Below are 57,671 nucleotides of genomic sequence, written 5' to 3'. Positions count from 1 at the left end.
CGGCGATCGCACTCGCATTTGCTTCGGTGATCACGTTTCCGAGAGCGGCAGGGATGAGTACGTCAACATCGAGTGTGAGCAACTCATCGTTTGAGATCACGTCATCTGCGTATTTCGTGACGGCTTCAGGCTCCTCGTCGTGTGACGGGACGGTCGCCGTCTCGATCCCGTCTGGGTCGTACATTGCGCCGTTCACGTCACTGATTGCGACGACCATTGCTCCCCACTCATCAAGCAGCCGGGCGGCGTTCGCACCGACACTCCCGTAGCCCTGGATTGCGACCGTTGTTCCCTCGAGATCGCTCCCATAATATTCGCAGGCCTGCTTGGTGATGATCGCGACACTCCGTCCAGGCGCTTCCTCACGACCTTCACTCCCCCCGATGACTGGTGGCTTCCCGGTGACGACTCCCGGTATCGTTTCACCTTCCTGCATCGAGTACGCGTCCATCAGCCACGCCATCGTCTGTGGATCAGTACCCATATCCGGCGCGGGAATATCGCGATTCGGTCCGATAACATCGCGAATTTCCTGGGCAAACCGACGAGTGAGTCGCTCTTTTTCTCCCGAACTCAACTCTTTCGGGTTGACTGCGACGCCACCCTTGGCACCCCCGAACGGGAGATCCATAACAGCGCACTTCCAGGTCATCCACATGCCGAGTCCGACACACTCGTCTCTACTCACCTCGGGGTGATACCGGAGCCCTCCTTTAAACGGGCCTCTGACACTGTCGTGTTGAGCTCGGTAGCCGGTGAACACATCGACCGTACCGTCATCGCGTTCGACTGGGACTGTTACTTCGTGGACTTTCTTCGGATATCTGAGCCGTTCGACGATACTGGGGTCGATATCCAAGTGACTGGCAGCATGATCCAACTGACGGCGGGCGGTCTCGAGTGCCGACTCAGGCTCGATTGGTTCTGCCGCCTCGTCGTCCGATCCGTTGTGGGTGCTCTCAGATTTTGATGCCATAATTATTCAAGTGACATTCGCCGGTTTCGCATCGGGCCGCCACAGTCGGGACATTGGCCTGGGCTGTCTTCTGCGATGATGATGCTGCCACACTCGAAGCACTCGTACGGGGTTTTTTCGTCTGATTCAGGGTCGACATCTATCATAGTGGGTTCACGAGTGCCAGCCGGTAATATAGGGCACTCTATGTACGTGTAATAAGTGTATAAGGGAATATTCAGCTGTTAACCACCAAACACCCTCTGAAATTTGGAGTTAGTTATTGAGCTCTTCGATTCCCGAAATTGAGATATTGTGCTCCTCGAAGAGCGTTTCGAACAGTTTGCGCTGGACAGTCCGAGAGTGTTTATAAAATGCTGGAGGGGAGATTCCGAGTGTCTCCGCAACATCTTCGCCTGTGTTCTCGCGTGGTGACTCGAAGAACCCGCTGTAGTATGCCGTCTGGATCACCTCGAGTTGCCGTGAGGTCAGTTTCTCGAGGAACTTCGAGTACAAGTCGCGTTCCATGGACTGATCCAGCGTCTGCTTCGAACGGAGTTCGACGGTGGAGAACGTCTCTCGGACGAGTTGGGTGATGGTCCGGACATCGATACTGTCCGGAATATCGATGACGAGGCTTGTGGATGTCGGGTCGGCGGTTGCCTCGTGGAAGACAGCACCATGATCGGCCAGCTCGAGAGCGAGAAACGGTTGGGTAAGCCGCAACCGGAGCACACTCCCCTCACCATCCGTACTAATCTGTTGTACGTCGTCAATCCCGACCAACTGCGAGGCGGCGTCTACAACGTCAGTTACTGCTCCGTCGTCGACAGTCACAAACACGTAACTTCCCTCTGTGGATTGTTGGACTCCACCTCGATACGAGAGTGTACACGCTGCGTCTCGAGCGAGCCGTGAAAGGATAAACGCAGGATCATCGATGCCGAATTCGACCCGCGTCACCGATGTCGTGAGCAGTGCATTCTTTCGTTCAATAGCACTGAGCGCAGACGCGATAGTTTCGCCGAGTTCAGCGAGGACAGCCTTCGTCGTGTCGTCGAACGCGTCCTGGGTCGGTGCGTAGACAGTCAACACGCCGTGCGTAAGGTCGTTGTACACGAGAGGGATGCTCAATACAGAGAGGTAGTCACGAGCCAGTGCGGCCTTCCGCCACGGCTCGTCGCGGAGACCAGCGGCGACGTTCGTCACTATCGTCACGTCGCCAGTGGCCGCGGTTTGCCCGGCTGGCTCCCCAGCTGATGCGTCGATAGCGAATGCTTGGCTATCCAGATATCCCTGTTCGCTGCCTGCCCAAGCCCGTGGTTCGACGGAGTCAGTTATCCGGTCAATCGTCCCGATCCAGGCGAATTGGAATCGGTCCTCGCCGGTCAACAGCTCACAGACAGTATGGTCGATTTCCTCCCGTGTTTCCGCTTGCACGAGAGCTTGATCGATCTCTCGGATTGTCTCGTTGATCCGATTCAGCTCGGTCAGCTGTTCGTTTTGTTCCTGTAGTGTGCGATCTTGCTTTCGAAGTCGGGACTCGCGTGTGACGCGGTCAAGGGCTGCCTCGGCGGTTGCAGCGAGAAGATCAGCCAGTTCCCGGGTTACGTCGTCGAAGACGCCGACTCGGTCCGAGCCAGCGACGAACACGCCGTGGTTACCGAGTGGAATGTAGGCTGTACTGCGGAGGTCAGTCACCCGGTTTTCGAGCCGGTCTGCCTCATGAACATCGTCAAAAAACAGCGCTTCGTCCTCGACGAAACTGTAACCCGGAAGTGTTTCGCCGTCGGCGTGTACGGTGGGGAGCGGACCGTTGAGTTCTTTCATCGTCGCCGAGTGCGCTGTGGGTCGAAGCTCGTTGGCATCAGCATCAAAGAGATAGAACGCACTTGCATCCAGATCGAGGACGACAGGTGTGTCGTCGACGACATGCTGGGCGATTTCCTGATGCGTTTCGGCGTACAGAAAATCACGGGCGGTCTCTTGGAGGGTCGCAAGCGCCTCCTCGCGTTGCTTACGTTTCGTGATATCCCGACAGCTGAAGAGAAGCGTCCCGTCTTGAATCGAGACCTCGCGAACGTTGATCAGAAGCGTGTGCTCACGACCCGCTTTGTCCGTCGCGGTCGTCTCGATGTTCTTAAGCACGCCGTCTTCTGTGAGCTCCTCACAGTCGAAGAGGTCCGTACCGAGGAGGTTGTCGATCGTCCCTTGCTTGTGAATCTCGTCGGCCGTGTAGCCGAAGATGAAGTGGACGTTGGGACAAACATAGGTGTACTCGCCGGCCTCGTTCGTGATGAGGACGGTATCGGTCATGTTGTTGAGCGTGACGCGGTGGAGCTCCTCTGATTGTCGGAGGTCGCGTTCGAGATCGACGCGCTCGGTGATGTCTACGCCCTCAACGACGATTGAAACGAGATCTCCACGCTCGTTCTCGACTGGACGCACGGAGAGATCGATGACGCGTGGATCCTCGACGTGTGGCGGCTGTGTGACGACCGCGTTGCCGAATCTCCCATCGAACGCGTTCTCCACGATTTGTTGTACGTCCGTGCTCTTCGTACCGGTCTTTGCCCACCACGGAAGCGTCCAGAACGGTTCACCGACGATCGTTTCAACATCCACATCGCTCATTTCCCGTGCTGTCTTGTTCACACGCGCAAGTGAGCCAGCAGGATCGAGCACCCACGTCGCGGTCCGCGAATCGTTGAATATGGCGTCGAACTGTCTGGCCCGGTCCCATCGCGTGGCTGTCCGCCGTGCGGATCGGACGGCACGCTCGGTTCGTTCGATGAGTTCGTCGGTCATCTCTTCTACCGGCTCCGTGAGCACGATGTAATCCGTGACACCAGCCTTGATAGCGTCGCTGGCAATAGCTTCGCTCCCAGCGGCGGTACAAAGTACGACCGGGAGCGTCGTGGTTTCGGTGCGGATCTCCTTGAGGAGTTCCAGCCCTGTTGCCCCTTCGAGCGTGTCTCCGGTGATGAGACAGTCAATGGTCCGATTTCGGACTATATCACTCGCTTCCGCCTTGGTTCCAACTGTATGTACAGTCGCGTCAGTCCGTGTCTCAAGCGTAACAGCGAATTGCGTGAGCCAGTTATTTGTTCCGACGAGTAGTACCGTCGACGAATTGAGGACTAATTGAGAAGCGACCATTATTCGATCAGTTGAATACAGGGAACGCTTCCCTCGAGCCCGGTTCGAATTCGTCCCCAATTCTGCTGCTGGCCTAGGCCAGAATGAATGTACATTGGTGGTTAACCATCTAACAGTAAGAGAATAAAAGGATTTACCATCTAACCCTTAAAGGTATGCGGAGAGATACATAACATGGATACACTATCGTCAGAATTCGTTACAGGCACCTGTCGATACCCGATTTCCGTGGTTCACCGTCCGTCCACATTCTCGAGTAATGACTACCCAACCGACCCCCCAGCATCAAGAACCCACTAATAGCGATCCACACCAGAAACATCAGTCAACGTGGGGTATCGTCGCCGGCGCGAGCCTCATCTCGACAGGGTTGGCAGCCTACGAGATTGTGCCCGCGAGCGTCTCCCCGCTTATTCGTGACTCGCTGGGTATCGGGCCAACAATCGCAGGCTTCCTCGTTGGAGTCATGTTCGGTACTGCAGTGATTGCAAGCCTTCCAGTTGGTGCGGTGCTTGACCGGACAGACTCTAGAAACGTGATGGCACTCGCCGTTCTCACACTACTTGTCGCCGGAACGTGGGGATGGATCGCTGGACGGCAAGGGAACTACCGATCAGTGATTGCGTCGCGAGCGCTTGGGGGGGTCGCCTACGTCGTCGTGTGGAACGCTGGCATCGATATCGTGAGTCGAGCAGCGACTAGCGGGAATCGAGCAACCGCTGTCGGCATTTTCACCGCAAGTGGCCCGATCGGATTCGCGCTCGGTCAAGGAACCGGGCCACTCATTGCGCATCGATTCGGGTGGCCTACAATCTTTATTGCGTTCACGGGGCTCACAGTCATGGGTCTCATCGTATTCTGGCCAGCAAGTCGAGGGATCGGGACGAGTCAGGGAGATGCCCCCTCGGTTCAGGAGTTTGGTGCAGTTCTTCGGAACCGGGAGGTCTGGTCTGTCGGATTGCTCGGGTTTCTCGGCTATTCGCTGTACTTGTTCGTGAATAGCTGGGGCGCGTCGTATCTCACGACCGAGCTTGGCCTGTCACTCGCTGTGAGTGGACTCCTGGTGGCAGTGTTCCCCGCAATCGGGGTCGTCTCTAGAATCAGTAGTGGCCTCCTGTCTGACCGCGTCTTCGGTGGTCGCCGCCAACCCATCGTTTTCGGGTCCTTCGCAGCTGCTGCTCCGCTCGTATTGGTGTTCACTCAGTTTCGGTCACTTCCATTACTCGTTGCGCTCCTGCTGCTCACCGGGTTCGCGGTTCAGCTTACGCTGGGGCTGTCTTTCACGTATGTCCGGGAAGTCGTCGATTCAAGAGTCGCTGCGACAGCCGTCGCGTTCCAGACGAGTGTCGGGTTAGCGGGGGCGTTCCTTGCCCCGATTGTAGGCGGCGTTGTTGTCGACCGAGCGGGGTTCGATACGGCATTTCTACTCGCTGGAGTCGTCGCTATCTGTGGAATCGTGGTTGCATGGCGAGCTCCAGAGCCAGGTTACTCGTAGAAAGGGTTCAGCAACTGTCTTTCACGCTGTCAAGTCGTGGTACTCGGCGCTGAACAGCTGTTGGTGCTCTTCAACTGGAAAGGATTCTGCGACAGTTCGGCTCTCGGTGATGAACGTCGGTACGTCGGTGGCGCCGTTTTGACGTGTAGGTTGAAACCCTCTGAAGTTGATAGTTTTTCATCCTCAATCGCTCAGTACAGGGGACTCATGAATCGCTCAGTACAGATGAAGTATACAGCGAATCAGGACAACCGAGAAGACATTTCACTTCCCAGTCCAATCAGTCTAATATGAAGCGTGGGAACCTTCTCCAGATGAGCGGGTTGAGTCTTAGTCTTGCGATTGCCGGATGCTTTCGGGATGATTCCGATGAGAGTGAGCAGAGAGAAGTGTTCGAGGATCCAAACCCACAATTGTTCGACGGTGAAGGTCCTACGATAATTGAGGAGGTACGTAACGAAGGTGGCTTCTTTGCAGTCGAATACGAGCACGACGGCGACAGCGATTTCACTGTCGAACTGCGCTCTGAGGAGGCCTCACACTCACTCGTACTCGTAGATCGAGAGGGCGCTGTCGAAGGTCGGTGGGCAGAAGGGACATATGATGCTGAATACGTCATAGAGGTTACCGCAACCGGTGACTGGCACCTTCGTGTTGAGCAACCACGTCCCAGTCAGGAGGATGTGTTCTCTCTTCCGGCATCGCTATCCGGCGAGTGGCCAGATTACGCGTCCATATGAGTTCACTGGACAAACATCGATCAATGCAACGTATTCCGGGGAGGGCCGGTTTGTCGCTCGTATTCTCGGCCCTCACGGCAACCCTCGTAAACCCCTCTTCGAAACGGATAGCTCATTTGAAGGAGAAACGACCGAAACCTACGACGGCGCTGGGTGGGTGTATATCGAAGCGTATGATGAGTGGACACTCGAAATCAATCGATAACTTCACACTATTCAGTAACCGGCTATCTCAGACGAGAACATATCTGAAGAAAAGGATTTCAACAGAGCCACATATCCGGCTCTGTTGAACCCACATTCTTCAGAGATACGATAGGCTGAAACAGCCGGTTGGTGAGAGCTGCGTGTGTTTCGTCGCTATCCGATGACGAAGAACCCGCTCCACACGAGGATAGAGGCGAGGATCGCGGCGATGAACACTACCGCCGTAATCACCTGCGAACCCCGACGGTTGTATTGACGAGCGGCCACGATTGCCGGAATAGCAGTCACCACTACAGCAGGCACCACCGTATAAATCACTGTACTGGGAATGAATTGGTCGAGTCCGATGGTATCGAAGACGATCAGTGAGACGAATTGTACGGGCAGTATCGCGGCGACCGACACGATACACAGGAGGGAGAAACCGACATCACGCAATCCCACATTGAGGGTCTTGGAGGACATCGCCATATGAATAATCCATAGTGCTCCGACAAATACTTACACCCGAGAAAATCGGTCGGCTTTAGGTAGGTTAACTCCCTGTGTTGACCGCAACCGGGCCAGAATATATCATTTGTTGAGGATTTCAACAGAGCCACTTCTTGTGGATCAAATTCCTCCATGCGGTCAAGCACCTAGCAGATCGGTACGAGCTGCTGCTGCGCTGATGGGTGGTGTGTGCGTAAATGGAGCAACACCTATTCGACCTCCCATGATGGTGCTTCCTTGGCACGTAGGCCAATCAGAGCCACGCGTTCTGAAACGCTGTTGAATCATCGGCCTTTGACCACCCCAGTACCTATTTACGCACTCTGAGGACTTAGCAGGCTTTCATCCTATCAGAGCCAGGAGTTCTTATTGCTTGAAGAACACGTGCTACGTGACGCTGAACGGCATTACCAGCCAGTATGTCGGGCGGCGGGGAAAGCGTACTGTTAATTCCCTCAAATACCGAGATCGCGGAACGTCCAGTCATTCGAGAGATCGGCATCGAAGCCCATCTCTTCGACGAGGTCTCGGATACGCTGTTCGACTGTCTCGTCGAGTTCGAAGGCGTAATCCAACTCATCGTACCAGTCGTAGTACCGTGGCATCCCCGGCCAGTGGCTGTCTGTTTTCAGTCCGTAGACGCAGTCGAGCAGGTAGCGACGATATGGCATATCGTCACGGGTGACGCGAGGGAGCGTCCCATTGATCGATTCGTCTCGTACCAGCTGTTCGAGCAGGTCGACGGCAGCGTACTGGTCAGCGTAGAAGGCGTGTTCGACTGTTGGGCTGACGGAGAAGATGTCCTCCGTCGTACGGGCGTGGAGCTGGTCGACGACTGAGTGGTTTGGATGTCCGATTCCCCACCCATAAGCATGGACTTCCTCGCGTGCGACATCGTCGCTTTCGGGAGCGTTGACCGCGACAGTGTTCAGATATTCGAGTGCCTTGACCGGAATCGCCTCGACACCATCGGTTATCCGCGTTCGAATAAGATATCGCCCGACAGCGTTTGCTATTGTGGGCGTGACGAGCGGAAATTCGGCCTTCTCAGTGGGCTCATGCGCATCGATTACATCCGCAAGGAATGGCCAACCGTGTACTCTCGTTGCATCGTCGAGTTCGTTGCTGACGCGCTCGTAGTATGGCCAGAAGACGTCCCGAAACGTATCTCCACTGCTGTCTTCCTCGACTGCAGTCGAGAGTGCTGCTTCGAATTCGACGACTGCGTAGTGTAGGGCATCCACGTCACCGTCGGAGAAACGATCAAGCAGGTTATCGAGTTCGGCAACCTCTTTGTTCCGTTTTTGGCTTGGAGATGAGTCAGATTTAGACCTCCCCGAATCGGTCGAGGTCGAGAACGTGTCCGATTGGACATCGCCACAGTCGTGAAGTCGGAGATGAGTGAGTGTCTCGAACGACTCCCCGCAATCGTCGCACTCGTGAGCCATAGTCCGACTAGAGGCATGTGGAGGAAATGTGTTCCCCCTGGAACCGGATTGCGGAACTAATCTCTCTCCCCTAGCGAGTACCGACCTTCCCCAATCTCGATGTCTCTTATCGAGATGGACGAGGACTTCTGCGTGTCCGAGTCAGTATCTCGTAGTGGCTTCGACTCCCGAGTCTCGTCGAACGATCTTTCGACGTATCGCTCAGCGATCGTACGTTGAGTGGCCGGCGTATGATTCGACACCACTGTATGACCGAACGTCGCTCGCGGGACTGGAATCAGATGTTCGGACGATTTCGGAGACGTGGTTCTGCCACGAGTGCCACAACTCGGTCGAAAAGTTCGTCTGTTCGCTGCCGCTCGCTTACTTCAAATTCGAGACCCATGACCGCTATGCGGGATCGACGAGCTACGAGATGGACACCCTCTTTCGAGTGTTCATGTTGAAAGAACTCCACGGATGGGACCACGAGACAGCACTCGTCGAATTCCTCGAGTGCCACCCTGAATTGCGTGAGCAACTCGGACTCGAGAGCGTTCCGAATCAGTCGACGCTCTGGCGTAGCTGGCACGAGCGCTTCACGGGTGAGTTACGCGAGACGGTTGAGACGGCTGCCCGGACGGCCCTGATCAATGCCCAAAACGCGGGTGTGAGCGTTCCGCGTGACCCGGACAGGACGCTCCCTCAGCGAGGAGACAGTACCGGAGACTCCGATCCGGACGAGCAGACCGTGCTGGAACAGGCGGGAACGATCACGGATCACGTCAGTCGCGTTGTCTTCCCGGCGTTCTCGATGGATCGCGGAGAGGGCTGTGAGATCCACGAGAATGCCTACTGGGACTTACAGACCTATCTCGGCCTCCGCGAGAACTTAGCTGCCAATGAGGGGGCTCGGAGCTTCATCTACGAGTCGACGCGTAGTCGGACACCTCTGGGGCACGCCCATCGTGATCAGATTCGTGACCTCTCGATAGCGGAGATTCGTGAGATGTACCGTCAGGCCGTGAAACGGCTATTGGATGAAGTCGCGGAGACAGAGCAGTTCTTCCGAGCCGGAATCGTGGCCATCGACATCACTGAAGCTGAGCCCTTCACCGGTGATAGAACAGGTCACGAGGATGAGATCATCGGGACAAAAGAGAAGACCGACGAATACGCCTATCAGTGGGCGACCGTCCAGCTCGTCGGTAATGCGGTCCCGATTGTCTTAGACGCAAGGCCGGTGCGGCGTGGCGAGAGTCGGCTGGAAATTGTCGAGGATCTACTTGACTCGGCTGAGGACCTCGTCCACGTCGACAGCGTGCTGATGGACAGAGAATTCGACAGCCAACACGTCTTGGAGATGATTAGCCAACGCGGGCTCACGTACGTCGTCCCAAAGCGGATGCACACGAGCGAGAGAGCCCAGGCGAAACGACTCTTGAAGAGTGAGACAGATCGATACGTGAACGACCGTAAGCTCCACTTGGGCAAGAATGAGTGGCACCAGACGACGCTCGTGTACCGTCGAAACGAGAATTCTGAACACACTGACCACCGGCAGTATTCGGTGTTCATGTGCAACGGTAATGTGGGACTGCTGAGTGAGTACGGCTATCGCTGGGAGATCGAGAGCGGCTACCGGAGCATTAAGCGGTTCATGGCCGCGACAACCTCGAAGAACTTCGTACTGCGATTCTTCTACTTCGCGTTCGCCTGTCTGCTGTACTCAATCTGGCGGGCCGTCGACCTCCTCGTGCAAGTCGAGTTGACGGGTGAGTACGAGCATTCCCCGATTGTGACTGCGGACAATACGCTCACACTGTTGAAGAAGGAAACTGGAGTCGGGTAATCGCCGATATTGAGCCAGTGAGAACAGGAGTAACGAGCGGCAGCGCTGTTCTGATCTCTTCAAATACGCAGTTCTAGTTGGGATACTAACTGGAAGTGGTGTCCCGGCCCGAGTGTGAACCGTGTCAAGTTCGGTGGTTCGGCTGATATCGTGCATACCAGCGGTGCTATAGCCGCCGTAGTCTCAACTTCCCACCGAGAGAGATTCTGTATAGCGTCATACACTTTAAAAGATGTATTTGTTATCTCACGCGGGCTGAGAAGGGCGATTTCGCCGGAATTGGCGATTAGGTCGCTACTTATGATTACTTGGATAATCACGACCACTTTGAAGTACCCCGCCGCCGTCGGAGAAGCACGAATGGTACAATCGGCTCAGAAAGACGCTTCCCCCGGGGTAGAGACGCTACTAGCGGCTGTCCCCCAGCCTGTCTCGGATCTGTTGCGAACTCCAATCTGTCGCCGGAAGCCTTATCATGAATTATCCATAATTCATAACCAAGATGGCGCAATCACCTCCCCAATCGGGCCAGCCACCCATTCAGCAGCTCCAGACGGTGGCCGACCTTCTCGAAACTCCCGCACTCGCCCGCATCTACGCCTACATCTTGCAGCACGGCCCCACCACTGTTTCCGAGATCCTCGACCAGCTCGAGATCCCGCAGGGAACTGCCTACGACTACGTCCAGAACCTCGAAACAGCGGGATTAGTACAGAAAACTCGCGACCAGCGCCCGTACGAATACGATGCTGAGTCAATCGCCCTCACGCTTTCGGCCGACGGCGAGACCCAAACAATCACGCCAGCACTTATCGCCGCTGTTGCCCGCCGCGAGAAGGACACAGACATCGACGTCTACATTGAGCGCCATGGCCTCGACGGCCTTGCTGTCGCACTTGAATATGCCTACGAGTACGTCGACGGGACAGTCAACCATCGAATCACAGCCCGGGAACTTGACCTCTCTCCGCTTGAAGCTGAGATTATCCTCCAAGCGCTGGAACCAGTTGCCACCGAGTACGCCGACGCGGCTACATGACAACGGTCTATATCGCCGATACTGGCGTCTTCGTTCGGTGTGGTGGACCGGACAACAACAAATTTCAACGGCTTCGTCGAGCTCTCCGACAGGCCGATGTCTCGCTACGGATCCCACAGCGCGTTTACGAGGAACTCGGGGGCGATCCTGTTGCAGACGAATATCCCTCCGGAAACATACCCTATCCCGATGGATTCGAAGAAGGCTGGATCGTTGTTGCGGACGAGCTCGACTACGCCAACCCACTCGTCTCGACGGTAATGGACGAAACGCGTCGGTTCATCGCCAGCGAGACCGACCGCGACGAGGACAGCATCGAGAAAGCGGATACGGCACTCGTCGGACTTGTTGCCCAACTACTCGACACTGGACGGGCCGATCACGTTGTGCTCTTAACGACCGACAAACCCGCAGGAGGAGCCGCCGAGACGCTTCTTCCGCAACATGGCTTCAGCGACCGTATCGACTTTCGGTACGTCAGCGTCGAATATCTCGAAATGATCACAGCCGACGAATTCCGGTAACACACCAACGAGGTGAAGACCGATGATCGACGATCGGTCTTCCCAGTCTGAATACGCTCTTGACGACAGCTTCGAACGTTACCTCCAGGACAAGGGGAAGGGCCGCGGTGGCGACGGTGGGAACTACCGACGTAACGCTGCACGCGAACTCGAGCGGTTTTCCGAGTGGGCCGCTGGCGACCGCGGCGGCGACGACTGGACAGGAATCGTCTCGGACAATGTCGATCGTGATCCCACCTTCGACGATCTCGACGAACGTGTCTTCCGCGAGTACGCCCGGCATCTCGCTGGTGACCGTGGCCTCAAACAGAACACCGTCCAAACCTATTATCGCTATATCTCTGCGTGGTGTGGCTGGTGCGTCAATGAGGGGTATCTCGAAGCGCACTACGCGCAGCGGGCGAGCGCGATGGCGCCGCTGCCGGAGGACGACGGCCGCAAGCCCGGTGACCAGCAGGCCTGGACGTCCGAACAGCGCCACGCTCTCACCCGCCACGTCGACGAACGGGCTCGCGATGCCGTCGAAGCGTACACGACACTTTCGGAGGATACTGATCACCCCGACAAGCAGCGAGCGCGCTATGTGGCGCTGAAGGCGGCTCGTGACCGGGCTTTGGTGTTCGTCCTCGCGTACACGGCCGTCCGCGTGGGGGAACTCCTCCGGGATCCGAACGACCCGCGCCGGCGCGGCGTCCGCTGGGAGGACCTCTCGCTCGAGGACGGGAGCATGGACGTCTACCGGAAAAAACAGCAGTGGGACGCCGCCAGTCTCCCCGACCCGGTGATCTCGCCGTTGCGGAGCTATCGTCGACTTATGGACCCACCGACGGAGCGCTGGCCGGTGTTTCCGACGTTCGACCAACGGACGCTCGCAGGGCTCGTCCAGGATGAGCTAGCCGACCGAGGGGAACGCCTAGAAGCAATTACTGAGCGCCGTGAGGAGTACGCTCGCGACTTACTGCTAGCGCTTGATGAGGATTTTCGGCCGCCATCGATTACGACGGACGGCGCACGGTCGATTCTCCAACGGCTCTCGGATGACGCAGAGATCGACATCGACCATCCGAAACACGATTATCTTGCTCCGCACGGCGGCCGTCGTGGGATGGGTGAAGTACTTGTCCGCGCGTTTGGGTACACGGTGGCGGCCCGCTATCTCGATAACTCCGAAGAGATGGTCCGAGAGCGCTACTCACATATCGAGGCCGGGGAATTGGGCGATGTCGCTACGGAAGCTCTGGAAGAAATCGACCGATGAGGGGATTACTCCGAGACGAATTGCCCTTGTTCGATGTAAGCCCTACTTCCCCATGCTTGAGGTTCGGTGCATCGACAAGCTTTATACGACGCTTCTCGCCCAAGGTCTTCTAGATCTGGAGACGGAACGGAACCGAGTGGTCGACGATTGCTCCTCCGTAGGATTCTCCTGAGGAATCAGTTGCGTTCGTAACCACCACGGCAGCGTTCTTCATATCACTGAACCGCATCAAGTCATGGAGATGCGAGTGATCGACACTTACGGAAAGAGATTCGACTGAGTGTTACACGAACCATGATCTACAGATGAGCAGGTCGAGTGCCTCGGGGCTTGATCCCGGAATTGTTCATTCTGAGTAGTAGAGGGATATTGAGTTAGAATGTCAGTTCCCTGTTGGTTAAATTCTAGCCCGAATATTGCCTCAGCACCCCCCAAAAGACTCATTTAACCCGGTTGTGTCGAATTTTTTATGGTGAGTCAAAAAGACAATCACCGGAAAGGCGATCCTCCATCACCTGGAGGACCCGCCGGTCCACAGGAACCTTATGAAAACCAGCCGTATCCCTTGAATGAGAGTTCTGACAGCAGTGTCGACAGCAGAACCTCGGCGCCAAATGATCCATCTAACAGGCAGGAAGGAAGTCCCACACCGAAGAAATCTGAAGGCGAGTTCGATATCTTCGAGGACGCCTCAAACAATTCTCCTGACTCCAGACTCTCGGAACTTCCAGCAAATTATGAGTCATCTGCCGACCCCCAACTTAGTGGGGAACTCAACGGTGACGAAGCGGAAGACTTCATCGAACAGATCGAATCCGAACAAGAATACATTCAGATAACTCCGGTCCGTGAGGAGGTGAACTCAGAGACGGTCAAACGAGAACTGTACGGACTCCATCGATCTGGCAACGGACGGAAGCTCCCGCTTGATATGGATCTCCATATTCCCTTCATCGAATCCTCCCCCAACTTCGAATTCATCATCTACAAGCCCGAGGATGAAGTCCAGTTCAAGTTCTTCATCGGGCCGGGAGAGCGTGGCGAAGTCACCTGTGACCGACTCGAAAGCACTACGAGATCGCAGTATCCAGAGAACTTCGAATTCGGACGGGAAAACTTTGACATCACGAACGTCTTCGATGATGTCCCCGAGATGGTTCGCTGGGAGGGCGTTGAGGAGAAACGACGAGACTGGATGACGACGCTCTCATCGTTCGACAACGAAACGATCGAACGCTCGCCACTCTCCAATCTCCTCGAAACCATCATCCAAACGGAGGGCTCGGTCGTCTTTCAAGCGGTTTTCGAGCCACGCGCAGACTGGTCTCCGAAGGCCGAACGCCAGAAAGGAAACCTCAAACAGGGCGTCCACACGACCGGCGGCCTTGTCCTTCGGACGCTTCTCGACGGGGTCCTTGGCGTCTCTGACGAAGAGCGACAGGAGCGCCATCGTAGTGATACGCCCCACGAAATCGGCGGTTCAATCCACGACTCTCAGACAGCAGGCTACCGCTCAGGCACGGGACGGATGGGACAGATCGACCTGAAAGACCCATCTCACACGTACAACGTCACCCTCCGAGCGGCGACATCAGACACCGAGTGCGCCCGGAATCTCCAAGATTCGCTCAACCAGCTCAGTGGGAAGTTCTACTCGATCGAGGGGAACTACCTCGGCACGAACGAACCTGAGTACAAGCGGATGCTCCACCACGGCATCACCTATCCCAACGGGCTTGAGTCCTGGTCGCGGCGAAAACCCATCCTCGTCTGTAACATCGACGAGCTCTCAAACTTCATCACGGTCCCGTCAATCGACACGCTCCCGAAAGCGAGTCGGGGCGGAACCGGTGGGAGACCGACGGCTCAGTCCCCGCTCACCTCCCCGAACGAAGAAGTCTTCAAGGAGTTCTCGACCGGGATGACGATCGGTCACGCCGTCACAGCACTCCGAGATAACTCTGAGGGACCAGAGAAAATCAGCGCCATCGAGGAGAAAAACGAGTGGTGGGACCACCTCGCGAAGCGAGACGCACTGTCGCTATCGGCAGACCATCTCACCCAGCACTACATCCGCGCAGCAACGACTGGGAGCGGGAAAACGGTCGCGACGATTAACGACATGCTCACCACCCACCACAGTCTCGAGGGGCCGACAATCCTCATCGATCCCAAAGACGGCGAGATGTGTGAGAACTACCTGCGGTGTCACCGGACGCTGTTCGGCAACGTCTCCGAGGTCGAATACATCCAAATCCCGGAAGCAGATGGGATGGTTCCGGGGATGCCTTTCTTCGACCTCAGACCGCTCACAGAGGGCGCAGGACGGGCACGAGAGACAGCCAAACAGGACATCATCGACCACTACTTCCAGCTGCTCAGATTCGTCCTCGGGAAGAAAACAGTGGAGCAGGCGTTCGTCGCGAACGAAATCCTCACCAACCTGATCAAGGCGCTGTTCGACAGCGAACACGGGAAGGATTACTTCTCTATCGGCGAACTCATGGAGGCCGCACAGAAGTTCCAGAAGTTCGGCAAGCAGGTCGAGGATCTCGACAAGGATTACGAGACGGTTCTCAAGGCCATCCCGCGAACGGTCGACACGCAGGTGACGTCCATCCTCGAATCCCACCTTGAGAAGGACGCGCGCCAGTTCATGAACACGACCGACGCGGTCCTCAACCGGATCCGGAAGCTGAAAGAGCGCGACTTCATCTGGGATATGCTGTCGTACACAGTCGACGAGGAGTACTGGAACGAGGACACCAACTGGTACAACCAAGAGCAGATTCCGATGCTCGACATGAAGAGCATCCTCAACTCGAACAAGGTCGTCCTCATCGACACGGGGAGTCTGCGCGGGGCCAGCAGCGAAGTGTTCACGGTCCTGTTCCTCTCACACCTGTGGACTTCGGCCCAATCCATCTGGACGCCAGACGATGATGAATACATCACGAACGTCATCATCGAGGAGTCTGCGAACATCGCTCGCAACGAAATCGTCTACCGAGAACTCCTCCCGAAAGGGCGTGAGTTCAACCTCTCGCTCGGGCTCATCATGCAGTATCCCGAGCAGGTTCTCGGGGACAACCCGCAGGATAACCGACGTGCGTACAAGGAAATCCTGAACAACATCAACACGAAGATCATCGGCAACGTCGCGACGGACGACCTCTTAGCCGAGTCGCTGTTCCACGAAGATCTCGAAAACGACGAGATCAAAGACCGCATCGCAGGGCTCCGCCGAGGGGAGTGGATCGTCCAGCTGCCGTCGACGGGCTTCCACAAACAGAAGCCAGAGATACTCACGCTCCGACCACTTCCCATCCCGCCAGGGCACAGCGCGGGACCGTTCAACGTCAGCTCTCGCGCGGATATGGTTCGTGAGAGAAGCCGAGATCGCCACTGCGTCAACCGGCAGCACGAAGCGATCGACATGGACAGCGGCGTGAAATCTGGAGGAGATGACGACGAAGACTCGGACGATGGAGAGGAAGCTCCGGAAGATTCCGAGGAGTTCACAGACGACCACGCGGCGTTCCTCGGGATGGTCTTCGACGCTCTCACAGACGGGCTCAATGGCTACCACATCAAGGACTCGATGAAGGTCCTCCCGTACAGCGAGACGGCACCCGATCTCATCGAGTGGGGGTTCTTAGAGAAGTTCGAACTCGGAAACAGACAGGCGTACTACTGGCCGACAGACGAAGCCACCGTCGTCGCAGGAAAGAATCTCGCGCCGCGAGACGGCGGTGAGTACGGTCGGGAAAGCCCAGAACATCGAGTCGGCGTCAAGCTCATTGACGCATACTACGACGGGCTCGGCTACGAGACATACATGTACTACACCCCTGAGGGCAGCGAACTCAAATTCGATCTCTACGTCGAGGCGACAGAGGAATCTCCCGACGATCGGGACAAAGTCATCGAAGTTGAGCTGTCTCCGGAGAAGCGACGACACGTCGTAGACGACTTCTTCAAACTCCGAGACGCAGATGCCGACGCCATCTGGGTCGTTAAAGATGTCGACGGGATGCGGAAGCTGCTGTCGTCGCTCACTGGTCAGCTCGGCTATATTGAGGCACGAGAATCAGACAACTTCGAGAAAGTCAGTGGCGAACTCGACGCAGATGGCGCGCAGAAAATCTTCGGCATCAACAAACTCAGAAAGGATCTAGGAGACGACTAGCAACTACCTCAGCAATATCTCGCGGTCGTCTCGGCAATATCTCACGGTTGTCTCGGCAATATCTCGCGGCCAACTAGGGCCGTGTAGACCACAATCTGTGACCATCTAGAACAACAATCTGGGGCCATAGAATTGTTTTCACCCACACTCTGAGAAGCTTCATCCATCACTAATACAACGAACCCTCATCTGGCAGAGACCAAAACAAACTAACGAAGAAAGGCGACCCAGATCGTATCGTGTGCGGATACCGCCCACGCGACAGGACCACCGAGCGTCAATTCTCAGACCCAGATACACAAACGAAATCGTTCCATATATAATAAATAAGACAATAGCTGGGTAGAGAATCTAATTAATGACAAGACGGGACCGCGAAAGTACCCTCTCCTCATTAAACCCTTAATGACAAGACGGGGGGCGATATTAGGAAGATTATCATTAACCAATTTCTTGATGATCCAAGAGTCCGGCCCAATCTCATCAAAGATGTAATGACAAGACTGCACCGTAGAATCGGGAGCTGTTCATGAAATCAATAATGACACGACGAGAGCCAAATACAGGCATATTGTAATGAAACAGAAAATGCCACTCACAAACATATTGACACTTCCGACAACAAGAGTTAATGACTAGACGGGGGCGGGTTAGGCGTATTTTTTCATTAATTCCATAATGACCAGACGGTGGGCAGATGCGACCCTTCTGTAATGAACACTGTTGAATCCAAAAACACAGCTAATAATGACACGACAGGAAGCGAGTTGGGGTACTTTGTAATGAATACTATTTGTTTGTTGATATATGAAATAATGACAAGACGGGAAGCTCATAGAGGTGTTTCTTCATTAACTAACCCTATCCGATAATCCCGCTGGTTGGGTTCTGAGGGCCTGAGAGAGCTTTAGAGATGCTCTAATATACCTCTCCTCCCCTGTGGTTAGGTTCCGTGAATTCACAATGTTAGGGGCTTTGAGAGCAAATTAGCCAGAAGGTCGGTCGCGTGGCGAGGAGACGGGCCGGAGCCAAGAAGTAGGGAGAGACAGATGAGATCGGGCGAGATGTCGCAGAGAGTGTATCAGAAATCAGATACTGAATTAGCAAGGGAGAGACGAGTCGGTCAGAAGTTGAGACAGACGCCGATCGGGAGGTGGCCCGTCCGGACAGAGTGGCTATCGCAACCAAGCGAGTAGACATCCCGGCGGGCACACCCACGGAGGAACGACGACCGACGTCCGGTAGAGACAGTCGCGTCAACACAGCCACTCACTTTCAGTGTGGGGACAGGCAGAGACAACGAGCTGCGGGCAGGGCAGATACAACCAGGCGGGTAGCGATGACCGCCTCCACAGTCCGGTTGGGAATCGCGTGAGGACACTCGCTGCTAGGAGAGTCATGACTAGTCCCTAGTGTTATTGAGGATGTCTACTGATTATCAATCCTTGTTACTCACCAGACACATTGATTACCCACTACGCGAGAGACATCGCGATGCCGACGAAAATCTCCGGCTACGTAGCCGACGAATTAGCGGACCTCATCGATGAGATTGCAGACTACCACGACATCCCCAAAACACGGGCACATGAACTGCTCCTTCGAGAAGGGGTGAACAACCGCCACCAGCGGATCAAGATGGAGCAGATCGATATCAAGGTCGAGCGGATGCTTGTTGAGTTCGGAATCAACCTGGATGGGGAGTTCAGCGAAGAGATCGAAGCGCAGAGCGAGGAGATCGGGAACATGCCGCTGCCCGAAGGAACGACCGGCGTCGACCTCGTCACACCGCACCCGTACTTCGGCGGAGATGGCTGGTACCACGATTCAGAAGACCGCCCCTCCAACGAGTGAGCGAAACCGACGGCCGACGAGTCGCGACACACAGGTTCCAGTAGGGCTATTCACTCCATTTTGTCTTGTCTCTCATTGACCACACCATTTTGCGAGTGCTCTGGGTCGATTACATTATTCATGGACCCCCACACCGGTTTTCCAGTGTTCTTCCAAGTTTTATACGTCCAACCCGCGTAGTCACACGTGGTGTGTTCACATGAAACTCGCATTGATCGGGGTCGGGCAGGCGGGTGGGAAGGTGGTCGACGAGTTCCTGGCCTACGACGCACGGACAGGCGCTGATATCGTTCGGGGAGCGATCGCCGTCAACACGGCGAAAGCAGATCTCCAGGGAATCGACCACCTCCCGACAGACCGCCGGATCCTGATCGGGCAATCGCGAGTGAAGGGACACGGCGTGGGAGCAGATAACGAGTTGGGCGCAGAAGTGGCCGAGGAGGATATTGACGAGATCCAAGGAGCACTCGACTCGGTGCCAGTCCACGAGATCGATGCGTTCCTTGTCGTTGCGGGGCTTGGTGGCGGGACGGGGTCGGGTGGGGCACCCGTGATTGCCAAGAACCTCAAGCGAATCTACACCGAGCCAGTGTACGGGCTTGGTATCCTGCCCGGGAGCGATGAGGGTGGGATCTACACGCTGAACGCCGCTCGATCGCTCAAGACGTTCGTCGATGAGGTGGACAATCTCATGCTATTCGACAACGACGCCTGGCGCAGCTCGGGTGAATCCGTTGGCGAAGGGTTCGATGCGATCAACGAGGAGTTGGTCCAGCGGTTCGGCGTGCTCTTCAGTGCGGGCGAGATAACCGAGGGAAGCGATGTCGCTGAAAGCGTGGTTGACTCTTCGGAGATCATCAATACGCTCAAAGGGGGCGGAATCTCTTCGCTAGGCTACGCCGACGTCGAGGTGGACGAGCCAGAGCGAAAGGGATTGCTCTCGCGACTCCGTGGCAATACAGATAACGGGATCGACAGTACCGAGGCCACCAACCGAATCACGAGTCTCGTCCGGAAAGCAACACTCGGTCGGCTCACGCTGCCCTGTGAGGTGAGCGGGACAGAGCGGGCGCTGCTCATCGTTGCCGGTCCGCCAGAGTATCTCAACCGGAAGGGAATCGAGCACGGTCGCAAGTGGCTCGAAGAACAGACCGGATCGATGGAGGTCCGTGGTGGTGACTATCCACGACGTGGTGAGGGAACGGTCGCGGCACTCGTACTGCTCGGTGGCGTGACGAACGTCCCGCGAGTGAAAGAGCTCCAGCAAGTCGCAATCGAAGCACAACAGAATCTCGGGGAGATCACTGACGAGAGTGAGGGCCGTTTCTCGGAGCTGATGGATAGTGACGGGGAGTTGGAGTCGCTGTTTTGAGATCGTAGTGGTCTATTCGTCGTATCGATCTTCGAGGTCGTCGAGTGCTCGCCAGAACTGCCTGTTGTTAATCTCTGACTCTGTCGATGCCCGTGTTTCCAAAACACCCGCGTACGTTTCGAAGTCCTCCGGACTGGGATCGGTTGCCAAGACACAGTCGATGTATCCATCGAGAGCTGTCTGGATAATCTGTGCGTAGTGGTCGTAGGAACCGTCGATCCAATTAAAATTCTCATCGACTTCCTCGAACACTGCCCGATAGACGGTTGCAGCAGCGAGGTATCGATCGCGCTCACGATACTGTTCGGCAATGTTGAAGAATCGGGAGAAGTCGATCGCTTCGAACACCGTCGGATCGGCATGTTGCTCAAACAAGCGTCCGATCTCCTCGCGGTACTCACCGACCGATTTGTGTTCGTCACCGAACTGCGCGAGAAACTGTTCTCGGACTGTACTGTGAGTGGCAAGAATCCCGTGGACGAACGCACGCAGCTCTTCGACAGGGACGTCCGCAAGGAGAGCCTCGATACGCTCGCTCTCATCTTCTGGCGGGTCGTCTGCGATAGCGAGGAGCACCGCGATAACGTGTTTGCAGTCGCCATGGCCGTCGTATGGACAGGTACACTGAGTCTCAAGACTTCGGCCACCGAATTTGATAGTCACGTCGTACGGGTTCGATCCGCTGACAACGGCCGACACGAGATCGTCGAACCGGTCGAGCTGCTGGATCCGTCCCTCCCTGCGATAGGTTTGCCCCCGCTCAAACACGGGATCGGTACATCGGTCCTGGATGGTTTCTGTATCGACATTCATACGGAACTCGTCCGAAATCGCTCTACTGGGACCTCGGTACTCTCGTCACACTTGTAGCTGCCACCTTTCAAAACCGTCCCCCTCTAGACCTTCACCAGTTACAACATATTGGCCACTCCCACCCACTTGCCGGTGTTCGACCACCGTTGGTGAGCCCGCCTGCTGGACCCGCTGTGCCATTTGATAGATGACTGAGTCCGTTTCCACATTTGGGAAGTCAACTGTTTCTCACGGCGCTGTCAGCGGTCTTGTGGCCGCGGTCCTATTCATCACCCCATCCCAATCGCGTAGATAGAGAAGAGCCCCCGTAGTGAAGGATTATTTTTAACCACCAGTTGAGGTGGTGCGTGATTTAAGAGGTGATTAAGAACACAATCCAACATCTGCTTTAGAGGCGTTCAAGCGGCCAAATACTCGGCTCTCAGTTTGTGACACTCATATAAATGTCACAATCGACCCTCTTCAACTCACGCACGATTCCTGACGGAACCCTCCGGCGCTGAGACGCCGGAGGAGTCGTGCTGCCACTCAATGACAGCAATCAACCCAAACAGGGTCAGGAGTGATAACTCTGGTTTCCAGAGTACCTCACTTGACACTGACCTACTGACACATCGCGTCGCACAGTCCAGTTCTCAAATCCCGCCGAACCATCGCCAGCGAAACGCCGGTCGAACAATCATCGTGGGGTCGGTCTAAGTGACCGAACCCACCGACGATCCGACCTCGTTCGCCATCCCGATGGATCCAGACCGTGCGTTCAACGCGATCGCAAACAGTCGTCGCCGGCGCGTCTTGCTCTCACTCTCACAGTCGCATGGAGCAACTACCGCAGGTGATCTGGCCGTCGAAATCGCCGCCATAGAGAATGCGATTGACCCCAGTAAAATCAGGAGCAACGAACGCACCTCAGTCTACATCTCGCTGACCCAATCGCATCTCGAGACGCTCGATGAGTGCGGCGCAATCGCGTTTGATGACCGATCGAAGTCCGTCTCTCCGACAGACGCGACCGAACCCCTCGCCGAACACATCCGCCGACTCCAGACTGCGTGTTACAAGCCAGATTTGGAGGAGTCCCAATGACCGAGTATCAGCCAGAACTAGAGACGCTCAGAGACATCGACACGAGTTTCCACCGGCTGTTCGAGACAGTCAACGACTCTGAGGCCCCTACCATGCCGGGGGATGACCCACTCTCCACACTACGGCAGGCACGGGCACAGATCGACGCCGCACTGTTCGCGTATCGTCGTCGAACTGAGGACGCTACACTCGCTGATGACGGGACATGTCTCCTCCAGTGGGACCCACCGAGTGCTCCGCCTCGCCGCCTCCGGTTCGAGCCCGACAGCACTGGCGAGACGTGGACCCGTCGTGAACTGGAGTGGACCGGCGCTGAGTGGCGTCCCTGTGGGAGTGATCGCCTCGACAACGTCGCGATACGTGCTCCAGCAGCGGCGCGGTATCCAGAGCCAGTCGATCCCACACCGATCGAAACGATGCTCGAGTGGACCCGCGACAGTTGGGCTCGTCCGGATCCGCCTGCGCTCGTGTTCGCGAAGACGGCCACCACCGAGCAGGGTGTAGTCGTCTCCGTCGACGGGGACCTCCGCTACCGGGAGCGCGATAGCCCACAGTGGTATCCTGCGACGACAGACGAGTTCTACCACCACCTTCGCACTCACGGACAGCCAACGCTCCTACCGCTCTCAGAAACCGCACTGACTCGCCACGACTTCACTCCCAGCCCGCTCTCTCAATGACGGACGAAACACTCTCGCTTCCACCGGGATTCGATCGTGGACTCACCCAGCTTATCGACGCGATCGAGACGCTCCGGGACGGTCTCTCAGACGAGGAGACACTTACGACCGTCCAAGCTGTCACCACACGGCGGCGGTTGTTCCTCGCGCTTTACGCGCTCAAAGCGATCCGTCGACAGCTTGCGGATACAGAGCATCGCCCGTCCCAAGGCGATCATGAGGTGGTGACGTGGGACGACCCTGCTCAGGCACTGTATCACATCAAACTACGTCTCGATCGGCTGCTTGAGGATCTCTCCATTCAGGGGTACGACCACTCCTCACAAGAGTATTCGATCGAGCAAACACTCGAAACGATTCGAGACCACATCGTCATTCTTCAGGACGCACTTTCTGAGGGGTCGACGGACAACTCCACGCTGCTTGAGAAACTCTCCAGTCACCGATCTGTCTATGTAGACGTGGCTGGGCGTGGGGTTGGCGATGGGCGGTGGCTTGAGTATCAACTCCAGCGGGCGTTGATTCGGTGGGGATACCAAGCAGCGACTCGACAGAAACTGTTCAATCTCGAGGTTGACGTCGTCGCCACCCGAAAGACAAAACAGCACAAGCCGAGCGATTGGATCGTTGCCCAATGTAAAGACTGGACGAGCGACACGATCACCCCGGCGAAGATCTTCCGGCTGTGTACGATAGCGTTTGCCTGTCGGGCAATGCCGGTCCTCTGTCATACGACCGAGCTCACACCTCGGGCTGAGAAACTCGCCCGTCACTTCGAAGTTCGGGTCCTCGATCTGCGAGATCTTGAACGTGGAGCGCTTCCTGCCCCCCAAGTGTACAGCCTGTCGGCTGAACTCAACGAATGGCCTCCAGAGTATGGGGTACGTGACGATCGGGGGAGTCTCCCCTTGATGTTCTACAGAGAACCTGGCAAACGGTTCAGCTACGTTCCTGGCTTCACTCCCGTGGGGATGGACTACGACTACGAACCGATCGATGCCGACCGAGACGACGATACGCATCCCGCAGCCGGGCACTGAATAGTTAGTTCATGGCTTTTCGGTTCTCCGTCAACTACACCGATTTGGAGTTCTTCGAACGGGTGCCTACGCGGAACCATCGCGGAACCGTTCGATCGGGATATCGGAGACGTCGTCATAATCGTCGTCACCGCCAACGAAGAGCGTCGCGTCGACATGTTCAGCCGTTGCCAGCGCGAACGAGTCGCCAAGCGCAGGATTATACTTGAGCGTATACTCCGAGGCGTCCGTCCAAGTATCGCCGACATCTACCGTTTTGATACCAAGATCAGTCAGCCAGTCGAGATACTCGTCGGCTGTGTCTCGGTCGTACTTTCGGGCGATTGTGTACCGGATCTCAGCGAGATTCACGTAGCTGGCGTAGCCGACGGTGTCCTCGACTGCGACCGCGTCGAGATACTCTTCTACAATCTCGCTGCCTGGTTCATCGTCGGCGTGTGCTATCAGTGGCTCGGCGTCGAAGACAACGCGGTCAGGAACCGACATTACTCTTCAGTTGAGAACTGCGAGTCGCGTTCTTTTCGGTCCTGGTCGCGTTTCTCTTTGAGGATCTCGGACGCAGGCTTGTCCGTACTCGCTTCGCTACGGGCGGCAAAGCCGCGCATCTCGCTCGGTGAGCGGACCTGTTCAACGATCACCTCTCCATCTTCGGTTTCCCGGAACAATACCTTCCCAGGCGCTTCGATCCCGAGCTTCTCGCGGAACCGTTTTGGGATGGTCGCCTGGCCGTGCTTAGTGACGGCGACGATCTCTTTTTCAGAGTTATTTGACTGTTCTGTCTTACTCATAGTTCATAATTAGATCTCGATCATAATAAAATTTTCTTCTTATTGACAAACAGTTGTTGCTCCTCTGTCGGGTGTTTAGTCGAGTTCGAAGTTTGGTTCGGCTTTTGAGGGACGTGAAGTACTAGAGTCAAACAGTCCTCGAACGTAGCGGTTCGATCACGCGTCGTGGTCAATATACCCGGCTTCCCATTCAGCTCGCGCCTCGATCTCTCTGGTGCCCCGGCGAGTGGTGGTGTACTCGTTAGTTCGTCGATCGCGCTGACTTTTTTCGACAAGTCCCTTCTCAACGAGCGTGTCGAGATTCGGATAGAGCCGGCCGTGGTGGATCTCTTTTTCGTAGTAGTCCTCGAGTTCGTCTTTGATCGCGAGCCCGTGTGGGTCATCCAGACCGGCGATTACGTACAGCAAGTCGCGCTGAAAGCCCGTGAGATCATACATACTCCATATTACGTATTCAAGTTTTGAAATAATTACTGATCTTCGAAGTGCTGTTCTAATGATGATTTCTCAGGCATCATCGACCACGTTGGAACAGTGGTTTGGAGGGTATTGATCCCCGATTAACCAACACACGCTCCCAAACCACAACACTGTTGGTTAATATTATGCTCGATCGCCACCCGCTTCCGAAGTCTCGAACCCTCTACGACTGGACTACCTACCCTACTCGCTCATGGCTTGCGACGTTCGCTCCTTGGGGGTAGGGTAGCTCACAGGATTTGGAGCAGTCGGATGAATGCGGGAAGAGAGGTGGGATGGATCTATCGAATCCGAGCTAAAGGTATGGGTCACTGACGTCACTATTGGACCTCACTCAAGACGATACTCACTCACGCGATCTCGTGCGACGTACATTGAAACAGCCCCGGCGAGACCCGCGAGAACGGCCGAAGTAACCGTCCCAATGAGACCGATTACAAACTGGTCGACACCAACGAATGAGGCGAGTGCGTGGCCTGCAATGCCGGAGTGAGCGATAACGGTCGGCAGTGCAACGACAAGCACCACCACAGAATAGATCACGAAGGCGAAGACGCTCGGAACAATCGCCTTCGTGCTTCGAGAGACGCTAACCGCCTCGAAGCGTGGAAAGCCGACGCCAATTCCGGTCGCGATCGCCCCCGACACGGCCGACAACACGAGTGCGGATACGCCGAGACTCACCACGACTGCGATTGAGAGTGGACTCAAGATGCCCGCCACGACGGTTGTTGTAACGGTTATCGGCGCTATGAGGAGCGCACCAGAGACGACGTGTCCGACGACCAGTGAGCGTTCAGGCGCGTCAGAGAGCAGTGTGATGGGCAGTGCTGCGCCCTCTTGGCCCACCACGTTGAGCGCGAATAGCGATCCGGCAACCCAGGTTCCACTGATCAGTAGCCACAGTGGAAGGCTCGTGCCGATTTCACCGGTCTGGACCGCCGTGACAACTGGGCCGGCCAGCACGATCAGCGGATACAACGCGAACGAGAGCGAGAGCGGTGACCGACGGGCACGTTTCCAATCGGCTGTGATGACTCCGACGACTGGCTGTGAGAATATCCGCGTAAGCCCACCGAACCACGAGGACTGGTCAGTCGACCGCTCAGACTCATGGGTGATGTGAACGCCGTCAGCGTACCAGAGCCACTCTGCAAGTCTGAACAGCGAGACAACCGATGCGACGGCAGCCAGGGCCGTGAATCCCACGGCACCGACCGCTCGGAGCGGAGAGGCTCCGATACCAAGCCCGATTGCTGCGAGATCGCCGAACCAGTCGATCGGCGTCGGGGCAAGTACTCGATAGATCGGTTCCAACACCGACGCGAACGCATTCGTGAAAATCAACGCGAAGTACCCAATCCCAAATAGAAAGAGAAACAGTGTTCGGAGGCGGCTGAGCAGCCGCGATCGAACGCCGGCGTTTCGCACGCCTAGTGCGAGGAGAAAGCCGGTCGGAATCCCGGTTGCAAGGAGAAGACATAGTGTGAGCAACAGGGCAGGGATCGTAAGTAGTGAACCGGCACCGACGGCAAATGCAACTGTGGCGGCGCTTCCGACAGTGAGGAAGAACGCAGACCAGAGCACGAACTCGGTCAGCACAAGGCCAGCGATCACGTCTCGATGTGAGACCGTCGTCAACAACCCATCGAGATTGTCGGGACGAAGGGCGACAGCGTACGCGCGATACCCGCCGAATCCGACCACGAATATCCACCCGTAAACGAACACCATCCGTGTCCATTCGATGAGTGGTTCGGCCTCGTTTCCGGCCACGAACCCTCCGGCAAGGTACGCACCAAACACGCCGCCGAGCGAGAATGGGAGCAGCATTACGGCCGCGAACGCGAGTGCCAACAGCTGCATCGGATTGCCCTTCATCGTCCGCCAGCGACGTCGGAATTCCGTTCGGGCGATGAGCCGAGGACGCTTCGCCCGCGTCATTGGTCTGTAGCCTGTTCGTCCTGTGAGTCGGCGGCGTCTCCAGTACCCTCTGTAGCTGATCTGGGGGCGGCAGGTCCGCGTTCGGCGGTGACCGAGAGGAACACGTCCTCAAGAGTCGTTCCCTCCTCGGCCTCCATCCGCGCCGTCAGTTCAGCGGGCGATCCTTCGGCGACGAGGTCGCCTTCGTAGAGGACGCCGACGACGTCCGCGAGTTCTTCGACGACCGAGAGGATATGCGTCGAGAGGAACACCGTGTGACCGTCATCAGTGAGCTCCGCGATGACATCGAGGACCGTTCGAGCCGCTCGCGGGTCGAGGCCACTTGTCGGTTCGTCGAGGAACACGACATCGGGCTCGTGGAGGAGCGCCTGTATCAGGCCGATCTTCTGGCGCATCCCCTTGGAGTAGTCGTCGATCCGCTTGTCGGCGTCGTCGGTGAGATCGAACCGATCGAGCCAGTCTACGATTCGGGTCTCCATTTCGGTGGCGGGGATATCACGGAGCCGACCGAAGTATTCGAGCTGTTCGCGCCCGGTGAGTTCGTCGAAGACCGGGGGTTCCTCGGGGAGATAGCCGATCGATTCTCTGATCGCATCGCGATCCGAGACAGGATTCCCGTCGATCCATGCCTGACCGTCTGTCGGCTGGGTCAGTGATGTCAACATACGCATCGTCGTCGTCTTCCCGGCGCCGTTCGGCCCGAGAAAACCATACACCGTGCCGTGGTCAACGGAAAGTTCGAGTCCGTCGACGGCAGACTCACTCCCGAATCGTTTCGTCAGGCTGCGCGTTGCGATAGCGGTTGAGTTTCGTGTCATCGTAGAGGGTCAATCAGTTTCGTACAGCAGTCGATCATAGAGCGATGCCTCCGACGCCGACACTGACGAACACCAACGCAATCACTATCGGAAATATCGCTCTCCAGGCCCGGTGGAGTACAAGCTGTCTCGGAGAGCGATCGGTGATGATGAGATCACCCGCGATGACAACCTCGTTCTGTTGGCGGTCCGTGTGCCCCGCAATCAAATACTCCTCACCGGGATCGATCCGGCGTTCGACGTAACGCCGCGTGCCAAGTCCCGGAATAATTCGCACCCATCGTGCGACCGGTTCAAGCGTGTCTCGCACGTCGACGAACCGTTGGATACGTTCTGGTGGCGTTTCGTTGGCACCGACCGTGATGACCGTTGATTCTGTATCGAGTGCGAACCGCTTGGCTGATGGGACGACGGTGAGGGTCCCGCTCGCACTATCAAGGGTGAACGGACGTGTCGCCACGCCATCGTCGAGATGAGCCTGAAACCATGGAATTCCGATCCCGAACGGTTGTCGTTCGGTAACCTCGTACTCGAACCCAAGACATTGCGATCCCGTAAACGGTGCCGAAAGCGTCTCGCTCGCTTCGTTCACCACGCCGCGGGAAACGACAAAAGACCCGCTATCCGTCACCTCGCTCGGGTCCTTCACAGTGGCTCGGAGAATACTTGGGACAGTCGCGAGCGGCCGAAGTCCGTACCAGCCGATAGCTAGACCGAGGGCAATAAATCCAACTCCGCCGACAGTGTAGAGCATCAATCGGAGGGGTACTACCTGTCGAACGTGGAGCTGTACTCAGCCGTCGTCACATCCGACTGGGACAGTTTCTCATCTGCCCAAACGGGTGGCCGATTGAAAATGTGGAACAGCGTCACCGACACGAGCAGTATCAGTTGCTCACAGCGGAGTCGTGGAGCTTTGAGGAGGGCCATATCCAATATGATTGTGAGATGTATAAATAATGACTGGATGGCCGAAGCCAGCAAACCGGGAGAAAAGGTACAGCATTCGGGCTCTGTTGGACTCCTTAGGAAGTGATTGACTAGGACTACGCCACTTCTATGTTGAACAGCGACCTATACTACAATATCCGCTTGAATTTGCGTGCTATCGGACGAATGAGACGATTCATGCCACTCAACAATGACTAAAGAGTGTTCCTTGTGCGGCCGATCGATTCAGTCATCCACATTTGAGACCCCCGGTGAGCGCGCATTCTGTTCGAGCGGGTGTCACGACGTGTACACGACGCTTGGAGCTGCTGATTCTCTTGATGGTACCCAGTTCTCACCTGAGGACGAAAGAACACAGCCAAGAGACGCGGTTCTTCCTGATCGGGACGGTTCGCAGACGTTTCTGCGGATCGACGGTATGTACTCTGCGACGTGTGAAGCGTACCTGGAATCGCTCGCCGAAAAACAGCCGGGAGTGACCACCGCCGAGGCGAGTTATGTTACCGAGACGATCCGAGTTGACCACGATCCGGAAACCGTTTCGAATGATGCGCTGCGTGACGTGTTGAGTACGCTCGGGTACACGGCATACCTCCGTGACGACGCCTCCACGGGGGAGGGTGAGACCAGTGGAACGACACGTCGCTCACGGGAGATGGGTGGTATTCGAAAGCGGCGAGACGACCAACTCTTGGGCATGCGATACTCCGTCGGATTTCTTTTCGGCGCGTTTCTGTTGGTCCCGTACGTCGCGATTCTCTATCCCGCACACCTCGCGTCGATATTCGACTGGCAAGCGCTCGCGATATTCGAGGGCGCGTTCCGGCTAAACAGTGAGGGTGCGTTCGTGTTCCTCCGGCTGTACTTCGTGATGACCGGACTCATCCTGGTCTTCACCGGGCTTCCGGTGTTGCGGGGTGCGTACATCAGTCTGAAAATGCGTCGTCCGAACACCGACCTGTTAGTCGCGATCACCGCGGTGAGCGCGTATCTGTACAGTACGGCCGCCGTCATCCTTGGACAGAACGACATCTTCTACGACCTCGCGATCGTCGTGACGGCTGCGGTCACCGCGATGGTGTTCTACGAGTCGTCGATCAAACAGCGCGCACTTGATCGACTCACCGAGCTCACGATATCGCAGGTCGAGTGGGCGCGGACGTACGACTCAGACGGGAACACTCAGGAAGTTCGAGTCGAGGACCTTGATGCGGGCGACGTCGTCCTCGTTCGACAGGGAGAACGCGTGCCGGTGGACGGCGAACTGGTCGAAGACAGCTGTACCGTCGACGAAGCGATCGTGACTGGTGAGTCGCTTCCGGTATTGAAACGCGCCGGCGACGACGTGATCGGAGGGTCGATCGTGACGGACGGTGCCGCGTTGATCCGTGTCGGCCCAGACGTAACGAGTAGTGTCGACCGGATAACGACCGCCGTCTGGGACTTACAGAGCGCGACGCACGGGGTTCAGCGTCACGCCGACCAACTCGCGTCGTACGCCGTGTTTCTCGTCGTCGGAGCCGCCGCGGTTGGCGGCGTCGGTGCGCTCGCATTCGGGATGAGCCTGCCAGATGTCGTCCTCCTGGCGCTGTTGGTCCTCCTCGCCGGCTCGCCGTGGGCGCTCGGACTCGCGACGCCCTTGTCGGTCGCGAAGAGCCTCTCCAGTGCGCTCCGGCGCGGGATCATCATCTTCGACGAAACGGTCTTCGAACGGCTCCGTGATGTCGACACCGTCGTCTTCGATAAGACGGGGACGCTCACGACCGGAGAGATGGAGGTGATAGAAGCGGACGCGCCCGCGGAGTTGCTTGACGCCGTCGCCGCGCTCGAACAACGAGCGTCACACCCCGCCGCAAACGCAATCACGACGGCGTTCGCCGGCACAGATAGCGCTGACAACCGTGAGAGGCAGTCGAACCCAGCAGGCGACGCCACCAGAATGGAAGGTATCGATCAGATACAAGAGTTCACGAATCACCGGTCTGGTATTGAAGGCGTGATCGGTGGTACGTCGTATCTCGTCGGAAACCTCGATCTGTTCGCGGAACAGGGGTGGGCCGTCGACGACGATATCCGGTCGCGGGTCGCCGACGCCCGTGGCTTCGGTCAGCTGCCGGTCGTGGTCGGTCGTAACGGGATCGCAGAGGGACTGATCGTTGTGGGAGACGAGCCGCGGGACGGCTGGGACGACACCATCTCTCAGCTCGGAGCACGAGGCACGGATATCGTCGTCTTGACCGGCGACGACAAGGAGGCAACAGACTTCTTCAAACGGCACGACGCCGTGACGCACGTCTTTGCGACGGTTCCGCCGGAAGGAAAGACTGCGACGATCCGGCAGCTCAAATCTGATGGCCAGGTCGCGATGGTCGGAGACGGCACCAACGACGCGCCGGCGCTCGCCGCCTCCGACCTTGGCATTTCGCTGGGCGGCGGTACGGCGTTGGCCGCCGACGCCGCCGATATCGCGATCGTCGATAACGACATCCATTCCGTGGAAACCGCCTTCGACCTCGCGGGGGCGGCTCGTCGTCGCGTGAAACAGAACAATCTCCTCGCGTTCTCCTACAACGGCATCGCGCTCGCGGCGTTGGCTGTCGGGGTCTTCAATCCGCTGGCAGCAGCGGCTGCAGTCATCGCTGGCGGTGGATTGATCGCCGCAAACACTCACCGGAGGCTCCTTGCGTAATGAGGTACGGCCTCCGAATGAGCGCAGAGCCGAGTCATCCCTTGGGTTTCCACGTGATATCGGTCACCCCAATCTTCTGAGCGCGCATGAATATGGGTCCTGAAAGCCACCACCAGAAGGGCTATCTATTCAGTTTGCGTCCTCTACCCCATGGCCCTCCACGCAGTCGAAAACATCGAGGAAGCGTTCGGTGTCACCCGAGAGTTTCTGACACCCGTTGATCTGCGCCGCTGGCTCAAACTCGCGATTGTCGTGTTCTTCGTCGGAAGCGGGGTAAGCTTCCCGACGGCACAGTTCAACACGTCGACGCCGCCGGGAGACGTCTCAAACGGGGAGCTCCCGTTCAGCCTCCCGGTCGACGTGGTGACGCTCGTCATCGCGATCGTCGTTGTCGGACTCCTCCTCGTCGGATTATTCGCCCTGATCGGCGCGATCATGGAGTTCGTACTGATCGAGTCGCTCCGCACGGGCGCGGTATCGCTCCGACGCTACTGGCGCCAGCGCTGGCGGCAGGGGCTCCGCCTATTCGGGTTCCGGATCGCGATCGGGCTTCCGATGGTCGCACTGATTGCCGGCTGGATCGCGCTGCTTGTTATCCCGATTCTGACCGGACGTGACCCTACCGTCCCCTTCACCGTGTTCCTCGTTGGGATCCCGGTGGTCTTCCTCATCAGCGTCCTGTACGCGCTGGTGTCGGGACTCACGACCGTGTTCGTCGTGCCCCTCATGATTCAGGCAGACTCGGGCGTCCTCGCGGCTTGGCGTCGCCTCTGGGGATCGATCAAGACCGCGTGGAAACAGTATCTAGCGTACGTCGTGGTCGCGTTCTTGTTGACGGTCGCGACCGGAATCATCGCCTCGATCGTAGTCGGGATCCTCGCGATTGTGCTTCTCATCCCTATTCTCATCGTGGCCGCGATCATACACGTGACTGTCTCGTTATCGTCGACAATCGGGCTCGTCGTCCTCGTCGCACTCGCGCTTCTGTTCGGACTCTCAATGCTCGTCATCTGGACGCTTGTGCAGGTCCCTGTCGTGACGTATCTCCGGTGCTACGCACTGCTTGTGCTCGGTGACATTGAGGAGTCGTTTGACGTCCTGTCTGACCGTCAACTGTCGCGAAGAGAGCCATGAACGACAAGTCGCCGACGTGGGGTTCCGCCGCTCGTGGCGCAGTCGCACTGTACGTACGCCTCGCGCTTTTGGACCGTCGGCGTCGAAAGGGGGCATGACCGACGATCTCTCCGACCGCACGATCCTTCTCACCGGTGGAACGAGCGGATTCGGGCGGGTGGCAGCGGTTGACCTCGCACAACGAGGAGCGACTGTCGCAGTCGTCGGCCGCGACGAGTCGAAGGGAGCCACCCTCGCAGAACAATCCAACGACCTTGGCGGATCGATCGCGTTCCATCAGGCCGACCTCGCCTCCCAATCTACCGTCCGGTCCCTCGCAGCAACCGTGAAACACGAGTACGACCAGATCGACGTCCTCGCTCACAACGCCGGACTCTCGGCCGGATCACGGCGTGAGAGTCCAGACGGAATCGAACTCACCCTTGCGGTGAACCACTTGGCCCCCTATCTCTTGACATACGAATTACTCGACCATCTCCGTGACGCACCCGACCCGCGTGTTGTCATTACCGCCTCAGACATCCATCGGCGGGCGACACTCGATCTCGACGATCTACAGCTGACGGACGGGTACGACTCACTTGACGCGTACGCCCGCTCAAAGCTGGCGAACATCGCGTTCACGGTCGAACTTGATGACCGGCTCCCGGACGACGCCGCAGTCACGGTCAACTGCGTTCATCCGGGGTTCGTTCCGTCGACGGATCTGTTCCGCGAGGCGTCGCTCCGAACGCGGCTACTCGTTCGGATCGCTGGGCTGGTTCCGGGTGTCGCCACCTCAAAACAGGCGGCCGCTGAACGTCTCCAAACGCTTCTGGTGGAGCCGAGGTACGGCTCTGTGAGTGGGCGATATATCGGCAGCGATGGTCCCACAGATCCCGCACCCGAGGCAACGAACCAAGCGGTGCGACGGGAGCTCTGGCGAATGAGTGCCGAACTGGTCGGTATTACACCCGACTGGCCGACGCCTAGCATCAACTAAGATACGCTCGCCGTTAGCATTGGTGACGATCACAGTATCCCTGTTGTTGTTCAAATCGGAGGGACAGAAGCTCAGTACAACTCAGCAGTTGTACTCATCCCCTTCCTCTGTGAAGTGTCCTATTTCGTCGAGAGCGAGCTCGAACCGCACGGAACAACATAAGTGAATCTCCTGTATCGCTCACGCGGTCCCATCCGCCGATGAAGAGAGTGAACGCTTCAGATTACGGAGAATCGAGGAGAAAGCCTCATGCTTTTGCGCGGGGATGAATCCGACACTACCCTTCACTCGTAGTAGCTAACACGCTCGACAACCTCCGCAAAGGCGACATTCTCGCGGACATCTGTGATCTCGATAGTGACACGCTCACTCTGTTTGGTGTCGGGAACAATAACGACGAAACCGCGCTCAACACGGGTGATGCCGTCGCCCTGGTCACCAATGTCTTCGATTTCGACAGTGCGTTGTTCTCCTTCCTCGACAGGGGGCGTCTGTGACGTTTGCTGGGGCTGAGGATCGGCGTCAGATTTGTTGGTCTCGCTGGTCGTGGGTGACGGCAACACAGCGACACGGTACGTTTCGCCCGCCACTAGATCGCCCAGGCGAAGCTCTTGTTCTGGTACCTCAATCACATACGACCCGTTGCGCTCATCGACACTACCTGAGAACAGACAATGTAGTTGCTCTGGAATCTCCATTTGTAGACCTTACGCCGGATACGCGACGACGAACACTTTATTCTGCTGTCTGTGGACTACTCCGGCGCTACAACGTCTTCGCATACCGGACATTCGGCCCACACCCCCTCGGTGCCGTCTTCTTTCTCGTACTCAACAAGAATCCACGCTTCCGAGATGTCCTCACCACATTCCGGGCACCGACCGAGGGACGATTCGTCAGCGTTCATGCGAAGGGGTGGAAGGAGCGTGTGACAGTGTTCCTTCCAAATGGATATTACCCGGCTTGAACCTAAGCTTTTGGCGGCATTGCGGGCCGCACGCACCAGGTTTCCGGTGGATGTGGACCACCAGTCCGATTAAAAAGCGGGACTGCTTTACCTACTTCCCACGAATACACATCAAGATGGCTCGGCTCGTCTTCTATCACCACCCACAGGCCGAGAATTTCTCACTTAAATATAGCTCTACATCCTCAGCAGAGATCCGATCTCAGCAAGAGCAATCCAACGAGTCGACGAAGCTCATCCGGTACCCCTTTGAAACACCGGTCTATGTGCTCTACGAAGGCGATTCAGAGATCGAATCTGCCCAAGACATCGACTTCGATCAGGAATGGCTGAGCGAACGTATTCGTGACCTCCCTCGTGCTGGGCAAGTTGTCGCATTCCGATTAGTGGAGCTGCTCGAAGCCGCTGTCGATGTTCGAGATGAAGATGAGTTCCGGCTCTACAAAGAGTTCGAACCGCAAAAGATCCAGCAGGCACTCGATCACGTGTCCTGGGGAGCACCACTTCCGAACGTCGCTGGGGAAGTGATGTCGAATTTGATTCTCCGGCACTCCCTCCCGAATGCGAATCATCGAACTGGCATCGCGATGCTACAATTCTGTATTGAGAGCGTAGAGCCGGGTTTTGAGATGCCACGAACACACGTCGACGACGATACCTGGCGAGAGTGGGTCGATCCCTACATCGTCGATTCCAAGCGGCTCATTACTGTTCGTCGGAACAACCTCCGTTTCAAGCAGCTCAAAGAGTTGGACGTCGACCTCGTCGAGCGGAAAGACGGGATCCAAATCCAATTATCCGAATTCGAGCTGGATATACACTGGCGAGAAGCCCTCTCAGAGTACGCTGGGCATCACGAGTCCCACTGTATGGACTTCGCTCAAGCAGTCCTCAAACGTGCAGAGCGGGATGATCTGCTCGCTCGTCAAGGACCAACGAAACAAGAGTTCATGACGTATCTGGAGGACGGACTCGTCGAACGAGACTTCAGAGAAATGTTCTGATCAGTCGCGAAGCTCGGCGACCGACTGGCCGACCTCACGGACGTGTTCACTCCGCTCAAGGTCAAGTTCTTCAGCGAGGTAGTCAACTGTCTCTTCAAGACTCATACTAGAAAGAAGTCCGTGAAGCGGGATAAATCTAGTGCTGATATTTGCTTCTCTACTGTCTCCGTTGAGATCCTCTTCTTCAAATATATCATCGTCTGAAACAACCGGTCGCTGAAAAGTGCGTATTGACTATCAAGAATGTTACTAGCTCAGAGGAAAGTTTCGATAGCCGTGCGAGATACAGAGCGCGAATGTGGCACAAACCGAGGACAGTCTACGGAGGGAGTGGTCGGTCAGGGATGACAAGGAAGTTTTCGTGGCGATTCCATGGTCACAGTCGTCGCTGGTGGGGTGTAAAGCTACGCGACTCTCTCGCTGAGGTTGTATTTTCACACTAACTCACAGATCTCAGACATAATTTTTGAAAGAATTGGACCGAGAAATGTTCTCGAAACAGATCAAAGATGGGTAAGGGTAGGGGGAGGGGGTCTATGAATAATGGAGCGGGCTGAGAAGGTACCCCTCTCTCGGCGGATGTGACTCAGAAAACGCGGGCGATTCCACGGGAGAGACGCCACAACCATAGAACTCGGAAGAAGACCGACTCAGATCTCACGGAGATGTGATTCTGTCACACACTAATCGTGTTGTTCACTACACAACCTGATTATAACCCATCGCGGATACTGTTCGCGTGTATTCTATAAAAAACCTATAGTTTTAAAGATAGATTTTTGAATATGAGTGTTTGAGAGCCTCTCGTGTCTAATATCGTGGTTTGTCGGAGTCTAACGGGACGATTCCGCGACTCCCCACCCCCACCTTTCGGCCGCTTCCATTATTCATAGACCCCCCCTCTCCCCCTCCTATACCAAAACTCTGTTCCGTAGACGAGTACTGTCTGGAAGGACCGAGAAATAGACAATTATATGAAATACAGTCAGACTGTCTTCAAGCTCGACAAGAAGGGCGGTCAAACTGTGCTGTCACTCTCGAAACTCGCGGGCATCCCGATTCGGATTCACCGCACATCCGGACAGGTTCGAGACCGATCTCACGGACAAGCCCCTCTCTCAACGAGTGAAGTCGGGAGACTGAGCGAAGTAGGGTGGGGTAGTTGACAACTAGGAATGGGACACTCCGAAGGAACGTCTGTGGAGGCTGCGCTCCCTACGGACACAGTTATGTCTACAGGCGGAGCAGACCGAGTGCCTCGGGGCTTGACCCCGAGACGGTCCACAAAGAGCGTCGTGAAAGCAGGAAGCCTATCCCTCAAGGAGCGAACAGCCTCAACCGTGAGCGAGTAGAAGAGGGTAGTTCACAGGGTGGATTTGGTCGGCGATTTTTGGTTGTAGGTCTGGGCGAAGTGCTCTTTTTGGTCCCAAAGCGACTGGAGTGTTTCGAGTTGGTCGATACCGTTCACGCAGTATGCATCGTCCTCGCGACTGCGCTTGAGAACGTCCTGACCGATTTGGAGTGAGTAGTCCTCGGGATTGTCGTACGGCGCGTTCACGATCTGGATGTCGGTGATGTCCGATTCATGGAAGAACGACAGCACACGGAAGGCAGACTCTCGCGTGTCGAAGAGCCAGCGAACGTATTCGTACTGGCCGCGAATCCGCATCAACTTCTCGGCGGTCTCGACGAGATCGTCGTGGCTGGTGATGATTTCCCAGCTGGTCCACTCGTTGGCGGTGCCGACATCCGGTCGAGCGTGTCTGCGATTGCCTGGGTACATCACAATATTCTCCCACGGGTGATCTTTGAAGTCTCCTATTGCGGAGATCGGGTGTCCACCAGCAAAGTGACAGAGCTCCACGCCCGTCCGGTGCGTCAGCGTCTCGTCCAAGTACCCGACGAGCCCGCCGCCAGAGCGGATGATTCCTTCGTACTTCTCGATAAACTCCTCGCGGAAGAAATCACCAATCGCCGCCCGACCTTGGCGCGTCGGAGCCCACTTCACGGGCTTGGACAGGATCCACTCGGGGTCCTCACTCCCGCGAACCCAGCCGAGAGATTCTAACTCATCGAACGCGTTCGCGTAGCGGTAGTCCCAAAAATTGTCGCCACATTCGATTAGTGTCTGAAGCTTCGGCGGCTGTGAGGTCGCGATCGAAAGCAACTGCCCATCCCGATGGAACTCAGCGCCGTTGTACCACTCGCCAATCGCGTACAGCAGATCCAGCGCTGACTGGGAAACAGTCCCGCTGTCAATTTGTCTCTGTCCCCTGTTCGGTCTGGTGAGCATAGAAAAGCCGACTCAGAGTTCTGATAAAAGCGTACCGGCGGGGTGATGATTTCAGTTATCACCATTCGAGTAAGACTTTCATCTGTTACCGGGTTGTTGGTAACTGCCAGATGTACGAGGTGCTCGACGACACGGCGGCGCAGATTATCCTCGCCATCGAGAGTGGTGACTCCATCCGCCGTGTCGCCCACCATCTCCACACGCCCTACGAGACAGTGAGACAGGCCGTCAATCGGTTGGAAGACGCAGGCTACGTCACCTATGATGACGGCCTCACTGTCGTCGACGAGCGCGTGCGCGACGCAGCGCTCGAGCTCGTCGCTGCCAGCGCCGGAGTCAGTCCACCCTCCATCGAAGAGGCCTACGTCATCCCACAGTTCGGTGACTGGCCGTTCGCGTTCACCCGGATCGACGCCGTCTACGTGTGGACCCAAGACGGCTACCAAGTTGGTCGCGACCCCGACGACTATCCACTGTTCCTCGCTGTTCATGAGCAAGACATCGACGCCTGGGAGGCGTTTTTCGAGTCATTCAACCTCCCCACTGCATTCGAGCGACAGTCCGGAGACGAGCTGGACGGACCGCTGCAGATTGTCCTCGAACCACGCCCCTCACTCGACATCGAACACGTCGAGGGGTACCCGGTGATCCCGAGAGACGAGACGATCGAGTATATGCGCGAGAACTACGCCCAGTTCCAGTCGGGGCTGGCGATGCTCGACCGGATGTACGAAGACCTCGACCTCGGCGTCACGTACCGGGAGACGGAACGGGCCCAAAGGTAGGCTTCAACGGTAGAAGTGACGCGCTCATCGAATCGCTCGAGTAATTCCTTAAGAGGGCCACGAGTCCGTTCTTGTCGGTAGTTATGCTTTCTCAGCGTTCAAGAGTGGAAGGAGTCACGCACGGTATGTTCGGACCATCTCTCTGAGATCGGATTTGCTGAGATGGGTGATCCTGCGTCGGTTACCATCATCGGTGTAGAAAATCGAAGCAGAGACCGACCGATCCGGATATTGGTCGGCAACGACGTGGTAATAAATACTGAGCTGTTTCTCGTATTCGTCTTCGGCGTGGGTGGTGAGGTCAGTTTTGTAGTCGATGATATCGACCTGGTCAGGCGTAATATGGAGCAAGTCGATGATCCCACCGATCGTCACCTCCTTGTCATCGACAGTCAACGGAAGGAACGCATCGATTTCGGCTTTCTTCTCGCCATCGAGTGAATCTAAGAACTTCTTCACATTCTCTTTATCAGTGTTGCCGTCGGTGTCGACAGCCTCCTCGAGCACATACCTCTCTGCGAACTCGTGAACTTCCGACCCAAATTCCATTCCTCGACCACCGGTGTCCCCTTCGAAAACGGCATCGTCGATGAACGTATGCGGGGAATAGCTTGCTGGCCCATCTGGATCCGGAATGTCAACCGTAAACGGTGAAGACTCGTCATCTACTGAACTGAAGGCCGACAGATCTGGGTCGACTGTTTCGATATTAACGGGGAGTTCGTCAAGGAACACATTTGGATTCTCACCGCCGGTTAGAATGACATGGCTCTCAGCACGCGTAATAGCCACGTAGAGCAGTCGGCGTTCCTCATCGTAGTTCTGGGAGAGACACTTATTGAGAACGTGTGTCTGCCAGTTGTCGTAGACGTGTGGGACATCGTGAGCCTCCTCAGAGTACACCTTTCTCTGTCGGAGTCCGATTGGGTCTGTGTACGCGATATCGCTCCCGCTGCCACCGGTTGATGGGAACTTGTTCGTGTTCATATTCGCGAGGATGACAATCGGATATTCGAGCCCTTTCGTTGCGTGGATGGTCTGAACAGTCACCGCATTCGTTCCCGCACCAGCGTCGACCTCATGGGTGCTGCCGTCTTCGATCGCGGCTTCGATAAACTGGATGAGCTCTCCACGAGTGAACGTTGTCGTCCCGTGGACCGACTGAATAGTGTCAAGGACAACGTCCGCGGTTGGGCCACTCCGGTCGTACCGATCGAACACGCGACGGGCGACACCCCCGAATGTCTCCATCTCCCGAAGGTTTTCACGGAAGGTAACCATCGCTTCAGGGTACGCCCCGCGATCGGTGATCGCTTTCACCTCGTCGATTGTGTATCCGGCCTCTTCTAAGACGAGTGCCCAACCACGGTCGGCGTCACGTTCGAGAATACGGAGCCACGCTAACAGCAATTTCGCAACATCGGTTCGGAAGACCTCGATCCCTCCCTCGTAGGCCATCGGCAGGTTGTATTCGCTTGCCGTGTCGAGTATGTCCCGTCCGAAATCGCGGGTTCGGGTCAATACGGCGATATCACCGTACATCGGCGCGCGGTACTCGCCATCGTCACCCTCAACGGCGTAGTCATCATTGTCAGCGATGTCGTCGATTTTCGCGAGAATCGCCTCATGTTCATCCTCACTCGTGAGCGCCTCGATACGGCTCTCGTCATGGTCTGTGTCCGCCTTCAACCGTGTGACCGCCTCGGAGATTGCCTCAACATCGAGTAACTCACTGTTCGTCGCACGAGCCGTCAGCGCCTGTGTCGAGAACCGTAGGATAGATTGGGTCGACCGGTAGTTCCGTGTCAGTTGTTTGCTGGCAGCCGTTGTCGTCGGGAATGTGACGCGATCTGCGTCCCGATTCAGTTCTTCGGCGAATCGGTCGAGTCGCTCGTCGAACTCTCGGATGTTGTCGACGTCGGCGTATTGGAAGCTGTAGATGCTTTGCTTCCAGTCACCGACCACACAGATATTCTCTGTGCCGGCCAGAAGAAGCATAAGTTTGAACTGGATCTCACTGGAGTCCTGGAACTCGTCGACCATCACATACTCGTAGCCCAGTCGCTCTCGAAGATCGTGGTCTTCACACAGAAGGACGAACGCAAACAGCTGAAGGAACCCGAAGTTCAGGTAGTTCCGTCGAAGCGCAAACTCAAGGTAGGCGTGATACACATCGTGGACGAACTGCTTGAGTGCTGTTCGATCGTCCTCGAAAACGCGTCCAGCGACATCCGCTGGAATCTGTTTGCCGTTCCCGCGAAGCTCCCATTTCTCAGGTGCCTCTGGGAGGTAGGTCTTCTCTTTCCCATATTTGCTGAGCTTCGACCGGAGCTTTGACTGCTTGCCGCCACCATTTCGAGGTTGATTTATATCGGTGAACAGCGTCTCAAACGCCGCAAAGTCACCGTCGAGGTGTGATTCACCGTCGCGGTACCAGCCGGTTTCGGTGGGAAAGACACCCTTCGCAGAAAGTTCTTTGATGAGATCGAGCAGTTCTTTCGTTTCTGAGATCGCTGTGAAGAACTCGTTGTACTCAGGGTGCGAGTCGATGAACTGGCCGATGAACTCTCGAAACAGCGCCTGTTCGATGATATCGTCTTCGATGATCCGCGTCGAGCCGGTGATCGTCTCCTCCACGCCGAGATATGTCGGAGCATCATGGCCGTGTTCGTCGAGAATATCGTGTGCCAACGAGTGGAACGTCTGGATCGGGGCGTTCGAGAGCTCCCGCATTCCGTACTCGCTGTTCCGCACGATCCGGTCGCGCATCTCCTCAGCTGCGTTGTTCGTGAACGTTACCAACAAGACATCAGACGGATCGATCCCGTCCTGATCGACGATGTTCGCATACCGCCGGGTGACAGTGAAGGTCTTCCCGGTGCCAGCACCAGCGTCGACGAGGTACAGGCCGTCGGTTGACTCAATGAGGTCGCGTTGCTCCGGGTTTGGCGTAACGTCGCTCATTGGTCACCCTCCAAGAGCAAATCACGATTATCCACCCGCCGGTAATTCGGCTCGCCGGCAAGTCCCTCAATGGGAAACGGCTCGTCACCTGTACGACGTCGGTTGAGCTCTGTCAGTCGCTCCTCAACAAACGACTCAAATGTATCCAGGTCAGATTTAAAGAACGCACCTTTCTGTTGGCGGGCGATTTCCCGCATGACCTGTTTGCTCCCCGTCGTTACGTACTTGTACTCTCCAATCTCTGCCTCGAGTCGTTCAATCATCGTCCGGCCGAACTCTGACTCGATGAGTTCGTCGCTGTCAGTTGTCTCAACGAGTGGTGCGGCATCGAAGAGAGCAGCGTACGTCTGATAGTCGATCTTCGAGAGGGTCTTCTGGCACTTGTTCGCCCCCTCCTCACGAAGGTACTCGAAGAACTCCTCTGTTCGGACGTGATCTGTGAGAGATCCGGGATAGTATGTCACTGTCGTCAGCGCGTCGTCGATATCGACGTCACCGGCGATGGCGTCGTCGACGAGTTCAGTGACGTAAAAGAACGTGAACGAGAGCTGTTGAGCGGGCGTTTGTGAGCGCCAGTAGGTGAGATATAGCAATGCTTGGAAATCCGGTTCGTCGGATGGTTCATCAATCGCGGCGTCTTGGACAATTGAATTGGCGTCGTTCTCACTCCCGCTTTTGTAATCCAGCAGCTCGGCTTGCGACTGGACAAGGTCGATCATTCCGTTGATACCAAGATCCTCATCAACAAACCGGCGTTCAGTTACCGGCGACTCGATATCGTACCCGAAGTAGTCGGCAATAGCGTTCTCAGTACTGCTGGAGGGTGTAAGGAACGCTCCGTCTGTCGGGGGGTTGTCGTCGAGGTACGAGACGATTGTTTCGAGGCTTACACGGTACTCAGTGCGGCGAGTCTGTTCATCAACGGAGCGGATCAGCGGATGGACTTCACCAAGAATGAGATCAACGACTTCTGTCAGCGCCGCGTCGTCGACGACCGCAGGATGGGTGACGTAGAACTCCGCAAAGTCATGGAACAGGTTGCCTTCAGTGAGATACTCTTTCTCTGGGCCGTCGACGATCCGGCTGAAGTAGTAGTCTCGGGGTGAGTTCACGTAGGTGTTGAGACTCGACTTACTGATCGTCTCGACTGGGTCAGGAGACACGTCAACTGACTCTGTGTTGAATACAGCCCCATCATGTGGTTCAGATCGGAGTTGATGGGTGGTAGACGGCAGTTCTGAGAAACGATCGTACTCTCGTTCAAGGAGCTCTTCGAAGTACAGACACGGGGTAACCGGCGATCCGCCGGTTGCATCCTGAACGAGATAGTGTTGCTGGCTCCCGCTCTGTAACAGTAACTGGAAGCTCTGGAGATTCCGCGTGAACTGAGCATCCTGATCAACCCACGGACGACGTGGTGCCGAGTGGGTCCATCGATCATCGAGACCTAGATAGAAGACAACCTCACGACCGACGTATGATGCCGACTTCGCGTCGGCGAGCAGAACGCCTTCGTTATCCCGGTCAACAGGGACCTCATACGTCTGTAGATAGAACGACAGCTCGTCAAGGCGCGCTTCCGTAACGGACTCGTCGGCGATCCCAAGCTCTTCTAGCTCCGTTCGAAAGGCATCGAGTGTGTCGTCGGCACGGTGTTCGAACGTCGAGAGCGCGTCCGAAAACGTGTACTCCTGGATCTCGTGACAGAAGTCGATCAGCCACGACAGATTTTCATCATCGAGTTCGTGGAGCCGCTTGTCTGCCTCACGGTCGGCCACATCACAGTCAAAAGCTGTCAGCAGCGATCGAATCTCGCTGATTCGAGTGTCAGTTCCACGGTGGGCAGTCCGGAGGAGATGAAGGAACAAGCGGTGTTCGCTGCGATCAGTAAAGCCTGGTCCACCGAAAAATGGGATGTCGGCTGCCTCGAGTGCGGACTCAATGAGCGGCGAGTACTCGCTTTCCTGATCGAGGACAATCCCGACGTTTTCGGCGTTTGTCTCGGTGACCGCATCCACCACCGTTTCGATGATCGCTGTCGGTGAATCATGGATGCGAAACGGCGGCAGCTCAAACTCTGTGTCGGCAAAGAGACTGACCGTATCGTACTCAGTAGGCAGATACGCTCGTTCGAGTTGGGTAAGCATCTTCGGCTCGACGACGACCACATCGAGATCTGAATCAATAGTGTCGTTTGTGAGCTTCATCGATGCCGTTTCAAGATCACCGATTCGCTCAACAGCTCGTTCGGTAGCCTCGTCGATGTAGCCCTCGTACTCGAAGATAGCCTCGTGGGATCCTTGGTGTTCCCAACACTGGAGGATATTCCCGACTGCGTAGGCGCACCGTTTCCACGAAATATCTTCATTTGCGATCATGCCGAGGAACGCGAGTCGGTCCTCAGATTCTTGCCGGCGACCGACCGCAAGGCGACGTGGTGGAATAGCAAAGGGACCGAGGTGTGACCGATCAAGCTGGCGGTTGAGGGCACTCGCGAGCGGTCCGTCTGGAGTAATCACTCGGTCGTACGTTTTGACTTCGTCGTAGAGTTGGCGTGATGATTTTGCGCGGGGAAATGGCACAACACGTGGAGTCGGCGGTATCGGTTAAATCTTTGTTAGGATGTTATCCACTCTGAGTATCTGCGATTCCATTAAGCTCTCACGTAGAGATCGCTCCTCGAAATGGTAGTCTAGGGGACTCACGAATTGCTCAGTACAAGGAACTCACGTACCGGTCAACCCGCAGACTTACTTGCCACCTGTCAGGAATGTCGTGCGAGATACAGAGGGTGAGTACAGCACTCGACGACGTGCTCGGGTCGTTCGGCTACGTACGCTACAAGGGATACGGACGAATCAGTATTCACCTGCTCTGGAATTACTAAGTAGAGCAGGACACATACAAATTGGGACCTGAAAGCACCGGATCCAGCGAAAGGATGAATTACTGTAGGGGGGAACCGTCGACCGTCACTGCCCCTTATCGATGAGAGTCTGCAGTTGCGGAGTCGGATCACTCCGGCCCTGGGTGAGTCGGACGACAGAGTCAAATCGGCCTTTTTTAAGGGCCCCGTATGAAGAACTACTCTGGATGCGATCTTTGCCAGCAACCGCTAATCGAGCCATTGCAGCCAGTTCTGCTGGCTCGTATCGCTCGAATATCTCTTCATTGTCGAAGAGCCCTTGATCAGATATCCTCGCGAGCTCCCGATACCAGAACCCGTAGAACAAGATCTCGAGACCGGGCATGAACTCACCTGGGAGCGCGAGTTCCCTCCCCATACGGTCGCCTAACGCTGAGAGTTGGTCCTCCAGGGTCGATTCGTGCTCTCTGAGACGGGTTTTGACTTGCTCGCCCTCGATCAGCAGTTCACCCAGCAGCGGATTGGCGATCGTCATCGCCTCGTGATATTGCCGAACGAATTCAAACCGCTCGACGAATGATTCGTTATGCCACTCCATCAGAGCCAACGTAACCGCAGGATAAATAACAAAGACGTCAGATAACTTGTCGTCCTCTAATACCTCTGCAGTCGACTCAGGGTGTAACGAGTGGATCTGGTTGACGTAGATACGGATTCGGCGGAAGTAACGAGATCTGAAAATCTTCGAGATCCGCTTCGCACACAGCGAGTGGAGGCGGCCCACGTTGAGATTGGTTTCGAACGTGATGTCATCGTCTTCCACTTGATCAAGCTGCGTAGCGAGCGACGACCTGATCAACCCTCTGGTCACGTAGTACCAGAGATTATCGAAGTGGTCGATGAGTTCCTCGACAGATACTACCGTCGGTGGGTTTTCTAGGATCGATTCGATCCGCTTTTCAGCATAGTCCATACCGTCCTTGACGCCGAGGTGGGGCTTGCGGCTCGTACTGGTGACGCTTGTGATCCCGGTCGAAAATGCTGACTCACTGTCCTTAATTTCCGTTTGTTGTTCTTGTTTGACTTCGTCTGTTTGCTGTTCGTGCTTTTCTGAGAGACGAGAGACGGCTTCGGTAAGAACGCCCGGAGCGATACCGACTCCAAGGAAGAGAGTCTCATCAACCAGTGATTGCATGGATTCGCGCCCGCCGTCCCGGAGGACATCCCCGACCTTTCGAGTTCCCTTTGTTGGCTCGGTTGTAATCTGTCGATAATTGGATCTACCTTCGTCAGGGACATCCAAGCAAACGATGGCCTGAGCCCACGATTCCGGGAGTCGAAGAGTTATCCCATCTTCTTTATCATCGGCGTCTCGAGTCCAGACGATGTCGGATCGCTTCTCGGAGAGGGATTCGATGGCCAACTCCGTTCCATCGTCGACCGCTGGTGCGACGAGCCGAACAATGATTTCGTCGTCCTCGACCTGTTCGACACGGGCATCCACTAACGAAATGGTCGGCGATGAATCGCCCGGGCCAGAGATAGCGTAGTCGGCAAAATCAAACTTGTCTGGATCCCGCTCTGCGCCGGGAACCGCTGGGAACGACGATTGGCTCCAGAGTTCAGGGCCCGAACTGTCGGTCTCTTCGTAGTGGAGGAGAGCAGCTTCGAGGTTGCCCGTCGCGCCTGTCTTGAGCAGTGCCTGACCGGTGATGTTCGGACTGCCGTAGAGCGTTGCCGTTCCCCAGGGACCCTCGAAGACGATCCCCTTGGCATGTATCCAGCGGGCTGTGTCGTGGTCGAGTGGTCGGAACGTTACCGAGTCACCGAAAGCATCGACAGTTGCGTCTGGATCGAGATGGGTATTCCCATCTGAAACCAAGATCTCGTAGTGGTCCGCATCGATGGTCGCGTCGATCTCCGACAGCGTCGTCTTACTACCAAAGAACGGGGCAAACAGCGTGGCAGTGGTGACGTCTCCAAGCCGGTCACGGACTTGCTCAAGGATCGGGGTCTCCAAGTTATGGAAAAAGCCACCCTGAACAGTCCGAGAGGGTGTTCTCTCTTCGAGCCATTCCGTCGTTTGGATTGCCCGCTGTATCTCAGTCCGTGGGTCACGACCCGAGACGTACTCCTGAGAGAGCTGATCGATGAACGATCGGACATCCTGTGTCACTGCGAGTTGTTCTGGTGTGACTTGCTCCGAGTCGGCAGCGACAGTCGCAGTCTGTCCCAACTGAGCGGCCGTCGTATACTCGCCAAGGGTGATATTCGCAGACGTAACACTCACATGGCAGGCCGCCTCTCCAGCGAGGAACGTGACCTTTGGGTGGAACGTATCTTCGACCGCGACAGGCTCCAAGTAATAATGCTGGCCGATAGCACGACTCGTGAGTTGCTGCTGGCGTGCGAGCTTTTCGTATTGATGATCATCCATGAGGACGACCGGTGTTGCGACTCCAGCGTCCTGCAGAGAGTCGATCGCATAGTTACTGAAAAAGAGCGGCTCGAATGGATAAGTCGTACACACGGCGTACTCAGCTTCGGACTCACCGAGTGCGTCGATCAGATTCACGAGTACTCCCCCCGAAACCGATTGATCACAGCTTCTCCATCGACTGTCGGGACCCAGAGTCCGGTGTCCGATTGATATCTTAATAATCCAGCATCCCGCATGAGGCGACGAAGATCCCTGTACCGAAGATTACCGGTACTTGGGCGGGCAACGCCGCCAGCAGCAAAGAGCATGTTGTCGCCACCGCCGCTGTATTCTCCGGCATCTGCACCAGTCCCAAACACGAGTGAGATAGAGCCACTCCCGAGGCGATCTTGAACGACATAGTCGTGAATCGTGATGACTCGCTCGTCGAAGAGCCGACGTGCAAGCGTTGCTAATGAAATATCTTGGTCGAGGCGCTCGATGTAGCGACTGGTCTGGACGAGTGATGACTGGCGATCACCGAACCGCTGTTCGACATACCGCTTGAGGAGCTCGTTCTTTTCGACCAGTTGTTGATACTGTTCGATGGCAGCGACCAGTTGGACTGTGCTGCGTCCGATCAACCGACCGAGGGCATCGATAGCTTCAGGACGAGTGGTGGCTGATTCGACCGCGCCACGGCTGTTCTCTGTCGCTTCGATAAGTGTGCGTCCGTTTAGCTCATCATCAGTCGTTGGTCGCCAAGTCCCGACCATATTCGAGTTGAGCCACCGACGAAGATCAGCTAACGTTTCGGACTTTACATCAGTTGATTCTGGAACGGTGACATCGTATTGTGATGGGGCCACCGTACCGGCGACAAGCAACTCCCGCGTGACGGCACCCTGACTGAGTCGGTCATCCTTGAGTGTCGTACTGGACTGAAGCGATGCCTCAATTTCAGCTGCGATCGGAGCTGATTCGATTTGGTTGAGTAATTTTTCACGAGGCACGCCTTCAGGCGCTTCGCGTTCGAGATGTTTCGATAGCCCCCATAGTTGCGCCCGGAGTACATGGGCCAACTGTCCCTGCAGATGGTAGACACGTCCCAGCGGTCGGAAAGGGCTAAACCGATCGATATCGTGCTTATCGTAAGCGAGGGTCGACCCGTCATCCGTTGTCGCAAGGATTTGATGGGCCCGAAGGATAGCGAGACACCATGCTCGACGCAGATACTGGATCTTGCTGCAAACTGAGTCTTGCAGATCGTTTGCGTACTGTTCGTCGGACCCGATGTATCGATAGTGCTCTCGAACGGGGATGTCTAAAGTTGATGGCCACTCGTCCAATTTGACCGTTTGAGCCCGTTCGTCCCAGCTGACCACACCGAAAAGAATTCGCTGGAGTGTGTCGTGTTCGTGTTCGTTGTCGGTGCTGGTGAAAATGCCTTGGTGGGTGAAGGCATCGGCAAGGTCGTCGAGTAACTCAATGGAGACCTCATCGTCTCTGACGGCGGATACTATCGGTTCGAAGTACTGCCCCGCGATTTCATCAAGGCCTTGTGCAAGCTCATCTCCAGCCGCCGTGAGTGCGAACTCGCCTTGCTTCAAAAAAAAGTTCCCCAGGGTGGATTGAAATCGCCTGATAGCGTATGGGCTGTTATCCAAGAGTGCGAAAGAATCTAGATCGATTGTCTCGCCATCGTACAATGAATCGTCTGAAATGTTCGAACTTCCGGTGACGCCCGATAAGCCGTCTTGCTGTTCCTCTTTGGTCAACTGCCGATAATAGCTAGCCAGTCCTAGGATCTCTTCGATTCCTTCGAGAAGATTCCGTTTGTCTGCCTTCGGCAGATCAGCGGTGATAGATGAATTAGAGACACGATACATCGCCCAACAGAAGCTGGAGAAATATCGGCCTCGTGCTCGGACGTCTGTGGTGATCCCTCGAGAGATGGTCTGTTCCATACGGATGCGGACTGTGTTCGCCCGAAGCGGCTGCTCGGGCCGACCTGTTTTTGAAAGGCGTTCATTCCACTGGGGTTCCAGAGACATTCAGTTCGAATTTTAATTGGTTGCGTTATAGAGGTATTCCCGGTCGATCTCCAGCTTGCGGTATACTGTCGTGAGTTCACACGAAGAAGAGCGTGAAATACTAGCGTCAAACAGTCCTCGAACGCAGCGGTTCGATTACCCGTCGTGGTCAATATACTCGGCTTCCCATTCAGCCCGAGCTTCGATCTCTCTAGTGCCCCGACGAGTAGTGCTGTACTCGTTGGTCCGTCGGTCGCGCTGACTCTTTTCGATGAGTCCCTTCTCAACGAGCGTGTCGAGGTTGGGATAGAGCCGCCCATGATGGATTTCCTTCTCGTAGTAGTCCTCGAGCTCGTCTTTGATCGCGAGTCCGTGGGGGTCATCAAGTCCGGCAACTACGTATAGCAGATCGCGCTGAAAGCCAGTGAGATCGTACATGTCGCAATTTTCGTATTCGAGTTTTGAAATACTATTGATTTGGCGACTGCGTGTTATAGAATACGTTTCACACCCTCTATACAGTGATTTTGACTGCTTCATCTCACGCTCGAGTTGGAGAAGCACCGTATTCCCGTCTCGATAGTCGGTGGCTGTCGTGGGGCGGATGCTACAGCGAAGACCGGATCTCGGTGGAGAGTGTTTTCAGGTTTGCTGTCGCGAGCTCGTCGGTTGCGATAAGCCGAAGTCGGGGGCGACCGATATCTACTGGGACCTTTTCAGTCTCGATGAGGCCAGCATCTTCGAGTGCTGATTTGGCCCGTGAGAAGGTCGCTTTCGAAGCGATACCCGTATCCTCTCCCCATTTCGAGACATCGTAGAGGAGGACCTCGTTGCGGGCTGCGAGGATGAGCATGATCTCGACGATACTGAGGTATTCGTTGCTGTTGGAAATCTCTTCAGCGTGTGCGAGTACTTCGTCGAGCTCGGCTGCGATATCGTCGCCGATTTCTTCTTGGAGCGTCTGTTTCACTACTGAGAGGGCAGGTGTCCGGAGGTGATACTGCTCGGCAGCCTCGAATCTGGAGTCAAACTCACCGTAGACTGATGAGACCAGCTCGGGGTCCGAGCTCGAAATACTGTGCTTGTCCATCACAGGAACTACAGCCTCAGACTCGGTTGTGATGATGGTATTCTGAACTGGCTCTGTGAGTGTTCGGAGGCTGAGTTGCTCCCGGTGGATGAGTTCGGCGATCTTTGAGGCCGTGAGAAAGCTGTAGAGGGCGTCTTTGATTTCATCTGAGTCTGCGAGCAGCCGGATCTTGGGCTGGTCCTCAACCGTTACTGCTTCCTCTGCGAAGGCTGCGATTTGTTCAGAGCGAGGATTGATATACAATGCTGGCTCGTCTCGTTCGGGAATCATCTGAGTGGAAATGTATTGTTTGGTCATATTTTGTAATTTTATCGATATGTACTTATAGATATGATATCTGAGGATTGGACTAGTTTGCCGGTTACGGGATAGAGCTGACTATCCGTTTCGAGTACGCTCATAGGAAGCAGATTGTTGGTCGCAGTAGTGACCCTCGATCTGGGGTAGTAGAATCCGGTATTCGACTACCGATACGCCCCGATCCGCACCCAATTCAACCCCTTGCCACCCCTATTCTACATGGTTTTTTGTAGGCCTAACCAGTAGAGGCTACTATGCGTCTCGACGACTACCCGGAGCGAGAAGATGCGAAGCGTGTCTGGCTCAACCAGACCGAAGCGAACGACGAGGTCGGAGCTCTAATCGATGAGGCGCAGTCTCCGCAGCAAGAGATTGCCTTTCGACTCGGCTCGCAGGCCGGTCTCCGGCGCGAGGAAATCGCGAGCGTCACGGCGAACGACTTCACGCACGCTCCTGACGGATTCCTTCGTGTCTGGAACGACTACGCGAAGCGCGGGAAGTATCGCGAGACACCGATCCCCGAGGAACTCGCCAGCTCGGTACGGACGATCTCCTACGACCACAATCCCGATGAACCGATCGTCGACGTCGAGCCAAACTCGATCTATCGTTGGGTGAAGCGTGCCGCCGAACGAAGGTATGCCGAGACCGGTGATGAGGGATGGACCTACCTCGACGTCCACGACCTCCGACGTACTTGGGGAGGACATTTACTCTGGGACTGCGGCGTTCTCCCGGCAGTCGTGATGAGTTGGGGCGGCTGGGAAGACTGGCCTACCTTCCGCGACAGCTACCTCGGCGAGATGAGCCCGGCAGCTGCCGAGAGAGAGCGCGAGAAGATCTCGTTCGTCTCTGGCGGCCGAGGAGAGGAGTCCGGCTCAGATCGCGTGTTCCGTCCGACTGTTGAGACGGCGTCGCCGTACTAGCGTACAGACCTTTCTACGGGTCAACTTCTAATCCTAATCTGGTTGTTCAGCTACCCCCATTCTGGGGTTGGTTTAATCTACAGTTTCGACTTTGCCGACTGAACGTTCTTCGAGATTGCCTGTCGTGTTTTGTTTCGATGACCCGCCCAGTTGGCTTGGGTCTCGTTCATTACCTCCACTATCCAGTAATCTAGAGCCTCGGCGGGAGACAGGCCCCCCTCAATTAGCCATTTGAAATCTTGTTCTGCGTCGCGACCGGGTGCACTGTCAACGACAATTCTCAGAGTCCCACCTTGAGGATAGGTCCACTCTAGAGGTTCGTTGAACCCTTGTTGGAATTCAACTTCCTTCCATAGTCCGTCATCACCATCCCAGACATCGATGGCTACGTATGCGCTCTGGTTGTTTCGAATACGATCGCTCGATGGACGTTCAATAGAGAGTCCGAAGAACTTGACGCGGAATTCGTTGTCAAAAGTTCGTATAGTAGCGGCGTCACCCTCACCGAGCTCTATCTCGGTAGTAAATACGGTAGAGTCAGCCGGAGAATCTCCGTCATAACCTGTGAGAAACATCTCTGCCGCACCGCCAATCGGATGTTCAGTATCTCTGGTACACCCACCACCACCATATTTGCTCTTATGCTGCTCCAGAATGCGTACAAATCCCTTATTCAGTTGGCCACGGTTCGAGAATCTGCGATCCCCATCATACACATTTGCTTGCTCGAATCTCAGTATCTCCGATTCAAATTGCTTGCCAGTCATGTAAACTCATAGTTGCTTAATCAACTTATAGTTGACTATTATGGGCATGACCATAGGACAATTTCTAGGTCTAATTCTGCTGTTCGGATATTCCCGGTTTCTATACGCTAATCCTGTCGGATTTTCAGGGAATGCTGTCTTGGACGCTATCAGAAACTACCTCTCCTAATTCGAGAACGCTCATCTGTAGGCGTGAGTACTTGACCCCGATTCGTTCTTCACTCGCTGGCGACAGACGCTCTCGCTGACGAACAGAGCCCGCCTTGATCCCGGATATCCGTTGCTACACATGAGCGATTCGAGAATAGAATCTTCAACTTCATTCGAATTAACTGTAGAGAATACCACATCCAAATTGTACTTATCCCGCGACGTTGGATCTTCGGGATCTCTCCAGTGCCGAGACATGGCTAGGGCATTAGTAATCCAAGGATTATTTATAAGATCCCGCAATCAGCATAGGATGTGTTACAAATATGCAGAAAGGGAAAATAAAAGCAGCACATCAGAGGCGAAGTTACGGATATATCTCACCAAAAGAAGAGGCTGAGCAAATATACTTCCACTTTGAAGATTTTGATGGCGATGACATACAAGTGGAGAAAAAAGTTATATATCAGATAGAAACGACCAGTTGGGGTAAAAGGGCCTTTAATGTGGAGCTAGTGTAGTATTCTAACGACCTTCGTAAAGTCTGTCACTCAGTGCCTTTGGTAGCTCTTGAGACGTATCCGTAGCAATCTTCTCGATATCATATTCTACACGATGGATTTGACAATTAAGCGAGTCGAGGTCGATAATTCCGTAAGATGCTCTTGGGTCCCGGTCTCTGGGTTGCCCCACACTACCCGGATTAACTACGAGCGTATCTCTAACAACCTTGGCAAAGGGATGATGTGTATGACCTAAGATGATGACTTCGGGGGGGACATCAAAATAGAAATCCAGAAAGAGCTCATCAACATCTTCTTTGAAGATATATTCAGAAAGTGGATTTTTCGGTGAACCATGGACTACTAACAGGTCTCGATCGTTAACAAATTCTCTAATTTTCAGCGGAAGTGCGTCCAAGAACTCAAGATTACGTTCTGTGAGCGATCTCCTGTTCCAGTCTGCTGCCCGTTTTGCATGTAGGGAAAATGATGATGGTGTGGATTCCACGACAGCACTATCGTGGTTTCCCATCACAGATGGAATACGCTCTTCACGAATTCTTTCCACTACTTCATTGGGTCGAGAATAGTATCCGACTAAGTCACCTACACAATAGATTGTATCTGCTGACTGAATGTCCGGTTGGCTCAGAACCGCATCAAGAGCAACAGAGTTTGAGTGTACATCCGAAATCACTCCGATTTTCATCAGGGCATCACGCGACTAATCACATTAACATCTCTGTCGGTCAGTGTTGAATCGAAGGCAGCCATCCAATCTTCATAAGTTTCGGATTGAATGTTTTCACGTGGACCAATCGCTTCCTCAATCTCCGAATATATCTCAGCTGCATTTCTGAGGTTCTCTTGCGTTCGATTGATCCGCTCTTCTAGTGTGAGACCCTTGTACTCTTTGGCGATCTGGTGGCAAGACCAGATGTAGTGGTCCCAAGAATCATTTTTATAGGTCCATTCAGGTTCCTCTGGTTCCCGGACAAACAACTCTCGTGCGAATGGAGAAGTCGGGTTCTTGAGGCGCAATTTTTCTAAAGAGAACGAATTTGAACTGTATAGGGCCTGCATGTCCTGCTCCACCTGCATTTCGTTCATCAGAGGTTCTGAGTAGTACCAGTAGATACCCGCAGAACCCCCACCACTATCTTGTGGTATCCAACGATCCGTGTCGAACGCCCGTGTGTTCTTGTAGTGGCCCGATCCGAAAGCGTTGATTCCTAAGCCGAACCCTAGATGTGCAATCTGATCAGAGTGGCCAAGAACCACGTCGTACCAATTGTATCTTAGATTTTTTAATAGGTCAAGATACGCTTTCACTTCTTCAAACCCGAATATTGGATTCTGACGGTATCGTGGATACTCCACCGACACGTAAAATCCAGTCACGTCGATTTTTGTAACGATATCCAGAAGTTTCGATCTCTGCTCGTCGTCGTTAATACTAGCACCAGCAACCGGTAGAGATGCGAAAATTTCCGCACCAGGATCCTTGTCTTCAACCACCTCGACAAAAGTCTTTGTCAGGAGCTCCCACTGTGTCAGCTTTGTATCAGAGAACGTATCCAGAAAGCGGGCAGGGGCGATGTAAGCGTCCACATCTATTTGATGTTGAACCTCCCATATTTGTTCGCAGAGTTCCCGCCGATTTTTATTATTAGTGACGACAACTGTTTCGAAGTTGTCTCCACCAGATTGCTTGAAATATGGATAAGAATTAGAAGCAGGACGTTCAGTCCTCGGGATATAGTACTGTGGATCAAACAACACAACACCGTCTTTCCGGTTGACATCCCTAGCCAATGATTTCGTATCACCGTATTCGTAGTCGGATGGACTTAAAATGACGCCGTCAGCATAATCGTCGTCCATGGCACGACGTACTAGTGTCTGCCCAGAGTACCCAAACTGAATCAGGTAAGTGGGTTTTTCAAACATCATAGGAAGTTCCCTCCGTAATTCGCCCAAGGTCTTTCTGTGCAATCTCTACAGTCCGGTGACGCCTATGAATATCTGAGCTAACCATCTGTTCGAAGAATAGCTCCAGACCCTCTAATTCCGAGGGGAGAGAAACTAAATCTGCCATTTTTCGATGAACGCTATTCTGAATCGCGTCTTCAATCGTAAACTCCTCAACATCAAAAGGATGGACTCCCGTGACAGCCTCAAAGAATACTATCCCGAGAGAAAAGAAATCAGTTCGAACGTTTTGAATATCCTTGTCATTAGCGAGCATCTCAGGCGATGAGTATTCAACTGTTCCCGGGGACCTAGCCCAATCTGTAGGAGTTAAGTCAGACCCTTCAAGTGCTCGTACAACGCCTACGTCTAATAGTCTGATACTCCCATCCGGTTGAACCATGATATTCTCCGGTTTGATATCTCTGTGAACGTACTCTTTCTCCTCGAATTCTTTGAGACTATTCAAGACAGTCTGGAGAACCCGAACTCCAAGTTCTAAGGAAGGCCCATTTTTGTTAATCTCTTCCCTCAAAGTATCCCCTGGAATAAACTCTTCTACTAACACCAGCACTTCCTGCCCCTCAATACGATCTGGGAAGTGCATACGCAGGTCAACGAGGACCTGGGACTCGATATCATTCATCACCTCAACCTCGAGCTCTGCACGCTTTACGTGCTGAAGCTCTTCCAATGCGATTGTCTTCACGACAACTTCTTCGCCTTCAAATTCCCCCAGAAAAACGTCTTTCTGACCTCCGTATGCTAACTTCTTCTCCAAATCGAATCGGGGAAGTTCACCTTGAACCTGTTGTAACGAAAGCCGATCACGCATTAGTCAGAAACATAAACTGTCACAACTTAAATTACATGGTGGCTGAGGGTAACAGTGTGGTCTCATTCAATTTCCACACGTTGAGTTCCGAGAAGGGAGTTTGCTTCTCCGGCTCATAGTACAATTCGTAATCACCACCCTCTGTTACAGAAATCAAACCTACCTCATGTTTCTTGAAAAGATCAATTTCATTCACAGCCCGATTAACATGGCTGTGATCTAAAACAACATATTGGTACTCGGAATATGCTCGGCCTTGGAGAGCTTGCTGAAAAGCTTTCTGCCACTTCTCTAGCTTCAGCTCAACTGCGATTGATGTTGTGATATGACGCCTCAGATAGGGCTTTGTCCTGATTTGATCCCCCTCTTGCACCACGAAATTGTTGTCTATCAGCCAGTCAATTGTTTTCTGCTCGTCTCGAGTGTTTCCGGTTAATTGTTGAACAAAGTTCTCTCTCCGAATATCTCCATCTTTCTTGTGGAGCTGTAGGAATACTTTGAGACGTCGCTTCTCTTCAATCGGAATACCTACGCCCAATTTCTCGACCCGTCTCTGCTTGTACTTGTCAGAAACATAGCTAAGGACTAAGTCCGTTCTGCCACCGCTATATGAAAATTCTTCTACGAGATGGGCATCTTTGTGGGTTAGTTTCTCTGTGAGTAAAGGGAGGGCAACCTCACGCAGATCTTCTTCAGACTCGAACATTCTTATGAGGGTGAAACAGGCCGGATACTAATTGCTTGTCGGCTCACCCATAGCATGTGAGTTAATATCTAACTCAGTCGACTAATTGTTTTCGGTTTACTGACTATCTGACCTACATCGCACTCAGCCCCCTCCTCGTCACGGTGTTGAATCGGCATCTGAACAGTTCCGTCAGGATGGGCCCACCCACTCGGATACCAGACACTATCGCTACCGCCCATCCAACGCTGCCCCCCTCTAACACGACATCAAAGCCTGCGGGAAAGTGAGCAAGTATTCCGCCCTCGGCGTTACTCGTTATCGTCCACCTCATCGGCGGTTGGGAGCGATTCGAAGGCCATCGGGTGGTTTCGGAGGCTCACTACAAGCTGTATCAGTGGCGGGCCGAGATCGTCTATCTCATTCTCGACCAAGCGCTCTGGCTGTCCCTCGTGCGTGGCTTCGAGGTATGCCTGCTCAATCCCTCCGACCTCCTCGTTGATCGCCGAGAGAACTTCGAGAGGATGTTGTACTCCCCACCCTCCATGTTCTCCTCGACCTTCTCAGCGTTCGACAGCGTCGATGAAACCATCTCAATCACCACTCCAGCTCCGTCACGATCTCATCGATCGTCTCTCGAGTCGCTATCGCTTGCTCGCGGTCGAGCAGCACCACCACGTAACCGTTCGCGTCAGACCACGAGGGAGTGAGTCTCGACGCGAACAGCACCGCGTACATCCGCTCGCCGCCGGCGTACTCCGCCGGCTTGTTGAGCTATAGCCCTGCGTCTTGGTCGGTTACCAACACCCGGTCGTATCGTGGCTCGCCTGGGCCCGTCCTCGGTCCTGTTTTCGTGTAGGTCTATTTTATTTATACTAGTACGGCTCTGTTGAAATGGCTGTGTTGAATCGCTGTAAGGCGGAGAGATTCACTGTGTGACGAAGCGTTTGATGTTATAGACGACACACATCAGCGCGATTTCGCGGAACTCACGAAACCACGACCGCGCTCGCACGGCGAAGCCGAGCGAGCGCTTGACAGCCGAGTTCACGGTTTCAGTCATTGAGCGCTGATTGTAGCGGGTATCGTCGATTCTGGCGTTGTGCGCGTGGTCGTACGGTGCGAAGATGCGGTGCTTGATCAGC

The 57,671-nt window shown here is 55.2% G+C and carries 46 protein-coding genes and 1 pseudogene (1 of these 47 running past the window's edge); 19 read left to right on the top strand and 28 right to left on the bottom strand.

The window, feature by feature from the left end; translation table 11 throughout:
* The 3 genes from gdhB to CK500_RS15545 all read right to left on the bottom strand — a co-directional run.
* Window positions 1–976: the 5' portion of a glutamate dehydrogenase GdhB gene (gdhB, locus tag CK500_RS15550; protein ID WP_095638111.1), read on the bottom strand. Its footprint begins 326 nt before the window's first position; the window shows 976 of its 1,302 coding nt (coding positions 1–976); it begins with the start codon at window positions 974–976; its stop codon lies beyond the left edge, outside the window.
* 2 nt (window positions 977–978) lie between these two features.
* Complete coding sequence (locus CK500_RS17015; protein WP_137691468.1) at window positions 979–1,122, bottom strand: rubrerythrin-like domain-containing protein; 144 nt, start codon at window positions 1,120–1,122, stop codon at window positions 979–981.
* Between the two features lie 109 nt (window positions 1,123–1,231).
* The gene (locus CK500_RS15545; protein ID WP_095638110.1) at window positions 1,232–4,114 is read right to left on the bottom strand and encodes a bacterio-opsin activator domain-containing protein; all 2,883 of its coding nucleotides are present in this window, start codon (window positions 4,112–4,114) and stop codon (window positions 1,232–1,234) included.
* A 259-nt stretch (window positions 4,115–4,373) separates the two neighbouring features.
* On the opposite strand from CK500_RS15545, the gene CK500_RS15540 reads away from it, so the two are divergent.
* On the top strand, window positions 4,374–5,609 hold the full coding sequence (locus tag CK500_RS15540; RefSeq protein ID WP_095638109.1) for an MFS transporter: 1,236 nt from the start codon (window positions 4,374–4,376) through the stop codon (window positions 5,607–5,609).
* Window positions 5,610–5,899: 290 nt separating this feature from the next.
* Window positions 5,900–6,349, top strand: a complete 450-nt coding sequence (locus CK500_RS17010; RefSeq protein ID WP_144049584.1) for a hypothetical protein — start codon at window positions 5,900–5,902, stop codon at window positions 6,347–6,349.
* 360 nt (window positions 6,350–6,709) lie between these two features.
* Here CK500_RS17010 and CK500_RS15535 read toward each other — a convergent pair whose 3' ends face one another.
* Both CK500_RS15535 and CK500_RS15530 read right to left on the bottom strand, forming a co-directional pair.
* Entirely contained in the window at window positions 6,710–7,027 is a 318-nt protein-coding gene (locus tag CK500_RS15535; RefSeq protein ID WP_095638108.1) for a hypothetical protein, read from the bottom strand.
* A 476-nt stretch (window positions 7,028–7,503) separates the two neighbouring features.
* A complete protein-coding gene (locus tag CK500_RS15530) occupies window positions 7,504–8,496 on the bottom strand; it encodes a hypothetical protein (protein WP_095638107.1) in 993 nt (330 codons plus the stop codon).
* Between the two features lie 154 nt (window positions 8,497–8,650).
* On the opposite strand from CK500_RS15530, the gene CK500_RS15525 reads away from it, so the two are divergent.
* The 7 genes from CK500_RS15525 (at window position 8,651) to CK500_RS15495 (ending at window position 20,563) form a co-directional block, all read left to right on the top strand.
* Window positions 8,651–10,327, top strand: a complete 1,677-nt coding sequence (locus CK500_RS15525) for a transposase (protein WP_095638106.1) — start codon at window positions 8,651–8,653, stop codon at window positions 10,325–10,327.
* Between the two features lie 502 nt (window positions 10,328–10,829).
* Window positions 10,830–11,366: a DUF7437 domain-containing protein gene (locus CK500_RS15520; protein ID WP_095638105.1), complete on the top strand. Its 537-nt coding sequence runs from the start codon at window positions 10,830–10,832 to the stop codon at window positions 11,364–11,366.
* Window positions 11,363–11,890, top strand: coding sequence for a hypothetical protein (locus CK500_RS15515; protein WP_095638104.1), 528 nt, complete (start codon window positions 11,363–11,365; stop codon window positions 11,888–11,890). Before CK500_RS15520 ends, CK500_RS15515 begins: the two co-directional genes overlap by 4 nt.
* Window positions 11,891–11,912: 22 nt before the next feature.
* Window positions 11,913–13,148 carry a phage integrase SAM-like domain-containing protein gene (locus CK500_RS15510; protein ID WP_095638103.1) on the top strand — a complete coding sequence of 412 codons (1,236 nt, stop codon included), beginning with the start codon at window positions 11,913–11,915 and terminating at the stop codon, window positions 13,146–13,148.
* Between the two features lie 469 nt (window positions 13,149–13,617).
* Entirely contained in the window at window positions 13,618–17,337 is a 3,720-nt protein-coding gene (locus CK500_RS15505) for a type IV secretory system conjugative DNA transfer family protein (protein WP_233139239.1), read from the top strand.
* Between the two features lie 1,494 nt (window positions 17,338–18,831).
* The gene (locus CK500_RS15500; RefSeq protein ID WP_095638102.1) at window positions 18,832–19,191 is read left to right on the top strand and encodes a hypothetical protein; all 360 of its coding nucleotides are present in this window, start codon (window positions 18,832–18,834) and stop codon (window positions 19,189–19,191) included.
* A 199-nt stretch (window positions 19,192–19,390) separates the two neighbouring features.
* A complete protein-coding gene (locus tag CK500_RS15495; protein WP_095638101.1) occupies window positions 19,391–20,563 on the top strand; it encodes a tubulin/FtsZ family protein in 1,173 nt (390 codons plus the stop codon).
* 12 nt (window positions 20,564–20,575) lie between these two features.
* On the opposite strand, the gene CK500_RS15490 is transcribed toward CK500_RS15495, so the two are convergent.
* A complete protein-coding gene (locus tag CK500_RS15490) occupies window positions 20,576–21,376 on the bottom strand; it encodes an SWIM zinc finger family protein (RefSeq protein ID WP_095638100.1) in 801 nt (266 codons plus the stop codon).
* Window positions 21,377–22,117: 741 nt separating this feature from the next.
* On the opposite strand from CK500_RS15490, the gene CK500_RS15485 reads away from it, so the two are divergent.
* The 3 genes from CK500_RS15485 to CK500_RS15475 are packed head-to-tail and all read left to right on the top strand — an operon-like array spanning window position 22,118 to window position 24,182.
* Window positions 22,118–22,462 (top strand): DUF7344 domain-containing protein, encoded by a 345-nt coding sequence (locus CK500_RS15485; RefSeq protein WP_095638152.1) that lies wholly within the window; start codon window positions 22,118–22,120, stop codon window positions 22,460–22,462.
* The gene (locus CK500_RS17650; protein ID WP_233139237.1) at window positions 22,459–23,142 is read left to right on the top strand and encodes a hypothetical protein; all 684 of its coding nucleotides are present in this window, start codon (window positions 22,459–22,461) and stop codon (window positions 23,140–23,142) included. The genes CK500_RS15485 and CK500_RS17650 overlap by 4 nt, the downstream gene beginning before the upstream one ends.
* On the top strand, window positions 23,139–24,182 hold the full coding sequence (locus tag CK500_RS15475; RefSeq protein ID WP_095638099.1) for a hypothetical protein: 1,044 nt from the start codon (window positions 23,139–23,141) through the stop codon (window positions 24,180–24,182). The genes CK500_RS17650 and CK500_RS15475 overlap by 4 nt, the downstream gene beginning before the upstream one ends.
* 66 nt (window positions 24,183–24,248) lie before the next feature.
* Here the strand turns inward: CK500_RS15475 and CK500_RS15470 are convergent, their stop codons facing one another.
* The 6 genes from CK500_RS15470 to CK500_RS15445 all read right to left on the bottom strand — a co-directional run bounded on the left by CK500_RS15470 (window position 24,249) and on the right by CK500_RS15445 (window position 28,966).
* Window positions 24,249–24,668, bottom strand: a complete 420-nt coding sequence (locus tag CK500_RS15470) for a PIN domain-containing protein (protein WP_095638098.1) — start codon at window positions 24,666–24,668, stop codon at window positions 24,249–24,251.
* On the bottom strand, window positions 24,668–24,970 hold the full coding sequence (locus CK500_RS15465; protein ID WP_095638097.1) for an AbrB/MazE/SpoVT family DNA-binding domain-containing protein: 303 nt from the start codon (window positions 24,968–24,970) through the stop codon (window positions 24,668–24,670). Before CK500_RS15465 ends, CK500_RS15470 begins: the two co-directional genes overlap by 1 nt.
* 156 nt (window positions 24,971–25,126) lie before the next feature.
* Window positions 25,127–25,408: a helix-turn-helix transcriptional regulator gene (locus tag CK500_RS15460; protein ID WP_095638096.1), complete on the bottom strand. Its 282-nt coding sequence runs from the start codon at window positions 25,406–25,408 to the stop codon at window positions 25,127–25,129.
* Between the two features lie 372 nt (window positions 25,409–25,780).
* Complete coding sequence (locus CK500_RS15455) at window positions 25,781–27,331, bottom strand: hypothetical protein (protein WP_233139236.1); 1,551 nt, start codon at window positions 27,329–27,331, stop codon at window positions 25,781–25,783.
* 59 nt (window positions 27,332–27,390) lie between these two features.
* The gene (locus CK500_RS15450; RefSeq protein WP_095638094.1) at window positions 27,391–28,212 is read right to left on the bottom strand and encodes an ABC transporter ATP-binding protein; all 822 of its coding nucleotides are present in this window, start codon (window positions 28,210–28,212) and stop codon (window positions 27,391–27,393) included.
* Between the two features lie 34 nt (window positions 28,213–28,246).
* Window positions 28,247–28,966: a hypothetical protein gene (locus CK500_RS15445; protein ID WP_095638093.1), complete on the bottom strand. Its 720-nt coding sequence runs from the start codon at window positions 28,964–28,966 to the stop codon at window positions 28,247–28,249.
* 387 nt (window positions 28,967–29,353) lie between these two features.
* Here CK500_RS15445 and CK500_RS15440 point away from each other — a divergent pair, with 387 nt between their 5' ends.
* From CK500_RS15440 to CK500_RS15430, 3 genes are all read left to right on the top strand, one after another.
* A complete protein-coding gene (locus tag CK500_RS15440; RefSeq protein ID WP_095638092.1) occupies window positions 29,354–31,852 on the top strand; it encodes a heavy metal translocating P-type ATPase in 2,499 nt (832 codons plus the stop codon).
* A gap of 150 nt (window positions 31,853–32,002) precedes the next feature.
* Window positions 32,003–32,986 carry a DUF7544 domain-containing protein gene (locus tag CK500_RS15435; protein WP_095638091.1) on the top strand — a complete coding sequence of 328 codons (984 nt, stop codon included), beginning with the start codon at window positions 32,003–32,005 and terminating at the stop codon, window positions 32,984–32,986.
* 94 nt (window positions 32,987–33,080) lie between these two features.
* Window positions 33,081–33,968: an SDR family NAD(P)-dependent oxidoreductase gene (locus CK500_RS15430; RefSeq protein ID WP_095638090.1), complete on the top strand. Its 888-nt coding sequence runs from the start codon at window positions 33,081–33,083 to the stop codon at window positions 33,966–33,968.
* A gap of 284 nt (window positions 33,969–34,252) precedes the next feature.
* Here the strand turns inward: CK500_RS15430 and CK500_RS15425 are convergent, their stop codons facing one another.
* Together CK500_RS15425 and CK500_RS17645 are read right to left on the bottom strand one after the other, a co-directional pair.
* Window positions 34,253–34,666, bottom strand: a complete 414-nt coding sequence (locus CK500_RS15425) for a TRAM domain-containing protein (protein WP_198951593.1) — start codon at window positions 34,664–34,666, stop codon at window positions 34,253–34,255.
* A gap of 56 nt (window positions 34,667–34,722) precedes the next feature.
* On the bottom strand, window positions 34,723–34,875 hold the full coding sequence (locus CK500_RS17645) for a phage terminase large subunit family protein (RefSeq protein WP_233139234.1): 153 nt from the start codon (window positions 34,873–34,875) through the stop codon (window positions 34,723–34,725).
* Window positions 34,876–35,051: 176 nt separating this feature from the next.
* Between CK500_RS17645 and CK500_RS15420 the strand changes: the two genes are divergently transcribed.
* The gene (locus CK500_RS15420; RefSeq protein ID WP_095638089.1) at window positions 35,052–35,939 is read left to right on the top strand and encodes a hypothetical protein; all 888 of its coding nucleotides are present in this window, start codon (window positions 35,052–35,054) and stop codon (window positions 35,937–35,939) included.
* A gap of 1,363 nt (window positions 35,940–37,302) precedes the next feature.
* Here CK500_RS15420 and CK500_RS15410 read toward each other — a convergent pair.
* Window positions 37,303–38,232, bottom strand: coding sequence for a hypothetical protein (locus tag CK500_RS15410; RefSeq protein WP_095638087.1), 930 nt, complete (start codon window positions 38,230–38,232; stop codon window positions 37,303–37,305).
* Window positions 38,233–38,342: 110 nt separating this feature from the next.
* On the opposite strand from CK500_RS15410, the gene CK500_RS15405 reads away from it, so the two are divergent.
* Complete coding sequence (locus tag CK500_RS15405; protein WP_095638086.1) at window positions 38,343–39,017, top strand: helix-turn-helix domain-containing protein; 675 nt, start codon at window positions 38,343–38,345, stop codon at window positions 39,015–39,017.
* Between the two features lie 114 nt (window positions 39,018–39,131).
* Here the strand turns inward: CK500_RS15405 and CK500_RS15400 are convergent, their stop codons facing one another.
* The 6 genes from CK500_RS15400 to CK500_RS15375 form a co-directional block, all read right to left on the bottom strand.
* Entirely contained in the window at window positions 39,132–41,981 is a 2,850-nt protein-coding gene (locus CK500_RS15400) for a UvrD-helicase domain-containing protein (protein ID WP_095638085.1), read from the bottom strand.
* Window positions 41,978–44,563, bottom strand: a complete 2,586-nt coding sequence (locus tag CK500_RS15395; protein ID WP_095638084.1) for a PD-(D/E)XK nuclease family protein — start codon at window positions 44,561–44,563, stop codon at window positions 41,978–41,980. Before CK500_RS15395 ends, CK500_RS15400 begins: the two co-directional genes overlap by 4 nt.
* A 390-nt stretch (window positions 44,564–44,953) precedes the next feature.
* Window positions 44,954–47,422: a hypothetical protein gene (locus tag CK500_RS15390; RefSeq protein ID WP_095638083.1), complete on the bottom strand. Its 2,469-nt coding sequence runs from the start codon at window positions 47,420–47,422 to the stop codon at window positions 44,954–44,956.
* Window positions 47,419–49,320 carry a hypothetical protein gene (locus tag CK500_RS15385; RefSeq protein WP_144049583.1) on the bottom strand — a complete coding sequence of 634 codons (1,902 nt, stop codon included), beginning with the start codon at window positions 49,318–49,320 and terminating at the stop codon, window positions 47,419–47,421. The genes CK500_RS15390 and CK500_RS15385 overlap by 4 nt, the downstream gene beginning before the upstream one ends.
* Window positions 49,321–49,455: 135 nt before the next feature.
* Window positions 49,456–49,737 (bottom strand): helix-turn-helix transcriptional regulator, encoded by a 282-nt coding sequence (locus tag CK500_RS15380; RefSeq protein ID WP_095638081.1) that lies wholly within the window; start codon window positions 49,735–49,737, stop codon window positions 49,456–49,458.
* 169 nt (window positions 49,738–49,906) lie between these two features.
* On the bottom strand, window positions 49,907–50,686 hold the full coding sequence (locus CK500_RS15375) for a transcriptional regulator TbsP domain-containing protein (protein WP_095638080.1): 780 nt from the start codon (window positions 50,684–50,686) through the stop codon (window positions 49,907–49,909).
* 257 nt (window positions 50,687–50,943) lie between these two features.
* Here CK500_RS15375 and CK500_RS15370 point away from each other — a divergent pair, with 257 nt between their 5' ends.
* Window positions 50,944–51,615, top strand: coding sequence for a site-specific integrase (locus CK500_RS15370; protein ID WP_095638079.1), 672 nt, complete (start codon window positions 50,944–50,946; stop codon window positions 51,613–51,615).
* Between the two features lie 77 nt (window positions 51,616–51,692).
* Here CK500_RS15370 and CK500_RS17000 read toward each other — a convergent pair whose 3' ends face one another.
* On the bottom strand, window positions 51,693–52,382 hold the full coding sequence (locus tag CK500_RS17000) for a hypothetical protein (protein WP_144049582.1): 690 nt from the start codon (window positions 52,380–52,382) through the stop codon (window positions 51,693–51,695).
* A gap of 476 nt (window positions 52,383–52,858) precedes the next feature.
* Here CK500_RS17000 and CK500_RS15365 point away from each other — a divergent pair, with 476 nt between their 5' ends.
* A complete protein-coding gene (locus CK500_RS15365; RefSeq protein ID WP_095638078.1) occupies window positions 52,859–53,053 on the top strand; it encodes a cold shock domain-containing protein in 195 nt (64 codons plus the stop codon).
* 4 nt (window positions 53,054–53,057) lie between these two features.
* Here CK500_RS15365 and CK500_RS15360 read toward each other — a convergent pair whose 3' ends face one another.
* The 6 genes and pseudogenes from CK500_RS15360 to CK500_RS15350 form a co-directional block, all read right to left on the bottom strand.
* Window positions 53,058–53,744 (bottom strand): metallophosphoesterase family protein, encoded by a 687-nt coding sequence (locus tag CK500_RS15360; protein ID WP_095638077.1) that lies wholly within the window; start codon window positions 53,742–53,744, stop codon window positions 53,058–53,060.
* A complete protein-coding gene (locus CK500_RS16995; RefSeq protein ID WP_144049581.1) occupies window positions 53,744–54,919 on the bottom strand; it encodes a hypothetical protein in 1,176 nt (391 codons plus the stop codon). Before CK500_RS16995 ends, CK500_RS15360 begins: the two co-directional genes overlap by 1 nt.
* 58 nt (window positions 54,920–54,977) lie before the next feature.
* Complete coding sequence (locus tag CK500_RS15355) at window positions 54,978–55,841, bottom strand: serine/threonine protein kinase (protein ID WP_095638076.1); 864 nt, start codon at window positions 55,839–55,841, stop codon at window positions 54,978–54,980.
* A 31-nt stretch (window positions 55,842–55,872) separates the two neighbouring features.
* Window positions 55,873–56,547, bottom strand: coding sequence for a hypothetical protein (locus CK500_RS16990; protein ID WP_144049580.1), 675 nt, complete (start codon window positions 56,545–56,547; stop codon window positions 55,873–55,875).
* Window positions 56,548–57,123: 576 nt separating this feature from the next.
* The gene (locus tag CK500_RS17240; RefSeq protein ID WP_158224052.1) at window positions 57,124–57,264 is read right to left on the bottom strand and encodes a hypothetical protein; all 141 of its coding nucleotides are present in this window, start codon (window positions 57,262–57,264) and stop codon (window positions 57,124–57,126) included.
* 190 nt (window positions 57,265–57,454) lie between these two features.
* A pseudogene (locus tag CK500_RS15350) lies at window positions 57,455–57,671 on the bottom strand (IS5/IS1182 family transposase); the annotation flags it as partial.

The sequence above is a fragment of the Halorubrum salipaludis genome (genome assembly GCF_002286985.1).
In the GTDB taxonomy this organism is placed as follows: Archaea; Halobacteriota; Halobacteria; order Halobacteriales; family Haloferacaceae; genus Halorubrum; species Halorubrum salipaludis.
Note: the sequence above shows the minus strand (reverse complement) of the source record. Positions and strands in the feature narration are given on the sequence as shown.

Excerpts from the sequence above, each read along its gene's own strand:
- CK500_RS17015 (WP_137691468.1), bottom strand. The coding sequence starts at position 1,122 with ATGATAGATGTCGACCCTGAATCAGACGAAAAAACCCCGTACGAGTGC.
- CK500_RS15545 (WP_095638110.1), bottom strand. The coding sequence starts at position 4,114 with ATGGTCGCTTCTCAATTAGTCCTCAATTCGTCGACGGTACTACTCGTC.
- CK500_RS15540 (WP_095638109.1), top strand. The coding sequence starts at position 4,374 with ATGACTACCCAACCGACCCCCCAGCATCAAGAACCCACTAATAGCGAT.
- CK500_RS17010 (WP_144049584.1), top strand. The coding sequence starts at position 5,900 with ATGAAGCGTGGGAACCTTCTCCAGATGAGCGGGTTGAGTCTTAGTCTT.
- CK500_RS15535 (WP_095638108.1), bottom strand. The coding sequence starts at position 7,027 with ATGGCGATGTCCTCCAAGACCCTCAATGTGGGATTGCGTGATGTCGGT.
- CK500_RS15530 (WP_095638107.1), bottom strand. The coding sequence starts at position 8,496 with ATGGCTCACGAGTGCGACGATTGCGGGGAGTCGTTCGAGACACTCACT.
- CK500_RS15520 (WP_095638105.1), top strand. The coding sequence starts at position 10,830 with ATGGCGCAATCACCTCCCCAATCGGGCCAGCCACCCATTCAGCAGCTC.
- CK500_RS15515 (WP_095638104.1), top strand. The coding sequence starts at position 11,363 with ATGACAACGGTCTATATCGCCGATACTGGCGTCTTCGTTCGGTGTGGT.
- CK500_RS15510 (WP_095638103.1), top strand. The coding sequence starts at position 11,913 with ATGATCGACGATCGGTCTTCCCAGTCTGAATACGCTCTTGACGACAGC.
- CK500_RS15505 (WP_233139239.1), top strand. The coding sequence starts at position 13,618 with ATGGTGAGTCAAAAAGACAATCACCGGAAAGGCGATCCTCCATCACCT.
- CK500_RS15500 (WP_095638102.1), top strand. The coding sequence starts at position 18,832 with ATGCCGACGAAAATCTCCGGCTACGTAGCCGACGAATTAGCGGACCTC.
- CK500_RS15495 (WP_095638101.1), top strand. The coding sequence starts at position 19,391 with ATGAAACTCGCATTGATCGGGGTCGGGCAGGCGGGTGGGAAGGTGGTC.
- CK500_RS15490 (WP_095638100.1), bottom strand. The coding sequence starts at position 21,376 with ATGAATGTCGATACAGAAACCATCCAGGACCGATGTACCGATCCCGTG.
- CK500_RS15485 (WP_095638152.1), top strand. The coding sequence starts at position 22,118 with ATGGATCCAGACCGTGCGTTCAACGCGATCGCAAACAGTCGTCGCCGG.
- CK500_RS17650 (WP_233139237.1), top strand. The coding sequence starts at position 22,459 with ATGACCGAGTATCAGCCAGAACTAGAGACGCTCAGAGACATCGACACG.
- CK500_RS15475 (WP_095638099.1), top strand. The coding sequence starts at position 23,139 with ATGACGGACGAAACACTCTCGCTTCCACCGGGATTCGATCGTGGACTC.
- CK500_RS15470 (WP_095638098.1), bottom strand. The coding sequence starts at position 24,668 with ATGTCGGTTCCTGACCGCGTTGTCTTCGACGCCGAGCCACTGATAGCA.
- CK500_RS15465 (WP_095638097.1), bottom strand. The coding sequence starts at position 24,970 with ATGAGTAAGACAGAACAGTCAAATAACTCTGAAAAAGAGATCGTCGCC.
- CK500_RS15460 (WP_095638096.1), bottom strand. The coding sequence starts at position 25,408 with ATGTATGATCTCACGGGCTTTCAGCGCGACTTGCTGTACGTAATCGCC.
- CK500_RS15455 (WP_233139236.1), bottom strand. The coding sequence starts at position 27,331 with ATGAAGGGCAATCCGATGCAGCTGTTGGCACTCGCGTTCGCGGCCGTA.
- CK500_RS15450 (WP_095638094.1), bottom strand. The coding sequence starts at position 28,212 with ATGACACGAAACTCAACCGCTATCGCAACGCGCAGCCTGACGAAACGA.
- CK500_RS15445 (WP_095638093.1), bottom strand. The coding sequence starts at position 28,966 with ATGCTCTACACTGTCGGCGGAGTTGGATTTATTGCCCTCGGTCTAGCT.
- CK500_RS15440 (WP_095638092.1), top strand. The coding sequence starts at position 29,354 with ATGACTAAAGAGTGTTCCTTGTGCGGCCGATCGATTCAGTCATCCACA.
- CK500_RS15435 (WP_095638091.1), top strand. The coding sequence starts at position 32,003 with ATGGCCCTCCACGCAGTCGAAAACATCGAGGAAGCGTTCGGTGTCACC.
- CK500_RS15430 (WP_095638090.1), top strand. The coding sequence starts at position 33,081 with ATGACCGACGATCTCTCCGACCGCACGATCCTTCTCACCGGTGGAACG.
- CK500_RS15425 (WP_198951593.1), bottom strand. The coding sequence starts at position 34,666 with ATGGAGATTCCAGAGCAACTACATTGTCTGTTCTCAGGTAGTGTCGAT.
- CK500_RS17645 (WP_233139234.1), bottom strand. The coding sequence starts at position 34,875 with ATGAACGCTGACGAATCGTCCCTCGGTCGGTGCCCGGAATGTGGTGAG.
- CK500_RS15420 (WP_095638089.1), top strand. The coding sequence starts at position 35,052 with ATGGCTCGGCTCGTCTTCTATCACCACCCACAGGCCGAGAATTTCTCA.
- CK500_RS15410 (WP_095638087.1), bottom strand. The coding sequence starts at position 38,232 with ATGCTCACCAGACCGAACAGGGGACAGAGACAAATTGACAGCGGGACT.
- CK500_RS15405 (WP_095638086.1), top strand. The coding sequence starts at position 38,343 with ATGTACGAGGTGCTCGACGACACGGCGGCGCAGATTATCCTCGCCATC.
- CK500_RS15400 (WP_095638085.1), bottom strand. The coding sequence starts at position 41,981 with ATGAGCGACGTTACGCCAAACCCGGAGCAACGCGACCTCATTGAGTCA.
- CK500_RS15385 (WP_144049583.1), bottom strand. The coding sequence starts at position 49,320 with ATGTCTCTGGAACCCCAGTGGAATGAACGCCTTTCAAAAACAGGTCGG.
- CK500_RS15380 (WP_095638081.1), bottom strand. The coding sequence starts at position 49,737 with ATGTACGATCTCACTGGCTTTCAGCGCGATCTGCTATACGTAGTTGCC.
- CK500_RS15375 (WP_095638080.1), bottom strand. The coding sequence starts at position 50,686 with ATGACCAAACAATACATTTCCACTCAGATGATTCCCGAACGAGACGAG.
- CK500_RS15370 (WP_095638079.1), top strand. The coding sequence starts at position 50,944 with ATGCGTCTCGACGACTACCCGGAGCGAGAAGATGCGAAGCGTGTCTGG.
- CK500_RS17000 (WP_144049582.1), bottom strand. The coding sequence starts at position 52,382 with ATGACTGGCAAGCAATTTGAATCGGAGATACTGAGATTCGAGCAAGCA.
- CK500_RS15365 (WP_095638078.1), top strand. The coding sequence starts at position 52,859 with ATGCAGAAAGGGAAAATAAAAGCAGCACATCAGAGGCGAAGTTACGGA.
- CK500_RS15360 (WP_095638077.1), bottom strand. The coding sequence starts at position 53,744 with ATGAAAATCGGAGTGATTTCGGATGTACACTCAAACTCTGTTGCTCTT.
- CK500_RS16995 (WP_144049581.1), bottom strand. The coding sequence starts at position 54,919 with ATGGACGACGATTATGCTGACGGCGTCATTTTAAGTCCATCCGACTAC.
- CK500_RS15355 (WP_095638076.1), bottom strand. The coding sequence starts at position 55,841 with ATGCGTGATCGGCTTTCGTTACAACAGGTTCAAGGTGAACTTCCCCGA.
- CK500_RS16990 (WP_144049580.1), bottom strand. The coding sequence starts at position 56,547 with ATGTTCGAGTCTGAAGAAGATCTGCGTGAGGTTGCCCTCCCTTTACTC.
- CK500_RS17240 (WP_158224052.1), bottom strand. The coding sequence starts at position 57,264 with ATGTACGCGGTGCTGTTCGCGTCGAGACTCACTCCCTCGTGGTCTGAC.